31 protein-coding genes and 1 tRNA gene (1 of these 32 running past the window's edge) are annotated in these 40,905 nt (G+C 33.5%); 25 read left to right on the top strand and 7 right to left on the bottom strand.

Annotated elements, in window-relative coordinates; all coding sequences use genetic code 11:
• From dnaQ to FcAc13_RS03495, 3 genes are all read left to right on the top strand, one after another.
• Positions 1-580, top strand: partial view of a DNA polymerase III subunit epsilon gene (gene dnaQ, locus FcAc13_RS03485; protein ID WP_187754793.1) — the 3' portion only. Its footprint begins 170 nt before the window's first position; only the last 580 of its 750 coding nucleotides appear in the window; the start codon falls outside the window, past its left edge; it ends in the stop codon at positions 578-580.
• Positions 581-741: 161 nt separating this feature from the next.
• Positions 742-818, top strand: a tRNA-Asp gene (locus FcAc13_RS03490).
• A 128-nt stretch (positions 819-946) separates the two neighbouring features.
• Positions 947-1,771, top strand: a complete 825-nt coding sequence (locus FcAc13_RS03495; RefSeq protein ID WP_220679644.1) for an endonuclease — start codon at positions 947-949, stop codon at positions 1,769-1,771.
• Positions 1,772-2,189: 418 nt separating this feature from the next.
• On the opposite strand, the gene FcAc13_RS12085 is transcribed toward FcAc13_RS03495, so the two are convergent.
• The gene (locus tag FcAc13_RS12085; protein WP_343066769.1) at positions 2,190-2,348 is read right to left on the bottom strand and encodes a S24 family peptidase; all 159 of its coding nucleotides are present in this window, start codon (positions 2,346-2,348) and stop codon (positions 2,190-2,192) included.
• 114 nt (positions 2,349-2,462) lie between these two features.
• Positions 2,463-2,669, bottom strand: coding sequence for a helix-turn-helix domain-containing protein (locus FcAc13_RS03500; protein ID WP_187754794.1), 207 nt, complete (start codon positions 2,667-2,669; stop codon positions 2,463-2,465).
• Positions 2,670-2,860: 191 nt separating this feature from the next.
• Between FcAc13_RS03500 and FcAc13_RS03505 the strand changes: the two genes are divergently transcribed.
• Positions 2,861-3,046: a hypothetical protein gene (locus FcAc13_RS03505; RefSeq protein ID WP_187754795.1), complete on the top strand. Its 186-nt coding sequence runs from the start codon at positions 2,861-2,863 to the stop codon at positions 3,044-3,046.
• Between the two features lie 825 nt (positions 3,047-3,871).
• Here FcAc13_RS03505 and FcAc13_RS03510 read toward each other — a convergent pair.
• Entirely contained in the window at positions 3,872-5,239 is a 1,368-nt protein-coding gene (locus tag FcAc13_RS03510; protein WP_187754796.1) for an L-cystine transporter, read from the bottom strand.
• 285 nt (positions 5,240-5,524) lie between these two features.
• On the opposite strand from FcAc13_RS03510, the gene FcAc13_RS03515 reads away from it, so the two are divergent.
• The 3 genes from FcAc13_RS03515 to FcAc13_RS03525 all read left to right on the top strand — a co-directional run bounded on the left by FcAc13_RS03515 (position 5,525) and on the right by FcAc13_RS03525 (position 7,905).
• Positions 5,525-6,373, top strand: a complete 849-nt coding sequence (locus FcAc13_RS03515) for an ABC transporter substrate-binding protein (RefSeq protein WP_187754797.1) — start codon at positions 5,525-5,527, stop codon at positions 6,371-6,373.
• An 81-nt stretch (positions 6,374-6,454) separates the two neighbouring features.
• Positions 6,455-7,195, top strand: coding sequence for an amino acid ABC transporter permease (locus tag FcAc13_RS03520; protein WP_187754798.1), 741 nt, complete (start codon positions 6,455-6,457; stop codon positions 7,193-7,195).
• Entirely contained in the window at positions 7,195-7,905 is a 711-nt protein-coding gene (locus FcAc13_RS03525; protein WP_187754799.1) for an amino acid ABC transporter permease, read from the top strand. Before FcAc13_RS03520 ends, FcAc13_RS03525 begins: the two co-directional genes overlap by 1 nt.
• Before the next feature lie 632 nt (positions 7,906-8,537).
• Here FcAc13_RS03525 and FcAc13_RS03530 read toward each other — a convergent pair.
• The 4 genes from FcAc13_RS03530 to FcAc13_RS03545 form a co-directional block, all read right to left on the bottom strand.
• Positions 8,538-8,969: a hypothetical protein gene (locus FcAc13_RS03530; protein WP_187754800.1), complete on the bottom strand. Its 432-nt coding sequence runs from the start codon at positions 8,967-8,969 to the stop codon at positions 8,538-8,540.
• 194 nt (positions 8,970-9,163) lie between these two features.
• Complete coding sequence (locus FcAc13_RS03535; RefSeq protein WP_187754801.1) at positions 9,164-10,006, bottom strand: aldo/keto reductase; 843 nt, start codon at positions 10,004-10,006, stop codon at positions 9,164-9,166.
• A gap of 279 nt (positions 10,007-10,285) precedes the next feature.
• The gene (locus tag FcAc13_RS03540) at positions 10,286-11,446 is read right to left on the bottom strand and encodes a murein transglycosylase domain-containing protein (protein WP_187754802.1); all 1,161 of its coding nucleotides are present in this window, start codon (positions 11,444-11,446) and stop codon (positions 10,286-10,288) included.
• A 179-nt stretch (positions 11,447-11,625) separates the two neighbouring features.
• Positions 11,626-12,867: an MFS transporter gene (locus tag FcAc13_RS03545; RefSeq protein ID WP_187754803.1), complete on the bottom strand. Its 1,242-nt coding sequence runs from the start codon at positions 12,865-12,867 to the stop codon at positions 11,626-11,628.
• 330 nt (positions 12,868-13,197) lie between these two features.
• Here FcAc13_RS03545 and FcAc13_RS03550 point away from each other — a divergent pair, with 330 nt between their 5' ends.
• From FcAc13_RS03550 to FcAc13_RS03635, 18 genes are all read left to right on the top strand, one after another.
• Positions 13,198-14,391, top strand: coding sequence for a sugar transporter (locus FcAc13_RS03550; RefSeq protein ID WP_187754804.1), 1,194 nt, complete (start codon positions 13,198-13,200; stop codon positions 14,389-14,391).
• 339 nt (positions 14,392-14,730) lie between these two features.
• Positions 14,731-15,780: an AbrB family transcriptional regulator gene (locus FcAc13_RS03555; protein WP_187754805.1), complete on the top strand. Its 1,050-nt coding sequence runs from the start codon at positions 14,731-14,733 to the stop codon at positions 15,778-15,780.
• 217 nt (positions 15,781-15,997) lie between these two features.
• A complete protein-coding gene (locus FcAc13_RS03560; RefSeq protein ID WP_187754806.1) occupies positions 15,998-16,639 on the top strand; it encodes a nitroreductase family protein in 642 nt (213 codons plus the stop codon).
• A gap of 11 nt (positions 16,640-16,650) precedes the next feature.
• Entirely contained in the window at positions 16,651-17,844 is a 1,194-nt protein-coding gene (locus tag FcAc13_RS03565) for an FTR1 family iron permease (RefSeq protein ID WP_223064513.1), read from the top strand.
• A gap of 66 nt (positions 17,845-17,910) precedes the next feature.
• Positions 17,911-18,477: an iron transporter gene (locus FcAc13_RS03570; protein ID WP_187754807.1), complete on the top strand. Its 567-nt coding sequence runs from the start codon at positions 17,911-17,913 to the stop codon at positions 18,475-18,477.
• Between the two features lie 134 nt (positions 18,478-18,611).
• Positions 18,612-19,874, top strand: coding sequence for a DUF2318 domain-containing protein (locus tag FcAc13_RS03575; RefSeq protein ID WP_187754808.1), 1,263 nt, complete (start codon positions 18,612-18,614; stop codon positions 19,872-19,874).
• Positions 19,875-19,886: 12 nt separating this feature from the next.
• The gene (locus FcAc13_RS03580) at positions 19,887-21,173 is read left to right on the top strand and encodes an ABC transporter permease (RefSeq protein WP_187754809.1); all 1,287 of its coding nucleotides are present in this window, start codon (positions 19,887-19,889) and stop codon (positions 21,171-21,173) included.
• 12 nt (positions 21,174-21,185) lie between these two features.
• Positions 21,186-22,328, top strand: a complete 1,143-nt coding sequence (locus FcAc13_RS03585; protein WP_187754810.1) for an ABC transporter permease — start codon at positions 21,186-21,188, stop codon at positions 22,326-22,328.
• Positions 22,329-22,427: 99 nt separating this feature from the next.
• The gene (locus FcAc13_RS03590; protein ID WP_187754811.1) at positions 22,428-23,093 is read left to right on the top strand and encodes an ABC transporter ATP-binding protein; all 666 of its coding nucleotides are present in this window, start codon (positions 22,428-22,430) and stop codon (positions 23,091-23,093) included.
• A 30-nt stretch (positions 23,094-23,123) separates the two neighbouring features.
• Entirely contained in the window at positions 23,124-23,549 is a 426-nt protein-coding gene (locus FcAc13_RS03595) for a DUF4418 family protein (protein WP_187754812.1), read from the top strand.
• A gap of 65 nt (positions 23,550-23,614) precedes the next feature.
• Entirely contained in the window at positions 23,615-24,838 is a 1,224-nt protein-coding gene (locus tag FcAc13_RS03600) for an ABC transporter permease (protein ID WP_187754813.1), read from the top strand.
• Complete coding sequence (locus FcAc13_RS03605) at positions 24,838-25,521, top strand: ABC transporter ATP-binding protein (RefSeq protein WP_187754814.1); 684 nt, start codon at positions 24,838-24,840, stop codon at positions 25,519-25,521. Before FcAc13_RS03600 ends, FcAc13_RS03605 begins: the two co-directional genes overlap by 1 nt.
• A gap of 432 nt (positions 25,522-25,953) precedes the next feature.
• Positions 25,954-27,216 carry a transcription termination factor Rho gene (gene rho / locus FcAc13_RS03610; protein ID WP_187754815.1) on the top strand — a complete coding sequence of 421 codons (1,263 nt, stop codon included), beginning with the start codon at positions 25,954-25,956 and terminating at the stop codon, positions 27,214-27,216.
• A 174-nt stretch (positions 27,217-27,390) separates the two neighbouring features.
• Positions 27,391-28,812 (top strand): NADP-dependent phosphogluconate dehydrogenase, encoded by a 1,422-nt coding sequence (gene gndA / locus FcAc13_RS03615; RefSeq protein ID WP_187754816.1) that lies wholly within the window; start codon positions 27,391-27,393, stop codon positions 28,810-28,812.
• A gap of 124 nt (positions 28,813-28,936) precedes the next feature.
• Positions 28,937-31,042 carry a bifunctional 23S rRNA (guanine(2069)-N(7))-methyltransferase RlmK/23S rRNA (guanine(2445)-N(2))-methyltransferase RlmL gene (gene rlmKL, locus FcAc13_RS03620; protein ID WP_187754817.1) on the top strand — a complete coding sequence of 702 codons (2,106 nt, stop codon included), beginning with the start codon at positions 28,937-28,939 and terminating at the stop codon, positions 31,040-31,042.
• A 1,128-nt stretch (positions 31,043-32,170) separates the two neighbouring features.
• Positions 32,171-35,500 carry a DUF6138 family protein gene (locus FcAc13_RS03625; RefSeq protein ID WP_187754818.1) on the top strand — a complete coding sequence of 1,110 codons (3,330 nt, stop codon included), beginning with the start codon at positions 32,171-32,173 and terminating at the stop codon, positions 35,498-35,500.
• Positions 35,501-35,600: 100 nt separating this feature from the next.
• A complete protein-coding gene (locus FcAc13_RS03630; protein WP_187754819.1) occupies positions 35,601-38,924 on the top strand; it encodes a DUF6138 family protein in 3,324 nt (1,107 codons plus the stop codon).
• A 105-nt stretch (positions 38,925-39,029) separates the two neighbouring features.
• A partial coding sequence (locus tag FcAc13_RS03635) for a WGR domain-containing protein (protein WP_187754820.1) occupies positions 39,030-40,905 on the top strand: 1,876 nt, incomplete at its 3' end.

Genomic DNA, 40,905 nt, shown 5'->3' on the forward strand with positions numbered 1-40,905 from the left:
TAATCCTGAACGCCAAGTTGATCCAGAAGCATTTGCTGTACATGGTATTAGTGATGAGTTTCTTAAAGACAAGCCATTATTTAAAACTATAGCTGATGACTTTATCGCTTTTATTGATGGTGCCGAATTAGTTATTCATAATGCCACGTTCGATGTTGGATTTATGGATTATGAATTTAGAACAGCTGGTATTGATTTTGTTACCGCTTCGCATTGTTTAGTAACCGATACCTTAGCAATGGCAAGGCGGATTTTTCCAGGGAAACGAAATAATTTAGATGTGTTATGTGAACGTTATCAAATTGATAATTCTCATCGAACTTTGCATGGTGCATTATTAGATGCTGAAATTCTAGCTGAAGTTTACTTAGCAATGACAGGGGGGCAAACTATTTTGTCATTTAGTCATGAAGAAAATAGCACTAATCATAACGTAGCTCAACCATTGCCATTAGAAAAAATTCAACGCGAACAGTTTAACTTAAAGATTATCCGCGCTTCTGAAATCGAACTTGAAGAACATGCAAAATCACTTGATAAGATAGATAAAAAAAGTGGTGGATCAATATGGCGTAAGTAATATAATTTACTTGCTACATGTTGAATTAATGTACAAACAAAATTGCTACGGTAAATTTATATTGACGATTTTGATGTAAATGATTATTATGCGTCTACTTTATCAAACAGCTTGTATAAAGTATATTTTAAATTTTAATCTAAAAGTTTAAATAGTTACGCGGAGCGGTAGTTCAGTTGGTTAGAATACCTGCCTGTCACGCAGGGGGTCGCGGGTTCGAGCCCCGTCCGTTCCGCCAAAATTTAAAGTATGTTGTAATTAAGGCGCTCAATGAGGCGTCTTTTTTTATGCTGATAATTCAATAAATTTCTATTAAGATAATTAGCAAATGTCATAGGATTGACTGGTTAGGGGGAAAAGGATTTTGTGAAAAAAGTTATCTTAATGCTTGTTTTCAGCTTACCTCTTATAGTACATGCAAAAAATTGTAAGCAGGGCATTCCCTGTGGCAATTCCTGCATATCTGCAGATAAGATTTGCAAAATAGATCATGTCACGAGCCAATATTTATCTCCATCAATTAACCCAGTTCAACAAAATACATCTAACACACTAAATAAACAGAATTTTAATAATGCCAAATCCAATTTGGTAAAACTGTATAATGATAACGCCGAACAAACGACATTTTATTGTGGTTGTGAATTTAATTTAAATGATAAAAAGCACATGGTGAACTTTAATAAATGCGGTTATCAAGTACGAAAAAATCAAAATCGAGCTCAACGTATTGAATGGGAGCATGTTATGCCAGCCGAAAATTTTGGACGACATTTATCGTGTTGGCAAAATGGTGGGCGTAAAGCATGTAAAAAAGATATCTTATTTAATCAAATGGAAGGGGATATGCATAATTTGCAGCCATCCATAGGTGAGATAAATGGTGACAGATCAAATTACCGTTATTCACAATTTACGCGTGAATTTCATCAATATGGACAATGTAAATCAGCAGTTGATTTTAAACAACGTAAGTTTCAACCACGAGATGAGATACGGGGAATTATTGCACGAACCTACTTTTATATGTCTGATAAATATCAAATTAATTTATCAAAACAAGAACAACAATTGATGACAGCATGGGATAAGTTATATCCACCGATCAAATGGGAATGTGATCGAAATCGTTTGATTACCAACATTCAAGGGAATGATAATAAATTTATTACTAAACACTGTGCTAAATAATTGAAGATTAAGTTTGAATTGTTGTGTTTTATTTCAACTAACGAGTCAAATATCTTTTGTTTTCTAAGATTTTAACTTTTATCTTGATGATCAATTAATAAATACATTTTAGTTTCACAATTAAAATTGTATTAAGATAAAGGGTATCAAATTTTTATCAGAATAATATTTTGGGATACTGAGAAAAGATTACAAAACTCAATAGCTATTCCAAAAACAATTTATATAATATTTCCTCTAAATTTTCACTTGGTATTGACTGATACTATCTTTTACGTCGGCATATTCTATGCTCTACCATGGTACCGATAAGTCTAATTTCTTGGTTTAATATATTCAATTTTGTGTAATTGGGATTCAATCGAATAAGTTCAAATTGCATTCTATTTTGATTATCATACCCAGTTCACGTTATTTTTTAAAAGTTGCTTCCGCTTCGCCATACATTGCTGTGATAAACATCATCAGATGTAGGTTTCGCTGCAGGATCAATAAATACAATATCACATTCTTTAAACTCTGGTTTCATTGTGTCACTTTTTATTTTTAACGCAAATGCCTCCCTGATAATGCTAATGAAGTCATAATATAATCAAATCCTGTTGAACCTTGAAATTCCCAGATTTCTCGTAACATCGCTGCTTGCAAATAAATAATAAGAGGTATCTGATGAGATAATATTTCTACATTATTAATTTTTTTTCTTTTCACTAAGTAACCACGCTATTTCACAATTAAGCGTAATCGATAGTTCATATAAATTTCTTGGTTTTTTGGTTTCAGCTGATTTTATAGCCTGATAGGATTGTTGTTTTATTAAAACTTGTTCAGCCACTTCGCGTTCTATTAAATCTAACGGTTCTCTTTTTGTCTTAATTCTTCGACTTATATTATTCATTAATGTTATCTATCCGATTTTGGAATAATTTATTTATAGTTAGAGCTGTCATTGACAAACAGTAAAAATTGTTAGAAAATACTGTATGTATATACAGTATTTTGGCGACAAATATAATAAAATGTTATTAATAATAATTAAATCAAAGAATAGATTCTTTGTTTTATAAAAATGATAAGGATGATAGGAAAATGATGTACGAGATTACAGCGGAAGTTAAAAAAGGTATGCAATCATGGGGCAATATTAAATTACGTCGTGATTATGCAATGACCAAGGAGGATTTAATCCAGACACTTGAAAAAACTGAAATCGATTTTGATTGTTTTATCAAAACAGATATTTCAGTGAAAAATTTTCAATGTATTAAACTTTGATCTCTTTATTTTAAATAAAGCTATGATGTGAAAAAATCAGAATAGATTTATTATCAATTTGGCATGACAACTTATCAAAGAGCAAGGTAAGTTATTTTAAAAATATATCAAAAATTAATATAAAAAGATGTGCTAAAGATATTGATTAAACCAGCTATTAAAATGACTTCACCTTGTGTCGCGAAAACAAATCACTGACATTGATCGTAAAACACAATATACCCTTATTGATATATTAACCCCAATGGTGAAATTGGTCCTGTCATAAAGTAATGTTCAATTATAAAACAAGCAATAAGTCAGACAGACTTGAAATCATACAGTTTGAGCTGGTTGTTAATGATAACGATAATCTCATGATTGATTCAGCAATGACAAATTTAGGTAAACAAAAAACTATCAAGATCAATATCAGGTACTTAAAAGTTATTCTTTTTAAGAATATATCGCAGTAAAAAAATTATGATTGTATGCGATCTTTGATTCATTTGGCAAAATTAACGTATTCGTGTGGAGAAGCTATAAAACTTATAAAATTATGTAGAGAAAATATATATTAGCGATGCAAACAATGCTGACAGGAATTGAACTAGATTTATTTGAGAATAGGATACGAAATTGCTCTTCACAATGTCATAATGTTGAATATTTTGTTGTTTTATTTGCATAATCAAATAGTTAATTTGGTTATATACTCAGTGTCAATTTAATTCGCCAAAATGTTTATGATTAACGATCATAGACATGTCTTTTAATGTGATAGAGATTATTTTGAATTATTTATAAAAAAGCCAATATTATCTATCTTATTGGCTTAGCAATAGTTTAATTTACTTCAATTTGATTTTTATCTATTTGATTAAGTAAATGACTTGTTATGATACCTGCTGTCATGGATCCACTAACATTTAAGGCAGTTCTTCCCATATCGATAATAGGTTCAATCGATATTAAAAGCGCGACGAGTTCAATCGGTAAGCCCATCACTGGTAAAACAATTAATGCCGCATATGTAGCGCCTCCGCCAACACCAGCAACTCCGATCGAACTTATGGTTACAACTAAAACTAACATAATCATAAATGATAAATTCAATTCTATGTTTACCGTTGGGGCAATCATCATCGCTAGCATCGCAGGATAAATACCAGCACAACCATTTTGCCCAATCGTGGCACCAAATGATGCTGCAAAACTCGCAATACTTTTTGATACACCAAACCGTTTTTCTTGAGTTTGAATATTCAACGGAATCGATGCGGCACTGGAGCGGCTGGTAAAGGCAAAACTCATTACTGGTATTATTTTTTTAAAGTAGCCGATGAATGATTCACCAAATAAAGCAATTAAAAATCCGTGAATAATAAACATAATAGCTATCGCGGTATATGAAGCAATAATAAAGATTCCCAACGAAATAATACTTTTTGCGTCTGAAGTGGCTGCCATTTTTGTCATTAGAGCAAAAATACCAAAAGGGGTTAATTGAATAATAATTCGCACCAATTTCATAATCCATTGTTGAATAAGATTTATGCCCGATAGTAATGTGGTACCATTTTCTGGATTATCATTGATTAGTTTTAAAGCGGCAATGCCAAGGAAAACGCTAAAAATTACTACACCCATTATTGATGTTGATCTTAGGCCAGCTAAATCTTGAAAAGGATTGCTTGGTATAAAAGCCAGAATCATATTGGGAATATTTAATGAATCAAGTGAATTATTTTTGATATCTTGTAATTTAATTGCTCTTGTTTGTTCCAGTGAACCTAAAGCTAATCCATCAGCAGAAAGATTAAATAAATACGAAACTAATATCGCCACAATAGCTGAGATAAATGTGGTGAATAATAAAAGGCTAATGACAGAACAACTAATCTTTCCCAGTGAAGAAGCGTTATGGAGTTTGGCTACGGCACTCAGTATAGAAACAAAAATGAGTGGCATGACGACCATTTGTAAAAGTTTAACGTAGCCATTGCCAATGATATTAAACCATTCAACTGACTGATGGATAATAGTGGTATTAACGTTATGGTAGATTAATTGTAATATAATACCGAACGCTAACCCCAATATTAATGCGATAAAAACCTTACGTGATAAAGACCAATTTTTAAAATGAAGCTGAAGATAAATCAGACCACTCAATAAAAGAATAAATAAAATGATATTCAAATAGATAGCCATAGTATGTCCTGAAAAGAATTGATTGATTCAGTTTAACAAAACAATTGCTCTCATATTATGAAGAATAGGAATATTGTTATAAAGAAAGGGCATAAGTGAAGTAGTGATAAAAAAAGTGAAATCCCATGTATCGATTCGGCGATTAATAAGAATAACATCAACACGATCAATTAATCGTGACATTGTTTAATATAATAACCAGTTATAACGATGTAATTTTAAGTTATTTAGTATTTATAGTGTTCATTGTTAAACTTTAATCAAATGGTAAATGAGGGTAAAACAATGATATTTAAGCTAAAAAATTTTTTGAAAAACTTAACAATAGGATTAACTTTATTAGCTAATGCTGTAGCAATAAATTATGCTTATGCCGATCGATTAGATGATATTGAAAAACGCGGTGAGATAAAAATTGCTGTCTTTGATAGTAACCCACCTTTTGGCTATATTGATGAAAAAACTAATCAAATTATTGGTCTTGATGTGGATTACGCTATGGCAATAGCTAATGCGTTGAATTTAAAACTCAAATTAGTATCAACCAATCCAGCCAATAGAATACCGCTATTAATTTCCCAGAAAGCAGATTTAATTGTTGCTAATTTTACTGTTACAGAGGAACGTTCTAAAGCAGTTGACTTTAGTGTACCGTATTTTGCGACTGGTCAAAAATTTATCGCAAAAAAAGGTGTAATAAAAACACCAGATGATATAAAAACTTTACGCATTGGAGCTGATAAAGGAACCGTTATGGAAATCACCTTACGCGAAAAATATCCAACAGCGAAAGTGATATCTTATGATGATACACCATTTGCATTTGCTGCTTTACGTAATGGGGTTGTACAAGCGATTACGCAAGATGATGCCAAATTAGTAGGATTACTGGCGAATATTCCACAAGTTCAACGCGATGAATTCGAAATTTCACCATTTAGTATTACCAAAGAGTATCAAGCCGTCGGGTTGCCAAAGGGAGAAACCCGATTAAAGGAAAAGGTTAATCAAATACTGTTAGCACTGGAACAAGATGGCGAAGCGCTAACCATTTATAATCGATGGTTTGGGCCACAGACATCATCAGCAATGCCAAGAGGTGATTTCAAAATTGGTGATGGATCACTATATTAGTAACTTAATACTGAAATTAATTTTACTAATCCTAACGGTAATGTCGCTATGGACGATATTTTCGATTAATCAGAGTCAATTATGTTTTTTCAAGAAATGTCTGAACAGTTATTAGCACCCCGTTATTTAGGCTGGTTATGGGATGGCTTTATCGTTACGATAATGATTTCTTTTTTAACCATCCTATTTTCAACTATTTTCGGTTTTTTACTGGCTATTTTAAGCCAAAGTCAGTATCGAGTTATCCGAATTTTAATCCGTTGTTATAATGGCATTTTTCGTTACTCACCATTATTACCACAATTATTCTTTTGGTACTTTGGTATAGGTAACATTTTACCGTTAGAATTTAAATTATGGTTATTTGATGAACCAGCTATTGATTTAGGGTATTTAAGAATAACCATGCCATCATTTGAATTTATTATGGGATTGACTGGCTTAACATTTTATTCCACAGCCTTTATTGCTGAAGAATTTAGAGCCGGTATGCAAGGGGTAAAACAAGGTCAACTCAGTGCCGCATTTGCTTTAGGATTATCCCATTGGCAAAGTTTTCGCTTTATTATCTTACCGCAGGCATGGCAAATTTCGTTCCCTGCATTAGTTGGTCAATATATGAACATTATCAAAAATTCATCTTTGACTATGGCTATTGGGGTATTAGAACTTTCCTATGTATCACAACAAATTGAAACAGAAACTTTAAAAACGTTTCAAGATTATGCTTATACAACAATGATTTATATAATGGCCATTATTATGGTAGGAACATTTGGAAATTTTTATCATCAGCGATTATTAGAAAAAGGAAAGCGATAATGGACTTGAGTAGCTTTAGTGATGGATTTATTGTCATAAAGAATAATTTAGCCTATTTTGTATGGGGGAATTATCCGGAAGGTTCCATTGGTGGCATTATATTAACACTCATCTTAAGCTTAAGTGCTATCATTATTGCTTCTGTGTTTGGAGTTATTGCCGGTATTGGTTTAACCATTTTGATCGGATGGCAACATAAATTGTTAGTATTAATACTTAGTTTTTTACGTGCTATACCTATTTTAATGTTAATTTTTTGGACTTTTTTTCTATTACCGATGATATTCAATGTGGATGTCCCTGCCATAGCAACGGTAATACTGGCTTTAGCGTTAATTGGAAGCGCTTATATTGCTTATGCTGTTTATGCTGGAATGATAACAGTCTCCGTTGAGCAATGGCAAGCAGCGTATTCTTTGGGACTTAACCGCCAACAAGTTATTCGTTATATCATTTTGCCACAGGCAATAAGAATGATGATGCCATCATTTGTCAATCAATGGGTATCATTGATTAAAGATAGTTCTTTAGCATACATTGTCAGTGTCGCTGAATTTACTTTTTTAGCCACTAAAGTGAATAATAGAAGTATGGTATATCCAACAGAGATATTTTTATTTGTCATTGTTGTCTATTTTATAATCTGTTATGCACTCAATCTTTTGGTTAGTTGTTTGACCAAACGAAAAAAACCGCTGATGTTCAACTAAATAAATTTTAATATTTTTCTGGCTATTACTATGTTAAGTGTGATTAACTTATTGATCATTTTTACTGATTGATTTTTTTATAAATGATTTAATTAAGGACTAACTATAAGTTAAGATCATTTTATAAATATGATTAATATCAAAAACCTACAAAGGTTTATTGACCCATAAATGTTTTAACAAATAAAGTGATGGTTTATAAACCATCTATTCAATAGCTGAAACTGATCTTGCCAAACTAGAAGATATTTATTGTAAGTATGTAATCAAAATAGTTAAATCTGGGGGAATCTTTTCATCGTAATAAAATTAGAGATAAGCTAATTTGACATCATAAAATGGTGGGTTATATTTTAGTGTTTATAAATATTTGGATTATGATACGTTACTAAATTAAATAGTGTAACGAATTAGCTTAGACAGAGGTTAAATACATCATCTTACCATGCTCTAAGGCTTGTATAATGTTGTACTGTTAATTATTTAACGCATGAATGGTATTTATTAATAATGCCAAGTTAGCCATATTTATACTATGACCTAACTTGATACTATCTATATCATCTGAACTGCAAAATCAACTTAATAAATGACAAGATTTATTCTACTATAAGGAATATCGTAATCGCTGATTAATCTTTATCATCACAATTAACTTTATGTTCTCGATAAATAACTTTATTATATGCAAAATCGATGTCACGGTGTTCTATAACTTTGCCATTACGAATAAAAAACCAATATTTTTTAAATGGTTTATAGTAACCTTCATTTTTTATACCATTAATATTTGCACAAACCGAATAACCATAAATGGCTTCCTGATTTTCTGAATCCGTTACTAAATATTCTTCACGAGGCGAACTGATTGATAAATAATTAATTGATTTTGGGTTGTCAAAAAACTTTTTACCCCATTTTTTTATGATTTCAGGATAATTAGTTGGATATGAACCAAAATCTGCATGAGTAAGATCGGGTCGCCAATTAGGATCGGTTGACTTAGTGCCTGAGCAAGCTATAAGTAAACAGGCTAAAGTTGATATAGTTAAAATTTTTTTCAAATTATTTGCCCTTATTTTTATAATGACCAAAATGATAGTGTAATCATGTTGGTCGTCTTATTGTCGCCAATAGCTAATAAACGGTATACTAACTGATTTGATGTAATATTGTCTACGTAATAATTAAGATTCTAATGCTCTTTCAAATCAATAAAAAGAATCACTTTAGAAAAAGTTATAAATCATAATTAAGTTTAATGCATTTCTAATGGAATTTTATGTTTTGGAACCGGAAAGGTTTTATCCAAAATGATTAAGTCTTCAGCACTTAAAGTAATATTAAGTGATTTTATATTATCTATAACATGAGTTGTTGACGATGCTTTGGGAATTGCGACAACGTTTTCTTTTTGTAGAACCCATGCTAAAGCAATCTGTGCAGGTGAAGCTTGATATTGATTAGCCATATCAATTAGTGCTTGATGTGTCAATATTCGACCACGCTCAATTGGTGAATAAGCCATTATTGGTAGGGATTTTTTACGACTCCATGGCAGTAAATCAAATTCAATGCCTCTTCGACTCAAATTATATAAGACTTGATTAGTCATAATTTGATGCTGGTCAACATAAGATTCTACTTCGAGTAAATCATCTAAATCAAAATTACTCACCCCCCAACGTTTAATTTTGCCTTGTTCAACTAAAGTTTGTAAGGCATCAAAAGTTTCGGTTAAGGGAACAGAGCCTCGCCAATGAAGCAAATACATATCTAGATAATCTGTTTGTAATCGTTTCAAGCTATTATGACATGCTTGAAGCGTTTTTTGATATGATGCATTAGACGGTAACACCTTACTGACAAGAAATATTTTATCTCGCACACCTTTAATAGCTTTACCTACAATAATTTCTGCACCACCATCAGCATACATTTCTGCCGTATCGATTAATGTTAAACCATGTTCAATACCCAGTTTTAAAGCTGAAATTTCTTGCTGTTGTTGGGATGAAGATTCTCCCATAAACCATGTTCCTTGTCCTAATGCTGGGACTTTAGTTCCATCTGGTAATAATACCCATCGTTGTATAGCCATAAATCCACCTCAGTATAATTTTCATTTACAAAGTTAACATCTCATTGTTTTATATAATATTTTAATGATGAAACTTCAATAAGGATACTGTTATATTATCCTAAATTTGTAATGAACAATTTTTTTTATGCCAAAGTGTGTCGCTAATAACGGATTCGAACCGTTTTTTAGGATATAAATTTCCAGTCATTACATAACCTCACCAATCATCATTTAAATAAATTTGAAAAGTTTCATCTGTTAATATTGTTTAGAGAGTGCGTTAAAGTCTCACATACACTAAAAATATTGTTTATTATTAATGACTTTTATTAGATAGTCGCGAGTTTCTTTGGCTTTAACTTGTGTGGTTAATATGCGATATATTTCCTTTGGTGTTTTATGATTAATCATGGCAATAGCTTGATTGCGATCTTTATTAAACGTAGCTAGAACAGTTCCTGCTCCACCGTTATAAGCACTAATCACACAATATTCATTACTAATTTGATGTTTTACGCCTTGTAAATAACGATTTTTTAAAATATCGATATAAACTGTTCCCATATGAATATTATTTTCAGGATCAAAAAGATATTCTCGATTAGGTTTGCCATTTTTTTTGTAAATAGCTTGATAAGCGTCAACTCCTGCGGTATTAGGCATAATTTGCATTAAACCCACTGCACCACTTTTACTAATCGCGTATTGGTTGAAATCACTTTCCGTTTTGATAATGGCATAAATTAGTTTTTCATCAACATGATATTTTTGAGCGTATTTTGTGACAATAGCGTGATATTTATTAGCTCGAATATTAGTGTGTTTTTTGAGCATTGGGATTTGTACATAATAAGCTGTTTTATTATTTTTTAATTGATACCTTTTAACGCCATTTTGAATTAAATAATCTGCGAATCTACTAGCGCGCCATTGCCAACGAATGGTTTGCCCCTCATGATCAACCACTTCTCCGTAAAGATAAGGTTCGCCACCTAGTTTAATGTTATTGGTATTAAATAAATCGGTGGCGTTTGGATCATTCGGCATCAGCAAAGTCATGATGATGGCATCTTTAAGATTTTTATTCAGGTTATTCGTATCAATCGTACCAATATTTATCATCCCTTTTTCATAGTCAATAATAGCGCGACTTTTATAATTATTAGTATATTTTACATACTCCTTGGCACTTGGTTCTTTAGCATCATGTTCACCCCAGGTTTTAGATACCGACTTTTTTAAATCGCTAAATGCTTTAGTTATATTTTCCAATTTTTTAATATCCTCATGGAGTAAATTAGGATTTTGAGCATATTGCCGAGCTTTTTGCTTGGCTAGTGTCCTAAAAGCGTTTTTAGAATTGGAAGAATTAACCGCCGTTTTTAAGTGTTGATATTCGTTAGCGGTACAGCTCAATTGGGTAACTATAATTAATAGAATGGCTAAAATCTTTTTCATTTAAACTAATTTAATTTTTATTATGCTTTTATTCTTAAATCGCATTATAAAACAATTGAAAACACATAAAAATAGAATTTAAATATAAAAATTAAATTAAAAAAGTGGATAAATTTAAAACGAAAGGTAATTTTAAAAAAAGTTACGCATTATCGTGCGTAACTTAATATTTGGTTAATTTATTCTAAAGTTTTACCTTTGGTTTCAGGAATTAAGAAACCAAATGCACATGCCGATATTAAATAAGCAATGGATAGTAAAGCTAATGCATAACTGATTGAGTATTGAGCCGCAAGATATCCAATTAAGACTTGAGCTATGCCGGCGACCCCTCGACCAACATTAAAGATTATATTTTCGGCACTGGAACGGGCATCAGTTGGGTAGTGTTCGGCTAGTAATGCACCATAACCACCCATCATACCATTAACAAAAAATCCTATAACAGAACCGAATATAATTAAAATAGTCATATCAGTTTGTTGGAAATAAAACCAAATTGAAATAGCTGAAATTATTAAAAATCCGATATAAGATGGACGACGACCTAATTTATCGCACAACCAACCAAAGACAATAATCCCCAATACCATACCGGTGGTAGTAGATATTGTCCAAAAAGTTGTATTTTTAAATGGCAATTCTAACTCATTAGCAATCATGGTTGGCATCCACACCATTAAACCATAGAAGCCAAAGTTTTGCACAGCACAAGCAATGGTTAATCCTATTGTTGTCAAAGACGTTCGAGGCGTTATAAATAACTTATTTAAAGCAATCTTGTTTTTTTTATCTTCTTTAAGATTTTGCCAAATTTCGGGTTCTTTTAACCCTTTGCGTGTCCAGGCAACAAATAAAGCGGGTATGACACCTACCGCAAATGCCCAGCGCCAACCGTAACTTTCACCAATATTTGTTGCTGTAAGCGTTGCTAAAACTATGCCAACCTGAAAACCTAATGCGACGATAGCGGTTGCTCGTGAACGTTTATGTTTGGGCCAGCTTTCGGAGACTAACGTCATACCAATACCAAATTCACCACCTAACCCTAAACCACTTAAAAAACGGAATATAGCAAATGTTTCATAGTTTGGGGAAATGGCACATAACCCAGTAAATAGTGAAAAAATAATAATTGTCCATGAGAAGACTTTGACTCGACCAAATTTATCAGCCATTATGCCAAAAATAATACCACCAATGACAGCACCTAATAAAGTAATGGAGTTAAGCGTTGCTGCTTCAGTTTTTGTCAAATCGAAATATTTCATAAGCATCGGTAAGCAAAAACCAAGTAACATCATATCCATACCATCTAAGGCATAGCCGACTGTTGAAGCAAATAGTGTTTTCTTTTGATAAGGTGTTGCTTGATGTTTTTGCTCAACGGATGATGTTCTCGCATTGAATTCTTTTTCCATTATAACCTCAGGCATTAAAACGTAATAATAATTGTTGCTCAATATTATCTATTAAAGTTTTATCATTTTAGCACCTTTAATGACAAAGAAAAATTAACATCATGAAATTCAAACTAAAAATAATAATTAATGTTTTATAAACCTCAGCATTTTCATGAAGCAGCGATGACTTCTAGAATTAAACTTTCAAAAATCAATAATTTTAGATAAAAGTAAATTATTTTTAAAATTCATGGTACTTAAGTATGACAGAAGGATAAATGAATGATTGGAAATCAAAAGTAAATTGATTATAATCGCCACTAACTTAATATTTTATTATTTCCTATCATGCATTTATATCCCATTATTCATCGATCAAAAGCTTGGTCTGCCATTTTATGTTTAGCTTTTGCGGCATTTATTTTTAATACTACGGAATTTGTACCAGTTGGGTTATTACCAAACATTGCTGAAAGTTTTGGTATGACTATTTCTAATACTGGATTATTAATAACCATATATGCATGGGCGGTATCGTTGTTATCGCTACCATTAACCATTCTAACAGCTAAATTTGAACGCCGCCAATTGCTTATTTTTTTATTTATTCTCTTTATCTTAAGTCATATTTTAGCTGGTTTTGCATGGGATTTTTATAGCTTGTTAGCAGGGCGAATTGGAATTGCTTGTGCACATGCTGTTTTTTGGGCGATAACCACACCATTAGCGGTAAGATTGGCACCAAATGGTAAAAAAGCCCAAGCAATGGGGTTTATCGTTGCAGGTACTTCAATGGCAACGGTTTTAGGTGTACCGCTTGGCACTATGGTCGGTCAGTTAGTAGGGTGGCGCATGACTTTTTTGTGCATTGGTATTGTTGCTTTTGCCGTAATGATAGGTCTGGTTTATTTGTTACCGCGTTTACCAAGTAACAATCTAAAATCATTGAATAGCTTACCTTCTTTGCTTGCCAGACCAGCATTAATCCATATTTATATTCTAACTGCCGTTGTTATAACGGGGCATTTTACGGTTTACACTTACATCACGCCTTTTATGCATAAAGTTGGTGGTTTTGATGATAAATTTGTGGTTTTTTTACTCTTATGTATTGGATTTTGTGGTATTTTGGGTAGTATTATTTTCGCGAAATATTCTGAAAAATACCCAGTAACGATTTTCTTTGTTACTTTATTCATGTTGATGACGAGTTTGATCTTATTTTCGCTAGTATCCCTTTATAGTTATAGTGCCATTATTATTTGTCTAATCTGGGGGACTGCTATTACTATATTTGGTATGTTAATGCAAAGTAAGGTAATTGAAGCTGCACCTGATGCAACGGATATCGCTACAGCCATTTATTCAGGAATTTATAATATTGGTATTGGTGGTGGTGCGTTAGTTGGCGGACTGGTTATTCATTATCTATCCATTAATGAGATTGGCTATTTTGCTGGAAATTTTGTCTTTATCGCTTTGTTTTTTTTCACAACATTTTCTAGAAAAATTTGGATAAGCGGACAAAAAAATGCCCAATAGTGATATTGGGCAAACATAAGGAATAGGAAAACAATGAAATTTTCATTGAGGCTGTATTATGCACTATTTTTATTGTTTTGTATGTAAGTTTAAAGAAAAGATCCGATAAAAAACGCAGATTTAATAATCAAAACTGTAAAGAAATCGTTAATTAAGGGGTTGTGGTTATTTTTATGGTTAAATAGTCAACCTTGAAGCATAAATCAAATCATTATTTTATAATTAAAAAACATGACAACAGACTAATGAAAATATTGTCATTATATAGTAACAGCGATGTTATTGATTTATGTTAATATTTTATATGTCAAAATTATTTTAACAATATTTAGTTAAATTATGAAATTACCATTTAATAAATTATTACAGTGGGTTATGGTTATCATAATAAGTATTCTTATTACTATGCCATTGTATTTGAACCAGCTACCAGCAGCCTTTTTATTAGGACCTATGCTTGCGGGGATTATATTTGGTTTAAATAATGCAACTATTGTAGTATCGAAGTCGCTATTTAATCTATCGCAAGGTGTTCTTGGATGCCTAACGGCGGAAGCAATAACGGCAAATTTATTGGTGAATCTCGTGTCTTATTGGCAATTAGCAATAATCATCACATTTTCTACGATATTCATTAGTATTATTCTCGGGATGTTAGTCTGCCGTTTTTCTTCGTTACCTGGTTCTACAGCCATTTGGGGTATAATGCCAGGTGGTGCTTCAGCTATGGTAGGTATTTGCGGTGATTACGGTGCCGATCCAAGGTTAGTAGCCTTAGTGCAGTATTTACGTGTTATCTTTGTTGTATTGATGTTAGCTTTAATTGCGCATTATTTTAGCAATGAATCAATTGTAACATCACAACCTGTTGAACTGTTTCCTATCCCAAGTATCAATCTTATTTACACAATTTTAATTGCTATTGCTGGTGTTTGCATTACCAACTTGATTAAGTTTCCTTCAGGTCGTATTTTACTGCCCATGATTTTTGGCGCGATTTTACAAATTCATGGTGTGATTCAATTAGAAACACCCCAATGGTTATTAATGATATGCTCAGGAACAATTGGCTTATCTGTGGGCTTACGGTTTAATTTAACTACTATAAAATTAGCACTAAAAACGCTACCTATAATTTTATTAACAATTTTTATCATGTTAATCTTTTGCTATGGTCAAGCATATTTATTGCATTATGTCATGGATATAGATTATTTAACCTGTTTTTTAGCGACTAGCCCAGGTGGTTTAGATACATCAGTGATAATTGCTCTCGATACGCATTCGGATTTAGCAGTGATTTTGCCATTACAAATTTTACGTTTTTTTAGTGTATTAGTATTGGGACCGAGTTTAGCACGTTTTTTATCAACCAAATTACCTTTATAATTTACTTTAATATCTCTCACCAGTCACTGATAAATAAGAAAAAATTGGTTATTAAATCTTTTTAAAAGTGTTATTAACGCTGTTCAAACATAATTATTTCATTTCCAATGACATTTTAATGCTATTTAAATGATAATAGTTGTTATTCAGTATTGATAATTAATTCCAATCGCCATAATATAGGCGACAAATAATTAAAAAGAAAATTAGGTGTTACATGTTTAGGCTAATCCAAAAACTGTTCACAATTCTATTTATTTCATTAACATCTATTACAGTCGCTAAAGCTGATATTCAATTACCTACCCCACAAATGGAAAATGGTATCGGTATTTTCACTGCGCTAAAAAAACGCGCATCAACACCAGGTGGTGCATTTGGTATCGGCAATATATCTGATCAAGAATTATCAACAGTGTTATGGGCAGCAAGTGGTTTAAATCGTGGAGAGAAGGGATGGACCATACCAATTGCTTCTGGTCAACCACCTTATGTTAAGATTTATGTTGCAGGACAAAATGGTGTCTACCTTTATCACTGGCGAGGGCATTATCTTCAACAAATTAGTCAAGAAGATATCCGAAGCGATATTGCGCAACAAAGTTTTGTTAGACGTGCGGCTTATTCATTAATTTTTATTAGTGATAGTTTGGCATTAAATCAGTTTAACGATGATGAGAAAGCGCATGATTTTAGTCAAATTGCGGTTGGCGCAATGAGTCAAAATATCTATTTAACTGCTGCAGCATTAAAACTAAATGTTCGTTATATCCATTCGATAAAAAAAGAGAGTATTAGCGAAGAACTCAATTTGGTTGAGAAAGATAAACCTATTGGCATTATGTTATTAGGCAAATAGAGGGCAAATTAGTGAAACGGTTTTTAACAATCTGTATTTTATTATTGTCATGTGGTTTGGGGGTTCAATCATCCGCAGATGCTGCAACTAAAAAAAATTATGAAAGCTGGAATGCATTAGTTGATGAGATGGATATTATCTTAAATCAATCCTATGATGCCTATTTTATGAAAAATATTGATGGCGCTAAGGAATTGGTTAACAAAGCTTATTTCGGATTTTATGAGAAACATGGTATTGAGCGAGCAGTAATGTCTTATATTTCAGGGCAGCGTGGAACGGATACCGAATATCAATTTGCCAAAATTAAACGTCTTATGACGGATAATGCGCCTAATAAAGTGGTTCGAACTGAAATAGACGTTATTCTTAAAATGCTTCATGAAGATGCAAATGAGCTGGATGGCAAAGAGGATAGTGGCTGGCGTACATTCCTGGCGGCTTTAGTTATCATATTACGTGAAGGTACTGAAGCTATTCTTGTGATCGCTGCGATTACCGCTTATTTGGTTCGCTCTGGTAACCACTCTTTAGTCAGAGTAGTTTATTTAAGTTCATTAGCCGCAGTAGTTGCTAGTATCATTGCTGCCATTGCTATCCAGTATATTTTCAACATAAGTGGTGCTAATCAGGAGATGATCGAAGGGATTGCGATGTTACTTGCTACCGTAGTACTGTTCTTTGTCAGCAATTGGATGTTATCTAAAGCGGAGTCACAAGCATGGAAAAGTTATGTTGAAGATAAAGCCAAAGTAGCGGTGGCTACAGGAAGTAGCTTTGCTTTAGGTAGTGCTGCATTTTTATCGGTATTTCGTGAAGGTGCTGAAACAATTTTATTTTATCAGGCAATGATTGTGGATGCTAAAGAGCATACCTTCATGGTATTTTTAGGATTAGGCATTGGTTGCTTAATATTGGCAGCTATTTTTATGGTCATTCGATTCCGATTAATGAAATTACCGTTAAAATTATTTTTTATTGGCACCAGTGTATTAATGTATATTTTGGCAATTGTGTTTGCTGGCGGTGGTGTTAAAGAATTACAAGAGGCAGATATCATTAAAGTTACCTCTGTCAATTTTGTCAAGTCGATTGATATTTTGGGTATCTATCCAACTGTTGAAACATTGATTCCGCAAGTTGTTATGGTCTTATTTGTTGTTATTTCGATCATTTATTTCCGTTGTCGCAAGGTAAATCAATAATGCGATAGATTACATAATTAAATTTAATTGCAATTCATTGCTTAAATTACAAAAGGAGTAAAATCAATGAAAAAATTAGCTTTAGCCGTGGGTATCACATCTATTTTAGCTTTATCCCCTTTGGCTGCCAACGCTGCCGCTCCAACACCTGATGAGGTGGCTGGGTTTGAAGAATTTCCTATTGGTGATGAAGTAACAGTTGGGCCATTACATATTGCTGCTGTTTATTTTCAACCAGTGGATATGGAACCTGCCGGTATGGGGGGTTTAGCCGCTTCTAAATCAGATATGCACCTTGAAGCTGATATTTCGGCAGCTGATGGAAATGAATTGGGTTATGGTGCAGGTGATTTTGTACCTTATTTAACTGTCAAATACAAAATCCAAAAGTCCGGTAGTAATAATATTATTGAAGGTAATTTCATGCCCATGAATGCATCCGACGGTCCACACTATGGTAATAATGTAAAATTAGACGGGGCAGGTAAATATAAAATTACTTTTATTATCGAAAATCCTGAAAAACAAGGTTATTTGCTACATGTTGATAAAGAAACGGGTGTGGAGGGTCGTTTCTGGAAAAAACCTATCGAAGTATCATGGGATTTTGACTTCATCCCACGCGTTTGGTAGTTCTTTTTAATCTAAACAAGTAATAATTTACAAAACATCAAAGGTTAATAGTGAATACACTATTAACCTATTTAATTCAACTGAATTTATTAATTGTTCACTTATAATTACAATTAAGTCTAACGGACTAAGCTATGTTGCAATACCTAATTAATGTAACCGATAATACTTTTATTTCTGCTGTAATAGTTGCGTTACTCATTTCAACTCTGCGTATTGTGAGCACTCAACCGAAAAAAATCATTTGGTCAAGTTTGTTGTTAGGTTGCTTAGTTGCATTGGTATATGCAATTTTAAAACGTAATACCGGCACAGTGATCAGAGAGTATTATGACTTAGTTTTACTCTGTTCATGGGGTATTTTCATCATTCCTACAGTATTTTGCATCTGGATTTGCTATATTAAACAAAAGCGAGCCAATATGAACGCGTGGTGGCAATTATCTGTTAATTGTGGTATTACGTTACTCTTAGCGCTTGTTTTTGCATTATTTATGCCCAACCTATTGCTCTATCCATTTGCATTTGATGTCGGGATGGATTCTATTTTTAATACCGATTATCTATTTAAATGGCTAGGATATACAGCAGCTATCATCTTAATGTTATTAATAACACTGTTTATCTGTCGTATTACATATAAATTAGCAAATAAATTGGTATTAATCATAATCAGTATTGCTTTGGCTATTTTTACCATTCAGAATTTTATTACTATTGCGCAAATTATGATTGTACGCCGCATTATTGCTTATCAACAATGGTTAATGGATCTTATTATTTTTGTATTAAGCCATGGTAATTTTTTTATTTTCGTCTTTATTTGTATCAGTTTATTATTAACTTTGATGCTTTATATAAAGAGTAAAACTACACCATTGAATGGACAAAATCCTGCCCAAATTCGAAAAATAAAAGCAAATATTCGCCAAGATCGGCGCAAAGTTTTGATGATTATGGCAGCAACGGCGATTACAGCTTTTACAGTAACTCGTTTACGCTACTTATATGAAAAAGGAGTTGAAATTTCTCCTGCTGAGCCTATAGGGTTAAATAGCAATGGTTTACTTGTTATTCCGTTAACAAAAGTCAATGATAGTAAGTTGCACCGTTTTGGATATACAACGCAGGACGGCACTATTGTCCGTTTTATTATTATTAAGAAAAGTGAAAATGCTTATGGTGTTGGTTTAGATGCTTGTGATATTTGTGGGGCAAGCGGATATTATCAACGTGGTGATCAAGTGGTTTGTAGCTTATGTGATGTGGTAATGAACATAGCAACTATTGGTTTCCCTGGTGGTTGTAATCCTGTGCCACTAAAGTTCCAAGTAAACGACGGTAATATAGTTATAAAACCAAAATATCTGGAAGCCGAAAAAAATCGGTTTAAATAGGTCTGGATTATTATGTTTGGCAAAATGTTATTAAGGGTTTTGACCCGACAAAAGAAAAAATCATTGTTGATTGTTCTGACAGTAGCATTAGGAGTATCGCTAGCAACGTCAATGCTTAATGTGATGTTTGATGTTGGTGATAAAGTTAATCAAGAGTTGAAAGCTTATGGTGCAAATTTAAATATTGTTCCTAAAGGCGCTTCTTTTGTTAGCGATATGTATCAAATTGATGATAACAATCAAGCTACACCATCACAATTCATTCAAGAAGATGAGCTTGTTAAAATCAAAATGATATTTTGGGCTTATAACATTGTTGATTTCGCTCCTTATTTGAGTGTTACGGCCAATATTGATGATAAACCAGTCAAAATTGTTGGTACATGGTTTGATAAACATTTAATCATTCCTACTGGTGATGAAATCGATACCGGCATGTTAGCTATGAAATCATGGTGGCAAATTGATGGTTCTAAAATGGTAGATGATAATTTGCATGGGGCGATGATGGGGGAAACTCTCGCCAAAAAATTAAATCTGAAAATCGGTGATGAATTTACAATTGTTGCGCCAAAAACGCAGCAAATAATCACTTTAACCGTCAATAATATTTTCCATAGTGGCGGTATTGAAGACAGTGAAATCTATGTATCATTACCCATAGCTCAAAAACTAGCAGATAAAGTGGGGTTAGTTGAACGTATTGAAGTAAGTGCCCTCACAACGCCAGAAAATGAACTTGCCCGCCGCGCCGCACAAGATCCAAATAGTTTATCGCGTAATGAATGGGATGTTTGGTATTGTACAGCTTATATCAGTTCAATTGCTTATCAATTAGAAGAAGTCATGCCTAGTGTTCGAGTAAAAGCGATTATGCAAGTTGCCGAGTCAGAAGGTGCGATCTTACAAAAGACGCAATTATTAATGATTCTATTAACCATACTCTCTCTAGTCTGTTCAGCTTTAGCAATATCTAATTTAGTTACCGCAAATGTGATAGAACGTAGTGCAGAAATTGGATTATTGAAGGCTTTGGGTGCCAGTAATTCTGCAGTTGCGATGTTAATTATTTGTGAGATTTTGATAATTGGTTTCATTGGTGGCGTTATTGGTTATTTTATAGGTGTTGGTTTTGCGCAAATCATTGGCTATACAGTATTTGGTTCCACGATAGAACCGAAAATATTGATTATTCCACTAGTAGGCTTGATGGTTCTATTTATTACATTGTTGGGCAGTGTTCCAGCTTTGAGGATGATGATTTTTTTAAAACCTATTGATGTTTTACACGGTCGATAAAGGTATTTGGCTATGCTTAATAAAAATAGACTATTTATAACCAAAACGTTACTAAGTTCTTTAATACGACGACGTTCACGTATTTTAGTCGCGTTATTAGGAACAGCAATAGGCGCAACGGTTCTATTCGGGATGGTGACACTTTGTTATGATATTCCACGTCAAATGGGTAAAGCGTTTCGTTCCTACGGTGCAAATATTATTTTCATGCCAGCCGGTAGTCATGCTACTATCGATCTTAACCTCGTTAATGCTGCAACGGATTTGATTCCATCTACACAGCGAATCGGTGTCACACCGTTTCGTTATTTAGCGGTGCGTAGTAATGTCGTGCCTTATACTTTGGTGGGAACAGATTTTCAGCAAATTACTAAAACGAGCCCATATTGGTTAATTGAAGGTCAATTTCCATCACAAGATAATGAAATTATGATCGGTATAGATGTCGCTAACTATGCGCATTTATCAATTGGTGACATAATGCCAATTGCTGGTAAGTCTAGACAAAATGATAATTTCGACCAAATATTCAAAATTGTGGGGATTGTTAAGACAGGGAAAACGGAAGATAGCTTTATTTTTGTGAACTTTACTAAATTGGAAAGTTTATTACAAGAGCAAAATCAGGCTGAAGTCATTGAATTAAGTATTAGTGCCCCTAAAGAAGAACTTCAAAATTATATAGCTAAAGTGAAACTGAATTTTCCTAGCATTGAACCTCATCTTATCAAATGGGTAACACAATCAGAAACCCAGGTGTTAGGAAAATTATCGTCATTACTCTATTTGGTTACATCTGTGGTGCTAATTTTAACGATGATCTGTGTTGCGACAACTATGATGACAGTGGTGATTGAGCGTCGTAAAGAAATTGGTTTGAAAAAGGCACTCGGTGCTGAAAATCGCCGTATTGCTAAAGAATTTCTTGCTGAAAGTCTTTTTTTAGGTTTTATCGGTGGTTTGATAGGTTCATTATTTGGATTATTATTTGCACAAGTAATAAGTCGGGAAGTCTTTGGTAGTTCGATTGTATTTGAATTTTATCTTATTCCATTTACGATATTAATTTCGATGCTTGTTACGGTTGTTGCATGCTTAATGCCAGTTAAGCAAGCAGTAGAAGTTGAGCCGGCTTTAGTATTACGGGGTGAATAAACATCAAGAGTGAGTGATAATTGTCTGTGCTTACCTGCAATTATATTTAACTTATCTTATCTAGGTAGTAGAATATAACTAAAAAAAGAGTATAAAAAAATGAATATACTTGAAGTGAATAATGTATCAAAAAATTATGGTTCGTTATATGCATTAGCTGATATCAATATGACGGTAGGTGATGGCAAGTGGTTGTCAATCATGGGACCTTCAGGTAGTGGTAAAAGTACACTCATGAATATTATTGGATGTATGGATAAACCAACCAGTGGTTCGGTTATTCTTGATGGACAAGATATTACTCAACTTTCATTAACGGATTTAACGGTTATTCGGCGTGATAAGATTGGCTTGATATTTCAACAATTTCATCTTGTTCCCTATCTTACCGCTTTAGAAAATGTCATGTTAGCACAGTATTATCATAGTATGGTTGACGAAAAAGAAGCCCTTAATGCCTTAGAAAGAGTAGGACTGCATGCAAGGGCAAAACATTTACCTCGACAGTTATCGGGTGGTGAGCAGCAGCGCGTTTGTATTGCGCGGGCATTAATTAATTATCCAAAATTAATTTTGGCCGATGAACCAACAGGGAATCTGGATGAAGCAAATGAATCATTAGTGATGAATTTATTGCACCAATTACATCAAGAAGGTAGCTCTATCATTGTTGTCACACATTCGCCTGAAGTTGCTAAACATGCTGAAACTACGGTGGTATTGGAGCATGGAAAGATTGCACAAATTATTGATAATCTTAAATAAGATATCAATCATAAAGTTAGGAATAAAATAATGAATCGATTTCTTAGTTCGGCTTTTGTAATTTTAATAGGATTACTGGTAATATTGGTTCCAACCTATATTTTACCAGTATGTCCTCCAACAGAAATTATGGCTAATAGTCATGATCATCATATTACTTATAAATTTATGAAATGTCATTGGACATCGCAAGCAGAAATTGGGATAGGAACGGCAATGGTGGTAATCGGTTTGATTTTACTATTAATCAAATCGACATTAATTCGTTTGGGATTAAATATATCATTGGTTGTGATTGCTATGTTTGTTGCAGCAGTGCCAACAATACTAATTGGCGTTTGTCCCAGTGAAATGATGGCATGTCATATTGGTACATTACCTGCTTTATTACTCTTAAGCGGCATACTTTTTATTGGCATACTTGTCAATATATTCTATTTAAAACGACTCAGTTAAATAATTTTTTTCATTTTAATTTTATTATTTTAAAAATAATATTGATAAAATCGGAATAGAACTTTATGCACATAATGCCTCAGATTAAACCCATAACCATTTATCGCTTGGCTTGGCGTAATTTAGCCCAGAAACCGTTTAGAACGACATGTTTAATCATTATGACATTACTTTTTTCAGCTAGCTTATTTGGTGGCAGTATCTTAACTAAAAATTTAAATGATGGCATTGCTGGGATGGCAAATCGGTTAGGTGCAGATATATTAATTGTGCCTTATGGTTATGAAAAAGAGTTAGAAGTAGCTTTATTACGTGGTGAACCAAGTACTTTTTATTTAAAAGCCGATTTAGCCCAAAAAATCGAAAAAATTAAGGGGATTACGGCTGTATCATCACAATTATTTATAGCCTCATTAAGTGCTGGTTGTTGTACCTCAAAACTACAGTTAATTGGCTTTGAACAATCGACGGATTTTGTAATCTCACCGTGGATGAAACAACAATTAACGGCTCGTTTACACGACAATGAAGTGGTCGTTGGTTCTAAAATTCTGGCTGATGTTGGTGATGAAATAACCTTTTTTAATCATCGTTTTCGCGTTGCTGCAAAAATGGACAGTACCGGAATGGGGTTTGATACGTCTGTCTTTATGACTATGGATGCAGCGTATAATTTAATGAAAACGGCCGACCTTCTTAGTGGTGATGTTGATCATATTAGGAATTATGTATCATCTATTTTTATCCGCGTGGATCATGATTATCAACCAAAAGCAATTGTTAATCAGATTATGCAAAAGTATGCTGTTGAATATAATTTAGATTTTGTGATGACTAAAGTAATGATTAGCGATATCTATAAATGGTTAAACAGCTTCTCGGTTATTGTGTACACTTTAGCAGCTATCTTTTGGTTATTGGCAATAGTCGTTATTTTTATTGTATATTCTTCAACGATTAATGAACGTAAACGAGAAGTAGGTATTTTAAGGATCCTCGGTGCTTCGCGTAGCATGCTGGTAAAAATGTTATTTATTGAGTCGTTTATCATTAGTGTAATTGGCGCAATAATAGGTATCATATTCGCTACTATAGTGTTATGTGCATTTAGTATGCTGATTTGTCAATCCCTGGGATTACCTTGTATAAATGCTAGCTTTAGTAGTGCGATAACCTATGGTCTGATAGTGTTCATACTAACGTTAATTATTGCACCTTTAGCTAGTAGTTATTCAGTATTATCCATTACAAGAACTGACAGTTATCAGGCATATAGAGAGGGTGAATAATGTTATTGGAAGTGAAAAATATTCGCAAGCAATATCAACGCCAAACACTTTTTTGTGCGGTAGATAATGTTTCATTTTCCTTACAACAGCGTGATTATGCTTGTATTATGGGGCGTTCAGGCAGTGGTAAAACTACATTACTTAATATTATTGCTGGCATTTCTACGCCGACACAAGGACGAATAATTATCGATAATACCGATATTGCACCATTTGATGATGAACAAGCTTCACAATTTCGTAATCAAACGATTGGTTATGTTCCGCAAGGGAGCAGTTTGCTAACCAATTTAACCGCAATGGAAAATATCTGTTTACCTTATTATCTTTATTCTAAAAATAAACAGCCAGATAATATTGAATGTTGTAATAAACGCGCTCAGCAATTAATGCAAATGGCTGAAATTAGCCATTTAAGTGAAATATATCCTAACCAGATGTCAGGTGGTGAAATGCGACGGGTTGCTATTGTCCGGGCTTTAATCTGTTCTCCAAAATTATTACTAGCGGATGAACCGACTAACGATTTAGATGATGAAAGTTCGCGGCAAATTATGCAGTTGTTTTCTGGTTTACATTCTCAGGGCACTACAATTTTATTGGTCACTCATGATCATGAGGTTGCTAATTATGCTAGCAAGCATTTTAAAATGGAAGCGGGTAAACTAACTGATTATTCTTGAACATCATTTATTAAAATAAATAGAAATTTAGCGCCCTAATTGATTCGCAATAGCAAAAATGCAACCAAAATAATTATTCCTAATTTACGTTCGATTTATTACAGATTTGTAATAAATGTTTATTTTTTAAAGATTCTTCGCAAAATTTGATGATTAATAATAGACATTTGTAGCACTATAGTATATATTACGAGGGTCTTAATCTAGACTTGTCTGCAATCCTTCCACTTATGTCGATTACTATTTATATCAAGCATCGTGGAAGTGTACAATAATATAATTATTTTAAAGCTCATTTTAACATACATTATTTTGAGTTTCTTTATATTGTAGAAAAGAGATGACATGATAAATCTATAGGCTATTTAAACAATTTAAATACATATAACTGAACGACATATCGAACATATCCTCAATAATCTTAAAAAACTTATGAATTTAACTGAATTAAAAACAAAACCAGTATCTGAGCTTATCGCTCTTGGTGAAAAAACAATGGGGCTTGAAAATTTAGCCCGCTTACGCAAACAAGATATTATTTTTGCAATTTTAAAACAACACGCTAAAAGTGGTGAAGACATCTTTGGTGACGGTGTTATCGAAATTTTGCAAGATGGCTTTGGTTTCTTACGTTCTGCTGATAGTTCGTATTTAGCTGGACCTGATGATATTTATGTATCACCGAGCCAAATTCGACGTTTTAACTTACGTACTGGCGATACGATTTCCGGTAAAATACGTCCTCCGAAAGAGGGGGAACGTTATTTTGCCCTCCTAAAAGTTAATGAAGTCAATCACGATAAACCAGAAGATGCTCGTAATAAAATTCTCTTTGAAAATTTAACACCATTGCATGCCAATTCACGATTGCGTATGGAACGTGGTAATGGATCAACTGAAGATATTACCGCACGAGTTCTTGATTTGGCCGCACCTATTGGTAAGGGACAACGTGGTTTAATTGTTGCTCCGCCAAAAGCAGGTAAGACAATGTTATTACAAAACATTGCTCAAAGTTTAGCAATGAATTATCCGGAATGTGAATTAATGGTATTGTTAATAGACGAACGCCCGGAAGAAGTAACAGAAATGCAACGTTTGGTAAAAGGTGAAGTGGTTGCATCAACATTTGATGAACCGGCTGCTCGTCATGTACAAGTGGCTGAAATGGTTATAGAGCGTGCTAAACGTTTAGTTGAACATAAAAAAGATGTCATTATTTTATTAGATTCAATTACTCGCTTAGCGCGAGCCTATAATACCGTTGTACCATCATCAGGTAAAGTATTAACCGGTGGGGTGGATGCTAATGCGTTACATCGTCCTAAGCGGTTTTTTGGTGCGGCACGTAATGTTGAAGAGGGTGGTAGTTTAACAATTATTGCTACGGCATTAGTCGATACTGGATCAAAAATGGATGAAGTAATTTATGAAGAGTTCAAAGGAACGGGTAACATGGAGCTTCATTTGTCGCGTAAAATTGCTGAACGCCGTGTATTTCCAGCTATTGATTTTAACCGTTCTGGTACACGTAAAGAAGAGTTAATGACATCACCGGATGAATTACAAAAAATGTGGATCCTTCGAAAAATCCTTAACCCAATGGGGGAAGTTGATGCAATGGAATTCCTGATTGATAAATTATCGATGACGAAAACAAACGAAGATTTCTTCGACATGATGAAACGGTCGTAAGCATTAATTCGTCATTCGTTTGAAAATGAATGATTTTATTGTTTAATCTTTAAAGCCGCCATATTCATGACGGCTTTTTTAGTTTAATAATTTGTGGTTTAATATCTGAAGGATTTATTGCGCTTTTAGGCAAATAGTACAATAAAAGAATAGGGTACAAAAAGAGGTTTTAAAATGTCTAAACAAGAGATTGGTGTAATTGGTATGGCGGTCATGGGCCGTAATCTAGCATTAAATATTGAAAGTCGTGGATATTCGGTATCAATTTATAATCGTTCTAAAGATAAAACAGAAGAAGTGATAAGTGAAAATCCCGGAAAAAATTTAGTGCCTTATTATACCTTACAAGAATTTGTTAATTCTTTACAAAAACCTCGACGGATTTTAATTATGGTGCAAGCGGGTAAAGGTACCGATGCTGTTATAAATGAGCTTAAACCATTATTAGATAAAGGAGATATCATTATTGATGGTGGTAATGCTTATTTTGAAGATACCATCCGTCGTAATAAAGATTTGTCAGATGCTGGTTTTAATTTTATTGGCACTGGTGTATCTGGTGGTGAAGAAGGCGCACTGAAAGGACCTTCTATTATGCCTGGAGGCCAAAAAGAAGCTTATCAATTAGTAGCCCCTATTTTAGAAAAAATTGCTGCTAAAGTTAATGGTGAACCATGTGTAACCTATATTGGTCCAAATGGGGCAGGGCACTATGTCAAAATGGCGCATAATGGTATTGAATATGGCGACATGCAGTTGATTGCTGAAAGTTATGCATTTTTAAAACATGCTGTTGGCTTGACTAATGATGAACTCGCTGAGGTATTTACTGATTGGAACAAAGGCGAATTAAATAGTTATTTAATTGAAATTACGGCTGATATCTTTAAGCACAAAGATTCATCAGGTACTTATCTGATTGATGTTATTTTAGATGCCGCCGGAAATAAGGGAACAGGTAAATGGACAAGCCAAAGTGCTTTGGATTTAGGTGAACCATTATCGTTAATTACTGAATCAGTTTTTGCCCGGTATATTTCAGCATGTAAAGCGCAACGGGTTGCTGCATCGAGAGTATTACAAGGACCAAAGGTAACGGTACAATCAGATAATAAACAAGCATTAATCGAAAAAGTTCGTAAAGCATTATATATGGGCAAGATTATTTCTTATGCTCAAGGTTTTGCACAATTAAAAGCAGCTTCGGAAAAATATGAATGGAACCTTAATTATGGTGAAATTGCCAAAATTTTTAGAGCAGGTTGTATCATTCGTGCACAATTCTTACAGAAAATTACCGATGCCTATACGGATAATCAGGAAGTGGTTAATCTATTATTAACACCATATTTCAAACAAACTGTAGAAGCTTATCAACAATCATTACGTGATGTAGTTGCGTTAGCTGTACAAAACGGTATCCCTGTGCCTACATTGTCTGCTGCCATTACATATTATGATAGTTATCGAAGTGCAGTATTGCCAGCAAACCTAATTCAAGCGCAGCGAGATTACTTTGGCGCTCACACTTATCAGCGAACCGATAAGGAAGGTGTATTTCATACTGATTGGATGGGAATTGAAGGCTCGCGTTAATTAGCAATCAACGATAATCAAATGCGATAAGGAAGCTAAGGCTTCCTTTTTTGTATGTTTAAATTAGGTTTAATCAGTAAACCTGTATATAATTAACAACAATTTTATAGTATTGTGATATTAAATGAATAAATTATTTTCCAGTTGTCCGCGGGGGCATGAAGAACTCCTCAAACGAGAGTTACAAGATATTGGAGCAACCGCTTGTCAGATCGTGCAAGGTGGGGTTAGTTTTGAAGCTGATGATAAAACCTTATATCGTAGTTTACTTTGGTCCCGATTAGCATCACGCATTTTTCTACCGATTGCTGAATTCGATATTTATAGTGATCTAGATCTTTATAGCTGTGTACTTAATCTTAACTGGACTAATATTTTTAATGTCGATGCCTCCTTTATGATTCACTTTGTTGGAACTAATGATTTTATTCGTAATAGCCAATACGGTGCTTTAAAGATTAAAGATGCCATTGTGGATGTATTCAGTCGTAAAATGGCAGAACGACCTAACGTTGTTAAAGATAATCCAGATATTCGGATTCATGCATTCTTGGTAAAAAATCGTATAACTTTATCGTTAGATCTCAGTGGCGAAAGTTTACATCAACGCGGTTACCGTGAGAAAACCGGTGAAGCACCACTAAAAGAAAATCTAGCTGTAGCAATTATACAGCGTTCTGGATGGCAATATGATCAAGTCTGCATTGACCCGATGTGTGGTTCTGGAACGTTATTAATAGAGGCCGCAATGATGGCAGCCAATATTGCTCCCGGTTTAAAACGTAAAAATTGGGGTTTTTTAGCATGGAAAAATTTTAATGCCACATTATGGAATGAAGTACTGTTTGAAGCTAAAGAACAGATTAAACCAGTAACCACGCCATTTGTAGGTTATGATAATGATGCTCAGGTAATTAAAAAAGCTAAACAAAATGCTAACAAAGCCGGTGTGGGGCAGTATATTGACTTTCTCGTGCAAGATGTGACACAACTCACCAATCCTTATCCTGACCAAATTGGTCTTATAATAAGCAATCCGCCTTATGGTGAACGATTAGAGAGTGAGCCGGCATTAATTGCGTTACATACTACGCTAGGTCAGCGAGTTAAACACTTTTTTGGCGGATGGCATTTATCATTATTTAGCGCAGCACCACAATTGCTGGATTGTTTGCAAATGCGTGCTGATAGAGTATTTAAAGCCAAAAATGGTCCATTAGATTGTGTACAAAAAAATTATTACATCGCTAAGCGAGATAATACAAATTCATTAGATAACATCATACCGGCTACTGATTTTGCAAATCGCTTACGTAAAAACAGCCTAAAATTAGCAAAATGGGCAAAACAGGAAGGGATTGAATGTTATCGACTTTATGATGCCGATTTACCAGAATACAATGTAGCAATCGACCAATATAAAGATAAAGTGGTCGTTCAAGAGTATGCTGCACCGAAAACAGTTGATATGGCTAAAGCGAAACAGCGTCTATTTGATATCATTAATGCTACCATGTCAGTGTTAGCTTTGAATGCAAATCAGTTAATCCTAAAAACACGAGAAAAGCAAAAAGGTAAAAAACAGTATCAAAGTTTAGCGCAAAAGCAGGATTTCTTTTTAGTTAACGAATATAACGCAAAATTCTGGGTTAATTTAACGGATTATTTAGATACTGGTTTGTTTTTAGATCACCGTATTGCTCGTAAGATGCTCGGTGATTTAACGAAAGGAAAAGATTTCTTAAATTTATTTGCTTATACCGGTAGTGCTACAGTTTATGCTGGGTTGGGTGGTGCCAAAACGACCACTACTGTGGATATGTCACGCACGTATTTAGAATGGGCAGATCGTAACCTAAAGCAAAATGGATTAACCGGTAAAAATCATCGTATTATTCAAGCAGATTGCCTGTTTTATTTACGTGAGAGTTCCGAACAATTTGATATAATCTTTGTTGATCCACCGACTTTCTCTAACTCAAAGCGTATGTCTAACACATTTGATGTACAACGTGATCATTTAGATCTTATGAAAAATTTAAAACGTTTATTACGTCCTAATGGTGTGATTATGTTTTCGAATAATAAGCGTGGCTTTAAACTTGATTATATGGGCCTCAAGGAACTTAATTTGCAGGCAGAGGATATTAGTGAAAAAACCATTTCATTAGATTTCAAGCGTAATAAACAGATTCATTGCTGCTTTATGATTAAACATTGTGCAGGGTAAAATTTAGTTACAAAAGATAAGTCGGTTAACTATTTTGCTGGTAAATTCAGTTTATGACGCATGCCTCAATTTCAATCAAGGTATGCGTTTTCTTTCTGCATTTTTGTTGGGTTTATATTTTAACTGGTTGATTTGCATTATTAAATTCAGTTTCAATCTAACGGGTATGACATTAAATTTTTGACATGAATCAAGATGTTCAATCATCGCTCGATGAAAAGAAAATGAAGTTACACCTCAAATCTTAGACTCAACTCATGCTCGACAAATTTCACACGAAAGCTAACTGGCGATCATTCTCTTTGATAAGTAGTTTTGCCATTTAATAGTTAAAAGTAGTAGGAATTAGTGAGACAGTTTGACGTTATTCAAACGTATTCGAGCATTATATGGCAATTCAAATAAGATTATAGTGCTAAATAATAAAGTATTTTCGCATCTATAGCTTTTTTTTGAAATTAGAGTGCGTCCGTAGGGGCTTTGTGTATGACCTCATACTAAGTGGTAAACTTTGTGTGATGCGTCATTTCTCATCAACAAGATTAATGCCTGTAGTTACCAAATAATTGTGATTACCATATCATAGTTATTGCTAATATGTATAAAAATAGTTAGTAATGAGTAATAAAATTAAATATTAACTACATTGAAGGAATTAACAGTATTTATTACCTAAAAAACATTCCAAACACTCAATACAAGCCTACAAAACAGTTTAATTGTATTGCAAAGCGGCAATAAATATCGTTATTTTAAATTTTGGTGCAATATCGCTTGTAGAAAGTGTAAAGTATTTCCTTTACAACTTTATTAATCTAGAATGTTATTCTACAAACTCCCCTTAAAAAAACAGTTTCGAATGTTTATATAAAGAAAATTAATAGACAAAATCAATTCAACTATCTTGTTTTATAATCACTATTCAAAAGGAATATACAGAAATCCTAAAATATTAGAAAGTGATATGATTTGAATTCAATATAAGAACTTATCTAATTCTATCTCAGTGCTAGCAAAATAATGGTCGTTTTTATAATCAAAATTTTATAAACTCAAAACTTATATTAATTACTTTTCAATTTATTTATAAGAACTGACATCATAGAATTATAATTAGGAATATAGGAAATGAAATATTATCTGGAGGTTAAAGATACATTATCAAACAAATTTTGGTATATCACCCAACAAAACGAATCACTAACCATAGTATTCGGCAAGATAGGGACAAAAGGGCAAACACAAGTTAAAACGTTTTCTTCGCCTGCCGATGCGGAAAAAGAAGCCAACAAACTGATAAAATCGAAAATCAAAAAGGGCTATGAGGAAAAAGCAATCCCACCAGCGCTTGAACAATCAACCTGCACAGAAAAAACAATCATCAAAATGACCGACGCCCCAAAACCCAAATACCACCCAAAACCGATTCCACCTAAAGATGTGATTGATGATGGTAAAGAAAAACCGTGGAGAAATCTTGTAGAATTTGATTTTGAAGAGTTACGTAAAGTACCTCCCGTTCAACAACTAACAAAAAATATTAATAACCCGATCAAAGAAGGCACTTTAACCAAAACACCACAAGAACAAGAATTCGATAACTTAAAAATATCATTACGAAGTTATATAAAGCAAGGTGAGCAGTTCGATATCGAAGCGACATTTGAACAATTAAAAGCATTAAGTCCAAGTGCTGAGGTATTTCAAACGTTAGTTAAAGATACTCTTGAAGTTATTTTTTCAAAATTCATCAATAAAATATCGCCAATGCATTTTGATTGTATAACCTATCTCCTAACAATCAAAGATCCCAACATAGTGGTAAAAGATTTTTATGCTCAAGGTGTATTGAAATATATTTATGACTATTATCAAACCCGTCCCGATTCAATCCATCGTCTGGCTGAACAATATCTTACCGATTATCCGGTACAAATGGCAGATAAAATAGCCAGCACGTTACAACACATTGTTGACACTATTCGAGCCTGTGGAGAAGATAATATTCCAGCTAACAAATTAGCTGAAAATGTTTGTGGTTTTTATATTACCTTCGATGAAGTATTTCTGAGAATACTCGTTTTAATTCGAGGCGAGAATCCAAAAAATTATCGAACATTTGATATTAGTGATCTAGAGTATAATGCGCCTCAGTATTGTGATCAGATAAATAATCAATATTTTGTTCCACTACTTACTGAAAAACTTCAAAAAATGCTGGATGATGCTTTTTTTGATGATAAGACTGATAAATATTTCAGAATTAGCCTTTGCCAACAGGATTATATTCTTATTGAAACACCAATAGAACAAACCTACCGACAAACAAAGATACTTGAGCTTGAAAGCGACCTAAAATATCTGGAGCAATCAGATGAATATGATGTAGATTTGCTAACTGACACGGTTGATGAATTTTTTGCCTGTAATGGCATTATTGCTAATTGTTATACCGATAGAATTTTAGCATTATTAAAAAAATATCTTTATTCGGGTGAAAAAGAGGCTGAATCGAAAGGACGTTCTCTGTTAAGGAAATATGAAGATTTTGATTATAACAAATGGCATTTAGTTTATTTACAGTTTGAATGGGAAAATTTTAGTTATAAATATGCTTATAACGGTGTTGAATACTTAGATGATAAAGGATATGAACCAGCAATTATTCAAAAACAAGAATGGGATAAGTTGGGCATTATCGATAGCAAGTCAGAAAAAAAAGACGATTCACGCTATCAATCAGCAACCGAACGTTTTTATAATACTTTTACTGAAAATGATGTTTTTTGTGAAACTGATACTATTATCGCCAGAGCCATGTCAACGGGAGGTGAAATTTACTTACGCTTTAAACAAGAAAGTGAACAGGCATATTCCGATGCGCTTGATTATTTAAATAACTTAATGGCAAAAGGTTATTCAGTAATATTTCTGGGGCATTGGCTTCATATTTATTTTGTTGCCAAGCCTGAATACTATTCTGAATTTGCTAAATATGTTGAAGACTTTGAATACCTTAAAAACCTCGAAGAATCAGATCTATGTCTAGATGGAGGTATAGTCTGTGATTCACATGCCTTTTTCCGCAAAGCAGCGATGTACGAAAGTTTACATGATAAAATAAGAGCGTTTGTTGACTTAACCATGTATCAAGGTCATGAAAGCTTTGATATACAAGAAGAAGATAATTCTGTTGCTGGGACATTTGCTGCTATTGCCTTAGCAATGACGGATGTAAAACATATGGATTTGGCTATTAAACTTGCTAATGAAATCGATAGTTACTATGAAGATTTGGCTAGTAATTTTGGTATTGTTCTTGAAAAATATTGGGGCATTACGCCCGAAACTGCGGTTGCGATTGCGTTATTGCAATTAAGTTATGATTGTCATACAGCTAAATTATCCAGTCAATTTTATAAAATTCCGCAAAATTTAGCTAGTTTGACGGATTATTACAGAAGGAATGAGCCAAAAAACCCAAATTGTAAATTGACTTATTTAGTAAAATATCTTTTTGGTGAACCTAGTTATAGTCTTAAAAAGTTAAAAAAATTATTTAATAATGCGACGGATCCGCAAGAAAAATTGATATACGCAGATTTTCATAATTTAGTTATAGAAGCTTTTGAGGAAGAAGGAGAAGTTAGCGGTCAACCAATTATCTATAATCTCCCTCCTAAATATGAAAGCGAATCTGAAGCGTTAACAATAGTTGACCAAGATTTTATTGAAAATCCACCATGTGTTATTACACCCTTACAAGCTAAAAAGCGTGGGTTTAATGTTAGAGAATTAGAAACTTGTGATTCCTCATGGATAGCCGTTATTTTTGCCCCATTAACGATAACTAATCCCTATATTTTCGACGCTATTATCCAATATTATAAGGTGCGAAATGACATAGGTGCCCGCTCTGCTATCATTTGGGGCGCTGAAAAAGCTTACTGTTTTGGTAAAAGGGTCGTGATTGATTTTAGTGGCACACCTTATCAAGTGGGTATGGGAATTTATGGTAAAAACCAAGCTCAGCTAATTTATGGTGTAAAGGATTTTGCTAAGATTGCTGTTGCAATGAATAGACAAGCCCCCGATACGGAAAAATTATTCGCACTGCGAAAACAACACTATTACTTCGATAGTCCAAAAGGAAGCCCAAACATTGATAAATCCAAGCCCGGTATAATGCATTTGGATGAAGCTTTAGGCGCTGGGGTTTTTAATGATAATAATTATCGGGCAATCAAACAGCTTGAAAAAATCACCCCGGATATGGGCGAAGTCTATGATGCCTCACTACTGTTTAGGGCATACATGCTGCAGAAAAAACAAGATTATGCCATGGAGAAACTGCAAAGAAAACTCGATACTACTGAACTAAAACAGGTGTACCAAACAGCACAAAAACGCCTGCCACAATATCAAGAATACTGGCAGGAAAAGTTAGCCAAATTATAAAAATAAAATCATAAAAAGGGGCTTATACCCCAATAAACAGGATAAATTCAAATTATTCTGATAAATATAAAAAAGATAAGTATAAGGAAAACATAACACAATGAAAAAGTATCTAGAATATAGCGATTTACAATCAAACAAATTTTGGTATATCACCCAACAAGACGAATCCCTAACAATCGTATTTGGTAAGATAGGGACAAAAGGACAAACGCAAGTTAAAACGTTTTCTTCGCCTTACGATGCGGAAAAAGAAGCCAACAAACTGATCAAATCAAAAATCAAAAAGGGGTATGAGGAAAAAGCAATTCCACCAATGCTTGAACAATCAACCTGCACAGAAAAAACAATCATCAAAATGGCCGACGCCCCAAAACCGAAATACCACCCAAAACCCATTCCACCCAAAGATGTAATTGATGATGGTGAAAAAAAACCGTGGAGGGATCTTGTAGCATTTGATTTTGAAGAGTTACGTAAGGTTCCGCCTAAAGAAGTTGTTCCAGTTAAACAACCACCAAAACAAAGTAATACTTCAATTAAAAAAGAGACTTTAACCAAAACACCACAAGAACAAGAATTTGATAATTTAAAAATATTGTTACGAAGTTATATAAAGCAAGGTGTGGAGTTCGATATTGAAGCGACATTTGAACAATTAAAAGCATTAAGCCCCAGCAATAATGAATTTCAAATTTTCATCAAAGATATGCTACAAATGATATTTTCAAAATTTATGAAGAAAATATCACCGATTCACTTTGATTGCATTACGTATTTCTTGAGAATCAAAGATCCAAAAATTACTTTTAGCGGGCTCTTTGCCGAAGGAGTAATGAAATATATTTATAGCCACTACAAGACTCGCTCTGAATCAATCCATAGTCTGGCGGAACAATATCTTACCGATTATTCGGTACAAATGGTAAATAAAATAGTTAACGCATTACAATGCATTGTGAATACTATCCGAGCAGGTGGCGAAGATAATATCCCAGCTTACAAATTACCGAATCAAATTAATGGTTTTTATATTACTTTTGATTATAAAAATCGGGGAATGGATAAATTTCTAGAAATAAATTCTTTAACATATAAATGCAATCAAAAAACATATTATTCAGAAAATATAAATGAGCTTGAATATGATCCGGAAAGTTATTGTGATCAAATAAATAATCAATATTTTTTTCCACTACTTGCCGAAAAACTCCAAAAAATGCTAAATGATGGTTTTTTTGATGGTATAACTGATAATTATTTTAACATTGTAGTTTGTCAAATAAACAATATCATTATTGAAACACCACTTGAACCAAACTATCGACAAACAAGGCTATTTGAGCTTGAAAGAGACCTAAAATATCTGGAGCAATCAGATGAATATGATGCAGATTTGTTAACTAATACTGTTGATAAATATTTTGCTTTTGATGGTATTGTAAGAAAACATGATACCGATAGAATTTTAGTGTTACTAAAAAAATATCTTTATTCGGGTGAAAAAGAGGCTGAATCGAAAGGACGTTCTCTGTTAAGGAAATACGAAGATTTTGATTATAACAAATGGCGTTTAGTTGATTTACAGTTTGAATGGGCAAATTTTGAATTTAAATATGCTGATATCTATATTAAAGACTTAGTTGATAAAGGATATGAGCCAGCAATTATTCAAAAACAAGCGTGGGAACAGCAGCTCATTAATGATTGCAAGCCAGAAAAAAAAGACGATTTAAGTAATCAATCAGAAACGGAGCGTTTTTATCATACTTTTTCTGAAAATGATATATTTTGTGAAACTGACACTATTATCGCCAGAGCCATGCCAACGGACGGTGAAATTTATTTACGCTTTAAACAAGAAAGCGAGCAGGCATATTCAGATGCACTTGATTATTTAAATGGCTTAATGAAAAAAGGTTATTCAAAAATATTTAAAGGGTATTGGCTTAGGATTTATTTTATTGCTAAACCAGAATACTATCCTGAATTAGCCAAGATTATTGAAGAATTTGAAACATTAGCCAGTGATTCACATGCCTTTTTCCGCAAAGCAGCGATGTACGAAAGTTTACATGATAAAATACGAGAATTTATTGAATTAACAATGGAGGTATCTCATTGTTGTTTAGATCTCCAAGATGAAGATAATTCTGTCGCTGGGACATTTGCTGCTATTGCCTTGGCGATGACGGATGTGAAACATATGGATATGGCAATTAAATTTGCGCTTGAGACCGACGATGAACACGATTTTTTTGCAAGTTATTTTGGTGGTGTTCTTGAAAAATATTGGGGTATTACGCCTGAAACAGCAGTTGCGATTGCATTATTGCAGTTAAGTCAACAAGATCCCCCTGATTTATCCAGTCAATTTTATAAAATTCCGCAAAATTTAGCTAGTTTGACGGATTATTACAGAAGGAATGAGCCAAAAAACCCAAATTGTAAATTGACTAATTTAGTAATAGAACTTTTTGATAATTATAAACCTAGTTATGCTCTTAAAAAGTTAAAAAAATTATTTAATAATGCGACTGATCCGCAAGAAAAACTGATATACGCAGATTTTCATAATTTAGTTATAGAAGCTCTTGAGGAAGAAGGAGAAGTTAGCGGTCAACCAATTATCTATAATCTCCCTCCTAAATATGAAAACGATTCCAAACCGTTAACAATAGTTGACCAAAATTTTATCGAAAATCCACCTTGTGTCATTACACCATTGGAAGCTAAAAAGCGTGGGTTTAATGTTAGAGAATTGGAAACTTATGATTCCTCATGGAGAGCAGTTATTTTTGCGCCATTAACGATAACGAATCCCTATATTTTCGATGCTATTATCCAATATTGTAGGGTGCAAAATGACATAGGTACTCGCTCTGTTATCATTTGGGGCACTGAACAAGCTTACTGTTTTGGTAAAAGGGTCGTGATTGATTTTAGTGGCACACCTTATCAAGTGGGTATGGGAATTTATGGTATAAATCAAGCTCAGCTAATTTATGGTGTAATGGATTTTGCTAAGATTGCTGTTGCAATGAACAAACAAGCGCCCGATAAAGAAAAATTATTCGCACTGCGAAAACAATATTATTATTTCGATAGTCCAAAAGGGAGTCCTGTTATTGATAAATCTAAGCCTGGTATGATGTATTTGGATGAAGCTTTAGCAGCTGGGGTTTTTGAGGATGATAATTATCGCGCAATCAAACAGCTTGAAAAAATCACCCCAGATATGGGCGAAGTCTATGATGCCTCACTGCTGTTTATGGCATATATACAGCAGAAAAAACTAGATTATGCCATGGAGAAACTGCAAAGAAAACTCGATACTACTGAACTAAAACAGGTGTACCAAACAGCACAAAAACGCCTGCCACAATATCAAGAATACTGGCAGGAAAAGTTAGCCAAATTATAATTAATAAAAAGGCTTACTAATTGGGGCTTAAGCCCCAATTAACAGGATAAATTCAAATTATTCTAATAAATATAAAAAAGATAAGTATTAGGAAAACATAACACAATGAAAAAGTATTTAGAATATAGCGATCTACAGTCAAACAAATTTTGGTATATCACCCAACAAAACGAATCACTAACCATAGTATTCGGCAAGATAGGGACAAAAGGGCAAACACAAGTTAAAACGTTTTCTTCGCCTGCCGATGCGGAAAAAGAAGCCAACAAACTGATAAAATCGAAAATCAAAAAGGGATATGAGGAAAAAGCAATTCCACCAACGCTTGAACAATCAACCTGCACAGAAAAAACAATCATCAAAATGCCTGATGCCCCAAAACCGAAATATCACCCAAAACCGATTCCTCCCAAAGATGTGATTGATGACGGTAAAGAAAAACCATGGTTTGACCTCGACGAATGGGCTGATGAAGGTAAACCGAACCCATTTGATTTTGAGGAGTTACGTAAAGTACCTCCCGTTCAACAACTAACAAAAAATATTAATAACCCGATCAAAGAAGGCGCTTTAACCAAGACACCACAAGAACAAGAATTTGATAACTTAAAAATATTGTTACAAAACTATATCAAGCAAGGTGAGCAATTCAATATCGAAGCGACATTTGAACAATTAAAAGCATTAAGTCCAAATGATCTTAAATTTCAAATTTTTATCAGAGAGATGCTTCAACTCATTTTTTCAAAACTTATGAAGAACATCTCACCTATGCATTTTGATTGCATTACTTATCTTTTGAAAATTAGAGATCCAGAAAATAAATTCGTAGGTATCTTTGCCCAAGGCGTGATGAAATATATTTATGACCACAACAAGACTCACGTCGAATCAATCCATCGTCTGGCTGAACAATATCTTACCGATTATCCGATACAAATGGTGGATAAAATAGTTAACGCATTACAGAGCATTTTTGATACTAATCAGGCAGAAGATGAAAAAAATATTCCAGCTAACAAATTCCCTGAAAATGTTTGTGGCTTTAATATCACCTTTGATTATAAAACGCTGGAAATATATGCTTTATTCAATGAACGAAATTCCAAACGCTATTATTCAGAAAGTATAAATGAGCTAGAATATAATGCGAGTATTTATGGTGTTGAGATAAATAATCAATATTTAGTTCCACTACTTACCGAAAAACTTCAAAAAATGCTGGATGATGTTTTTTTTGGTGATATGACTAGTAAATATTTCAGAATTAGTCTTTGTCAACCGGATAATATTCTTATCGAAACACCAATAGAACAAACCTACCGACAAACCAAGATACTTGAACTTGAAAGCGACCTAAAATATCTGGAGCAATCAGAAGAATATCATGCAGATTTGCTAACTAACACTGTTGAGGAATATTTTGCCTTTAATGGCATTATTGATAATTATGATACCGATAGAATTTTAGCATTATTAAAAAAATATCTTTATTCGGGTGAAAAAGAGGCTGAATCAAAGGGACGTTCTTTGTTAGATAAATACTGCGATTTTGATTATAACAAATGGCGTTTAGTTGATTTACAGTTTGAATGGGAAAATTTTGCATTTAAATATGCTGATATACATATTCAACCCTTAGTTGATAAAGGATATGAACCAGCAATTTTACAAAAACATGCGTGGGATAAGCTGGGCATTATTGATAGCAAGTCAGGAAAAAAAGACGATCCAGACAATCAATCAGAAACCGAACGTTTTTATGATACTTTTACTGAAACTGATGTTTTTTGTGAAACTGACACTATTATCGCCAGAGCCATGCCAACGGACGGTAAAATTTACTTACGCTTTAAACAAGAAAGTGAACAGGCATATTCCGATGCGCTTGATTATTTAAATAACTTAATGGCAAAAGGTTATTCAAATATATTTGAGGGGCATTGGCTTCATATCTATTTTGTTGCCAAGCCTGAATACT

This window comes from Frischella japonica, from assembly GCF_014489845.1.
Lineage (GTDB): Bacteria > Pseudomonadota > Gammaproteobacteria > Enterobacterales > Orbaceae > Frischella > Frischella japonica.

What these genes read in the sequence shown, in the direction of transcription:
- FcAc13_RS03555 (WP_187754805.1), top strand. Translation starts at nt 14,731, where the DNA reads ATGAAATTACCATTTAATAAATTATTACAGTGGGTTATGGTTATCATA.
- FcAc13_RS03520 (WP_187754798.1), top strand. Translation starts at nt 6,455, where the DNA reads ATGTTTTTTCAAGAAATGTCTGAACAGTTATTAGCACCCCGTTATTTA.
- FcAc13_RS03525 (WP_187754799.1), top strand. Translation starts at nt 7,195, where the DNA reads ATGGACTTGAGTAGCTTTAGTGATGGATTTATTGTCATAAAGAATAAT.
- FcAc13_RS03505 (WP_187754795.1), top strand. Translation starts at nt 2,861, where the DNA reads ATGATGTACGAGATTACAGCGGAAGTTAAAAAAGGTATGCAATCATGG.
- gndA (WP_187754816.1), top strand. Translation starts at nt 27,391, where the DNA reads ATGTCTAAACAAGAGATTGGTGTAATTGGTATGGCGGTCATGGGCCGT.
- rho (WP_187754815.1), top strand. Translation starts at nt 25,954, where the DNA reads ATGAATTTAACTGAATTAAAAACAAAACCAGTATCTGAGCTTATCGCT.
- FcAc13_RS03580 (WP_187754809.1), top strand. Translation starts at nt 19,887, where the DNA reads ATGTTTGGCAAAATGTTATTAAGGGTTTTGACCCGACAAAAGAAAAAA.
- FcAc13_RS03515 (WP_187754797.1), top strand. Translation starts at nt 5,525, where the DNA reads ATGATATTTAAGCTAAAAAATTTTTTGAAAAACTTAACAATAGGATTA.
- FcAc13_RS03550 (WP_187754804.1), top strand. Translation starts at nt 13,198, where the DNA reads ATGCATTTATATCCCATTATTCATCGATCAAAAGCTTGGTCTGCCATT.
- FcAc13_RS03630 (WP_187754819.1), top strand. Translation starts at nt 35,601, where the DNA reads ATGAAAAAGTATCTAGAATATAGCGATTTACAATCAAACAAATTTTGG.
- FcAc13_RS03510 (WP_187754796.1), bottom strand. Translation starts at nt 5,239, where the DNA reads ATGGCTATCTATTTGAATATCATTTTATTTATTCTTTTATTGAGTGGT.
- FcAc13_RS03560 (WP_187754806.1), top strand. Translation starts at nt 15,998, where the DNA reads ATGTTTAGGCTAATCCAAAAACTGTTCACAATTCTATTTATTTCATTA.
- FcAc13_RS03590 (WP_187754811.1), top strand. Translation starts at nt 22,428, where the DNA reads ATGAATATACTTGAAGTGAATAATGTATCAAAAAATTATGGTTCGTTA.
- FcAc13_RS03585 (WP_187754810.1), top strand. Translation starts at nt 21,186, where the DNA reads ATGCTTAATAAAAATAGACTATTTATAACCAAAACGTTACTAAGTTCT.
- FcAc13_RS03535 (WP_187754801.1), bottom strand. Translation starts at nt 10,006, where the DNA reads ATGGCTATACAACGATGGGTATTATTACCAGATGGAACTAAAGTCCCA.
- FcAc13_RS03500 (WP_187754794.1), bottom strand. Translation starts at nt 2,669, where the DNA reads ATGAATAATATAAGTCGAAGAATTAAGACAAAAAGAGAACCGTTAGAT.
- FcAc13_RS03540 (WP_187754802.1), bottom strand. Translation starts at nt 11,446, where the DNA reads ATGAAAAAGATTTTAGCCATTCTATTAATTATAGTTACCCAATTGAGC.
- FcAc13_RS03605 (WP_187754814.1), top strand. Translation starts at nt 24,838, where the DNA reads ATGTTATTGGAAGTGAAAAATATTCGCAAGCAATATCAACGCCAAACA.
- rlmKL (WP_187754817.1), top strand. Translation starts at nt 28,937, where the DNA reads ATGAATAAATTATTTTCCAGTTGTCCGCGGGGGCATGAAGAACTCCTC.
- FcAc13_RS03545 (WP_187754803.1), bottom strand. Translation starts at nt 12,867, where the DNA reads ATGGAAAAAGAATTCAATGCGAGAACATCATCCGTTGAGCAAAAACAT.
- FcAc13_RS03570 (WP_187754807.1), top strand. Translation starts at nt 17,911, where the DNA reads ATGAAAAAATTAGCTTTAGCCGTGGGTATCACATCTATTTTAGCTTTA.
- FcAc13_RS03600 (WP_187754813.1), top strand. Translation starts at nt 23,615, where the DNA reads ATGCACATAATGCCTCAGATTAAACCCATAACCATTTATCGCTTGGCT.
- FcAc13_RS03625 (WP_187754818.1), top strand. Translation starts at nt 32,171, where the DNA reads ATGAAATATTATCTGGAGGTTAAAGATACATTATCAAACAAATTTTGG.
- FcAc13_RS03575 (WP_187754808.1), top strand. Translation starts at nt 18,612, where the DNA reads ATGTTGCAATACCTAATTAATGTAACCGATAATACTTTTATTTCTGCT.
- FcAc13_RS03595 (WP_187754812.1), top strand. Translation starts at nt 23,124, where the DNA reads ATGAATCGATTTCTTAGTTCGGCTTTTGTAATTTTAATAGGATTACTG.